Here is a 56501-nt window from a genome sequence, read left to right as displayed (position 1 = left end):
TGGCGTTTCAGTCATCGCCGGCGTGGTGGCGAGTAGGTACGCTGGCGGTACCTGCAGCGTCTCGGCGAGCTTAAACAGGGCTTCCAGGTTGATGGTCATCGCCTGGCCTTCTATCGGCTGATCCGCGCCGACGCCGCGTCCTTATCGAGACCCATGCGCATCCCGACCTCGCGTTGGCTCACGCCGCGCACCCGCACATCATTCTCGTGCTGTTGAAGCATCTGGTTCGGTCCTACTCGGACGTGATCAAGTTGGGGCTTGCCAACGCGCTGGCAATCTCTCATCCGGCTGTCAGCGGCGCGTGGTCGATCCTTGAGGCGGAGTACCGAAAGGCTCCGGAGGGGCTTGGCTGATCGCGCTGGGCGACACCGAGTCGAGGTAATGGGGGCGAAGGATGCTCTGGCCAACGCACTTGCCGAGGCGGTGACGGAGAAGACTCTGCCCGAACTGATCGTCCTGATGCAGGACCGGTCGCTTGGTGGCAGTCGCGTGTTGCTGCTGAGTCCGCTACGGCGACGGCCGGTGACTTCGCATGGCCCACCACAGGGCCGAGGGTGACGGGTAAGACTGCCCCGCTCTAAACCCAACGGTTTTTAAAGCGGGATTGCGGTCTAGCTCAGCCTATTCCGAGACCTTCATTGAAGAAATTGAGCGAAGTACACCAGGCTTGTTCGCACTCTCTATCAAATAAAACAATGAGTTACGTTATTTATTTTACATATTTACAAATTAATAGTTTATTGATTTGACATTTTGACGGAGTCGGAGCAGCCTATGTTCAACAGGAGGCTCCATGGCAGAGAACGAGTACATCGATCTTGGGCACCACACGCAGTGGCGTCGGCTACGTAGAGCGCTGAAAGACCCCACCTGCGGACCGGACGATCTCTTGGCCGCTGCCGAGGGGGACATGGAGGGGATGTGCAGGAAGATCCCTGGCGTGTTGCGCAAGTCACCCCCTTTGATGCTGCTTCTTGAGCCGGCGTTGAATTCTCACGCCCAGGCCCAGGCCGTGCTGGCCGCTTTCACCGAACGCAGTCTTGCGACTTATGTTCGGGACGCGCTCAAGCTAACTCGCAGCGCCGCGCCTGGTGAAGTTGCTGCAGTTGTCACTCGGCGTATTCTTGAGCGGTTGGTGGATCAGTTCGCGTTGCGTGCAAGCAAGCAAGAGCACTACCGCGACCAGGCCACGCGTGACGCGCTCGTGGCCCGGGTGGCTGAGCGGTTTGCGGTTTACGAAGGGGATCTGCGTGCCTCGATCGAGGCGTCCTTGCGGGGAAGCGCAATCAAGGCATTCAAACCGCGCACTTCCCCGAAGCCTCGCATGTCCGCGAAGCAACTGCTGGGGTTCTCGGTCGCGGCCAAGCCGCCGGGAGGTCGTCATGCTTCGTGAAAGAGACGACACCGTACACGTTCACTACGAAGCGGGGTCGGTCAAATTATCCGGAGCGGTGAGCCAACGGCTGCGTATCAGCGCGCAGGCGTTGATCGGGAATCTGGTGGGGCAGTCCAGTGACCGAGCGATCGATCTGCTGAGCATCGCAGCAGGTGCATACGCGCTGGATCGGGTGGTGCGGCGGCGCAAGACCCAGGCTAAAAATGAGTTCGGAGGCAGAACCTTTAAAGTTTGTTTCCACGTGGCGGATATTTCCTACTGGGAAGGCGGAGCCAAAGATCGGCTGGCCGATCTCCTCTACTTCCTGACCAGTGACGTCTGGCTCCTGTCCTTTGCCTCGCACGACAGGTCGTCCTTCGCGCGGGTGCAAAAGACCCTTGAACTGTCCAATGCCGAGCGCCCTCAACGTCTGGCGCTCTACAGTGGTGGGTTGGACTCCGCTGCAGGCCTCGGATGCCAACTGCTCCGTGGTCAACGCAACATCCTGCTGCTCACGGTGGGGCATCAATCCACGATCCGCCCCCGTTGTATTCGGCAGCTTCGCCGGTTGCGCTTGACCCTGCCTCAAGCGTCGACGTTGTTCCAAGCGTCCTTCATCGTCCATCTCGACAACGCGAAGGAACTTAAAGAGCAGGAAACCACCCAGCGCGTGCGAGGCTTTCTGTTTTGCACCGCCGCGGCGTTGGTCGCTGCGGCCTGGGGCATCCACGACATCGATCTCTACGAAAACGGCCCCGGCGCCATCAATCTGCCCTTGGTCGCCGGTGCGGGAAGCAATGGGCTGTCCACTCGCGGCGCTCATCCGAGCTTCCTTGCTAAAATGACCGAGTTGGCATCCGAATCGCTGGAACACGACCTGGTGTTCGGCTTGCCCTTCTTGTGGTCAACGAAGGCTTCCATGGTCCGTGAAATTGCTCAGGAACCCAAGCTGGTGCCTTGGGTTGAACAGTCGCTCTCCTGCGTGCATTCGTCACTGCGCGTGCCGGTGACCTCCCATTGCGGTGAGTGTCCGGCTTGCATCGAGAGGCGGCAGGCATTCTTCGCCGCAGGGATCGATGACGATCGGACGGGGTATAAAACGGACCTAATGACGTTGGCTGATCCGTTGAAGGACGACTACTTTCGCGGTTACTTGGAAGACGCTCGAGCCTGGATGGTTGGTGATCCTCGCCTCAAGCAAAGGCTCGAAGATCATCGGCGTTTGTCGGACATGGAGGACCTAAACGCTGAAGACGTGACGGCACTTTTACAGCGTCACGCTCGGGAAGTTATCCAGGTGTATGGGGCGCTGCTTATGCCCAAGTCGCGCAATGCCGCAACTGCACGCGTCTCGGCATCGCCATGAGTGCCAGCGCCCTCGCTGAAAGGATCACGGCGGCGCGAAAGGCTGCGGGCGTTTCCCAAGCGGACGCGGCTCATCACTTAGGAATGAGCAGGCCGACCTACATCGCGATTGAAAAGGGAGCGCGGGAGGTCAAATCCCACGAGTTGTTGTCCCTGGCTGAGCTCTACAGGACGCAGGTCAGCCGCCTAGTGCGTCCGGACGCGCCCGTTCCCGTGATTGCGCCCCACCTTCGAGCGGAGATTTCGGGGGCAGAGGGCGACTCTGGGGTGGGCGAGGCCTTGGAGAAACTGGCGTCCTTTGTTGACGATTACCGGTTCTTGTTGGATAAGACCTACACGCGCTTCATTCCGGTGGTACCGCCCCCTGCGATCGAGCGTTCTCAACTATCGGTCGAGCGAGTCGGGGCGCGAGTGGCGCAAGACGAGCGCAACCGTTTAGGTTTAGGCGAGCGCGAACCCATCGCCAACCTTCGCAAGACCCTGGATGAGGTCGGTGTCCAGGTCTTTGCGGACGCTTTGAACTCGAAGTTGGCTGGTCTTTACACGTTCGTTCCAGGGTTTGGGTATTGCATCTTGGTAAACAGGCTTCATCCCCTTACCCGGATGCGTTGGACTGTGGCGCACGAGTACGGTCATTTTCTTTTTGATCGAGACAAACCCGGCGTGGATTACGTGTCGTCTCCTCAGCGCCGCCCTGAGGGGGAGCGATTTGCGGATGCGTTTGCGTCCAATTTTCTGATGCCTGCCGGTGGGGTGCAACGCCATTTTGACGATGCAAAGGCGCGAACCGGAGATGTAAACGTAGGCGATGTCATCCGGATTGCGGATGTTTATGGTGTATCTTTGATGGCGATGACCTTGCGCATGGAAGACATGCGCTTAATCCAGAGAGGCACGTGGGATTTGATCAAGGCCTCTGGGGCGAAGGTCGGCGATTTGAAGCGCGAGCTCGGGCTGGAGAGCGTTGCGCCGCAAGAAAAAGTGGAAACGTTTCCTCGTCGATACCTCTGGCTCGCGGTGCAAGCTTGGACGTCCGAAACGATCACGACCAGTCAGTTCGCAAAACTTGTCAGGCTTTCTCCGATTGAGGCCAGAGCCCTGGCCGAGGAAATCTCCCGAATGGTTGTGGACGACACCGAAGAACTTCCGATTTTAAAACTGAAGCTGAGCACGTCGGTCTTGGAGCGTGAGAAAAACGCCTGATGACCGGATACGTGCTGGATTGCTGCACGTTGTTGAACCTTTATTGCGGCTGGGACGGCCTCCGCGAACTTGCGGACTTTGCTGAAAGTTTCCACGTTGGAAAGGCCGTGGAAGGCGAGGTTCTTTACGCCTTCGAGTTTCAGCCTAACGGAACCCAAGTCCGTAAAAGCCTGTCCATGTCGGACCTGCGCAAGGAGTACCCGCTTGGTAGGCTGGAGATGACCTCCCAAGAGGAGATGGACCAGATGGTCCGCCTGGCCGAGCGTTTGGGCGATGGCGAGGCGGAAGGCATCGCGCTCGCCACATCCCGTCAGATGACCTTCTGCAGCGACGACAAGCCGGTGGCGGAGGCAATACGAGCCGGCGGCTTGAGCGTGCAGCTCATTTCAACGCCAGAGTTGCTGCAACTGTGGACTTCCGGCCGCCCAGATCGGCTTGAGCGCATGCCCGCCATCGTCCATCGCATCACCCTATTGGGGCACTTCATGCCGCGAAGTTCGAGTCCGCATGCGGCTTGGTGGCGAGCACAGCTCGACAAGCGAAAGGCCTAGTGCCGCTGTGCTCGGTGCGCTGATAGGACTTAGCGTCGTTGTGGCAAGCGTTTGTGGTTCAATGATCGCTCGCTGGTTACATTCAAGGGTAGAACTTGCTGGGGTCGCCCAGCGTCTTCTTGAACTGGCCCTTCTGGTAGATCGCTAGGGACACCGCCGGCCGGTAGCGTTCAAACGCTGCGATCGTAAGACGCAGGTTAAGTCGCATCGCTCGGCACACGCGGTGGATCCGTTTGTGGTTCCACTGCGGATGGCTGCGTCGAAGGAACGCGTGGCACTTCCAGAACCCACGGCGGGGCCGCTCTTCGACCAGCTTGGCCGGCGCAGCGATCAGCTCTGCGTCGCGCACGGTCCAATCCAGTAGCGGCTGGTACCACGCCGCCTCCGACAGGCCCACGCAGTCACAGGACCGACACACCGGCCGCGCGTGCACCTCCACCAGGTCTCGCGCTGCCTCGCGCTTGCGCACCGGCCCTACAGTTTTTTTGCGATCAAATCCTTCATCGCAGCGTTGTCCAGCGCCAGCTCCGCATACACTCGTTTAAGCCGCTCGTTCTCCGCCTCGAGCTCCTTTACCCGGCGCAGCTCGGAGGCTTCAAGCCCACCGTACTTGCTCTTCCACTGGTAGTAAGTCGCCACGCTGATGCCCGCCTGGCGACAGACGTCCTTGACCGGCCCCCCCGGCCCCCCGGCCCCCCGGCACCAGCCTGCTTGAGGATCGAGACGATCTGCGTCTCGGTGAACTTCGAAGTTTTCATCGGAACCTCCTGGGGAACATGCCAGAAAGTTCTACTTTCAACATCTGTGTCAGGCGGAGGAGCTTACGAAACCTCTACGGCTTCCCGCGAGAAGTTCCGCTTGTCCGGATTAAAGTAGGATCAATCCATTCGGTAAAAGGTGAGGCGCATTTGGCGACATTGGTGGTGGATACGCACTACAACGGCTCCCACCTTCAGCGCATAAAAGTTGGCTCGTTGGCAACAGTAGTGTGCTTCCGCCGAGAGGAGGGGATCATCTTCAACGCAGGCTAAAGGAACACTATGTAGCGATGACGCGTCCTTCCCATCTGCTCTGCGTCGCCATGAGGCGGAACCATATCTCAGCGGAAGAGCTCCAAGCCATGCGGGCTCGACATTGGTCGGTCGGTATCGTAGGGGGGGGGCGGCGGAACCGAATGGATGCAATGATCTATTGCACCAAGCACTGCTTCTGTCGGATCTAGATTTGTTGCTGAGCCCGCCAAAGCGAGACATGAATAGAGCGGATTAACGCTCTACTTTTCTAGAATTGCTGTCGAGATACCACCTGTTCCTGACCACATTTGCCACGGCGGCGGAGAACGCATGAAAAGGACTGGCTGCATCCAGGACCAGATACCTTGCCCCCAAGACCTGTCTGGCCAGGCTCAACAACTCGCGGCGAGACGCCAGGAATACGGGATCACACTCATGACCCTGCAACGCTGGATACGCCACACGAGCATTGGACTGTCATGGCTCGTTCTGGCCGGCTGCTCCCAACCACCGGCCCAGGCCTCTTCGGACCAGGACAAGGACGCCCCCATGACTTCAACGAGCCGCGCTCCCATCGACGGCGAGCCCGCGGCCGAACGCGCTGCGGCCCGGTTCGACCAGATCGCCGAGCAATCCGCTGCCCAAAGTGCGGCCGCGCCGGCGCAGCCAACGGCTCCCCTTCCTCTTGGGCCGTCCCTCAAGCCGGAGGAATGGATCGGGCGCATTTTCCAGCTCATTGACGGGCTCAGATCACCTGGCGATCTGGAGCCGCCCCAGGTCGCCAAGACCCTCGGTCTGGACCTGCACCCGGCCGGCAGCGAGCAAGCGGCCCGCGGCGACCTGGGCGAACACGGGTCTTACGCCCTCTGGGTCAACACGCTTTACCGGGAGCGCCCTGGCAGGTGGACGGTCGGCCTGTCCCAGGAAACTCGCTCTGGCCAGGAGGGCTGCCTGTTAGCTCTCGACAAGTTGCGCCAGCATCTCAGTGCTCGCGGCTACAGCGCCACGGAAGGCGTGCGTCAACGCGACGGAAGTGAGCGGGCCCTGTATCGCTCCGCGCCGACTCCGGGCGGAATTGTCTTTGTGGTTTCGGCCCAATTGGTTCCCGGCGGCGCCGGCTGTATCCAGGAGGTCCGGATCAATGCCAACACGCCCGAGGACGAAGCGTGAGCCAGTTGCGTCCGGAGATCCGCCCGCTCATTGAGGAGCTCGCCCAGAAGAAGGGGCTGCCGCCGTCTGCCATTGCCGACATCGAAGCCACGATCACCAGTTCCCCCTACCTCAGCAATGTCATGGTGGCGGCGATCGAGAACGGCTCGCTGACGCACCTGGATACGACTAACGAGCCCTTCCAGTCCGGCCACTACCAGCAGCGCACCGGCACGATCCATCTCAACACCAGCAACTTCGACGCCAAGAGCTTCGATAACGCCTCCGCCAGGCGAGATAACTTGGCCGTGGTCATCGGCCACGAAGCCGGCCATGCGCTGCTTGCAGACGCCTCAGAGCGCGAGCGCTACGCTCTGCGCTACACCATGGGCGAGACCATAAGGACCGCGTCCCACGACGGAACCTCTGCCGACCTTACCGGGCCGGCGAACCGCTATGTCAGTTTCATGCGCCGCAACGAGGCGATGGCTGAGCTCGTCGGTATGAATGCCTTAGCCAGTCGCACGGCCGGCACCGATGGCTCTTTTGATCGGGCCGAGTTTCTGCGCCGGGCGGATCTGTCCACCCCTTGTGTCGACAAGGGGACGCTCGCTCCCGGCATCACCCTGTCGCCCGCTGGTATCCAGGTAATCGGCAAGCAGTTTCGCACCAGTCCCGCCATTGAGGCCGTGGCGGCGTGCTACACCGACCCGGGGGCAAGCATCGGCCAGCATGGCGACAGCAGTTACCGCGACACCCATGGCACCTATGTCATGAAGATGGCCGCCAGCGAGCTTAGCGATTACGCGAAGGGCACCACGATGCATGTGCCCACCATCGAGCTCGACATGGCAACCTTGAAGCTCGACCGCAACCGCATCGAGCGAGCAGGCTTGGACCTAGGCGGCAACGGGCGTTCGTTTTCGTATGTGGACACGAGCAACGGTCGGCGCGAATACGAAAGCGTGTCGCACACCCAGACCCAATCTGCAGCTGAAAACTCGCACAGGCTGGACAGCTCCGCTCAAGTCCAGAGCCCTGCCCAAGCGTTTCGTGCGGACAGCCCTGGCCATCCCGACCAACCGGCCTTCGAGATGTTCCACCGTGCCGCCCAGGCCGATGGCCGTTGGAGCCAGACTGAAGCCCGCAACCTTGCTGCCGCGGGCCTAGCGGCAGTGAAGGCCGATCCTGCCGTAGGTCAGAACCTCTCCGGGGTGGTCATCGGCAAGGGGGCGGATGGCGCGCTCAACCTCATCGGTTATGCCTCGCCGCATGGACCGTCGGGTCCGCATCACCATCTCGCGGTGGAGGCCAATACTGCAGCCCAGGTGCCGGCAGAGAGGAGCCTGGACCGCGTCGAACAGCTCAATCGACAGCAAGCCCAACCGCAGGCTCAGGCACAGACCCAAGCGATGGAGGGTCCAGGCCAAGGCGGGCCAAAGTTGACTATGTAACCGAGATCCGAAGCGACTGGATAACACGCAAGCAGGCGATGCGTCCCGCGCGTTCCCTCGGCTGTCGCAGCATCGCTGCCGACGTAGTGCTGCGCGCTCACAGCAAGCGTTGTAGATCCTCAGGCGGAAAATCCAACAGCTCGCTCAGTTCCTCGCGCGTCAACACCTTCGCGAACCCCCGCACCTGCGCCCGCGCCACCGCCGCCGACGGATCGCGCGGATGCGCAAGAATGCCCGCGAGCAAATGCCACACCCGCCGCTTGTCCAAACGCTCCTGCGCCTGCCACAACGCCTCCCGGCGCGAGTCCGGGAAGCGTTGGCCGAGGCGGTAGTCGATCAGCAGGTCGAGTTCGCCGCGCCGGGTGCGTCGCTCGCGTTCGGCGTCGGGCATTGGCGGCGCGCCCTCGTGCAGGGCGACGATGCGGCGCTCGTAGTCGTCCCGGGTCAGTTTCGGCCCGAAATCAGCTGACTGCCGGTCCGCGGGAGTTGGAGCCATACGCCGATGCCACGATATCGGGGTCGGACAACACGATGCGCTCTTCCGGCCAAAGGTCAAGCAGGTGGCGGTAGTTGTCTTCGCCGAGCGCGTCGGCGGCGTCGTCCTGGAAGCGCAGGGTCAGCGCGTCGAAGGCGTCGACGAAGGCCAGGGCGTCGCGCGAGGAGGCCAGGCCCTGTTCGATTTCGATGCGGTCCTTTTCGAAGTCGCTGCGCGCGGCCATCACCCGGTCGCGCGCGGAGGCGGTCAGCGCCAGCGGCGTGGTGCGCTCCTTGTGTTCGACGAACAGGGCGAAGTGCTCCATCTGGAAGCCGTAGGCGTCGACGTTATCGTCGAGCGCGCGCACGAAGCGGTCCTGGTAGAGCTCGTTGACCGCGGCCATGTAGGCCGGATCGGCGAAATCGTCCGGGCCGCGCGCGTGGTCGTCCTCGCTGGGCAGAGTCGGTTCGACGTAGTCGTCCGCAGGGCCTTGCAGACATGCGGGCAGTTCGCCGCTGACGCCGATGTGCTGGTCGAACGGCGCCGAGCAGGTGCCCAGGGGGCCGCGCGGGCGGCCGTAGACGCCGAAAATGGCGCTCGACAGCGAGTAGCCGCGCGCGCCGACGACGGTGATCGCGGCCGGCAGCAGGATGCGATTGGCGGCCTGATGGCAGACGCCGTTGACGAGGTAGCAGGTGATGCCGGCGCGTTCGCGCTTGCCGGCGATGGCGTCGGCGCGCAGGGTGCTGCCCGCGGCCTGGCGCAGCATGCGTCCGCCGGTCTTGCCGCCCCAGCAGCCCCAGGCCTTGCCGCCGCTTCCGCACTCCACGTAGGTGTGGTCGGCGGCATTGAGGAACAGCTTGGTCGGATAGGCCCGCGGCCTGAGGATTCCCATACATCACCCCCTGTGATCGATGGACGTCGTGGACGCTGGGTCGGTTCGCCGGGCCAGCGGCGGGCCCGTTGCGGGCCGGTCAGCAAGAACAACGCAGAGCGCCGCCGGCGGGTGCCACGGGTCGCGGCCGGGCGCGCGGTTCTGGGCGCTGCGGCGCATTCCGGCCGCGCGAGGCTAGGGCGAACTCTTGAGTCGAAACCAGTGTCGCGCCCGGTCGCAACGGTGCGAGAGAAGGCCGAGCGTCTCGACGCGATCGGCGGCGTGGCGCGTGTGCGCGCCGGTGGGCTTGCAGCGCAGCGCGCCGCTGCGTGTGTCGAACGAAAAAACGCCGCGCACCGTTTGACCGGTCGTGCGCGAATCCCGGCAGCGATGGCGAGCGCGCTTACTCGTCCTTGGTCCGATACACCGCCCGATCCTTGCCGGCGCGCTTGGCCTCATACAACGCCATGTCCGCGACCCGCAGCAACGGCGCGTAACGCTCGCCCTGCGCCGGCGAGGACGCGGCGACGCCGATGCTGACGGTCACCAGCCCCGACGGCGCGGCGCGGTTGGGCAGCGACAGCGCGCGCACGCCGGCGCAGATCTGTTCGGCCAGCTGCAGCGCGCCGCTGGCCGAGGTGGCCGGCAGCACCACGGTGAATTCTTCGCCGCCGTAGCGCGCGGTCAGGTCGGCCGGGCGCTGCACGGTGCGGCGCATCACCCCGGCGACGTCCTTGAGCACTTCGTCGCCGGCCAGATGGCCGTAGTAGTCGTTGTAGAGCTTGAAGTTGTCCACATCGAGCATCAGCACCGCGAAGTCGGCGCCTTCGCGCAGGGCGCGGCGCCATTCGGTTTCCAGGTAGGAATCCAGGTAGCGGCGGTTGTTGAGGCCGGTCAGGCCGTCGACGTCGCTGAGCCGGCGCAGGGTTTCGTTGAGTTCGAGCAGGCGCTGCTGGTGCTCGCTGAGCACGCGGTAGGCCTCGTCGCGTTCGATCTGGTTGAGGTAGGCGCGGGCGTGGTGGCGCACGCGCGCGATCAGTTCGATCGAATCGGGCAGCTTGACCAGATAGTCGGTGGCGCCAGTGGAGAAGGCCTGGCTCTTGACCACCGCGTCTTCCTTGCTCGACAGCACGATCACCGGCACGTTCTTCAGCACCGGGTGGATGCGGTAGTGATGGACCAGGGTCATGCCGTCGACGCCGGGCATCACCAGGTCCTGCATGATCACGTTCGGGCGCAGCGCTTCGGCCGCGGCCACCGCTTCGGCCGCCTGGGCGCAGTAGTGGAAATCGATGTCGGCCTCGCTGGCCAGCGCGCGGCGCACGGCTTCGCCGATGATCGGCTGGTCGTCGACCAGCAGCACCACCAGCCGGTGCTGGCGCAGGTGCGGATGCGGTTCGTTCGGGCCGGGGAAGATGGGATCGCTCATGGGCTGAGGTCGGAGTTCTGGGCGAAGAGGTCGCGCAAGCGCGCGGCGATGCGGTCCAGCGGCAGGATTTCGGCCGCGGCGTCGAGCTCGGCGGCGGCCTTGGGCATGCCGTAGACCGCGCTGGAGGCCTGGTCCTGGGCGATGGTGTGGTGGCCTTGCTCGCGCAGCAGGCGCAGGCCGGCGGCGCCGTCGCGGCCCATCCCGGTCAGCAGCACGCCGACGATGGGGCCGCGCCAGTGTACGGCGACGCTTTTGTAGAAAACGTCCACCGAGGGCCGGTATGGCAGTTCGGCCGGTTCGCGCACATAGTCCAGGCGGCCGTCGGCGCGCAGCGCCAGATGGTCGTTGGTCGCCGCCAGCAGCACCCGGCCGGGCTGCAGGCCGTCGCCGGTATTGGCGATGGCGACCGGCAGGCGCGAGTAGCGGCCGAGCCATTCGGCCATGCCGGGGGCGAATTTTTCGTCGATGTGCTGGATCACCGCGACCGCGCCGGCGAAATCCGCCGGCAGGCCTTCCAGCACCCGCGCCACCGCCGAGGGGCCGCCGGCCGATGCGCCGATCGCCAGCAGCTTGCGCGCGGACGCCGGCGCCGGCGCGCGCGGCATCGAGGCGCGCACCGGCGCCGCCGACAGCCGTCCGATCAGGTCGATCTTGGCCAGCAGCTTGTCCGCGCCGCTGTCGCCGTCGCTGCCCAGCGAAGGCATGTCGGTGGCGTCGAGCGCGCCGTGGCCCATCGCTTCGAACACCATCGCGGCGTTGGCGCCGACGCTGACGGTCACCACCAGGATCGGGCAGGGGCTGTCGGCCATGATCCGGCGGGTGGCTTCCACGCCGTTCATGCCCGGCATCACCAGGTCCATCAGCACCACGTCGGGGGTGTCGCGCGCGCAGCAGGCCACCGCTTCGGCGCCGCTGGCCGCGGCCCAGGCCACGCGGTGGTCGGGGCGCCGCGCCAGCACGCGCCGCAGCGCCTCGGTGGCGATGCTCAGGTCGTTGACGATGCCGATTCTCACGCGCGGGCGGTTCCTGGGTGTTGCGTGGGGTGCGGGCGCGCGCGGCTCATGCCAGCGGCGCTCCGATCAGATCGGCGACCGCCTGCATCAGCGCGTCTTCGTCGAAGCCGGCCTTGCTGAGGTAGAAGTCGGCGCCGGCGTCGAGGCCGCGGCGGCGGTCTTCCTCGCGATCCTTGTAGGACACGATCATCACCGGCAGCGCGCGCAGGTGCGGGTCTTTCTTGATCAGCTCGACCAGCTCGATGCCGTCCATGCGCGGCATGTCGATGTCGGTGACCACCAGATCGAAGCGGCCCAGGCGCAGCGCGTTCCAGCCGTCCATGCCGTCGACCGCGACTTCCACCGCGTAGCCGGCGGTTTCGATCAGCTTGCGCTGCAGTTCGCGCACGGTCAGCGAATCGTCCACCACCAGCACGCGCTTGCGTTGCGCCGCGGCGGCGCTGTCCTGGTGGCGCAGCTGGGCCAGGTGGCCGGTGGCGACCAGGCGCTCGATCGAGCGCAGCAGGTCGTCGGTGTCGACGATCAGCACCGGTGTGCCGTCGTCGAGCAGGGCGCCGGCGGCGATGTCCTTGACCTTGCCCAGGCGCGGGTCGAGCGCCTGCACCACCAGTTCGACCACGCTGCCGAAGCGGTCCACCGCCAGCCCGTACAGATGTTCGCCGTGGGCGCCGCCGATCACCACCACCGGCAGCTGCGCGCCGGCGGTGGCGCCGTCGCCGCCTTCCAGCACCTGCCGCGCCGACACCAGGCCGATCTCGCGGCCGCTGAGTTCGAAATACTGGCGGCCCTCGAGCGAGCGCAGTTGCTCGCGCGAGACCAGCGCAGTAGCGACGATGCGTGCGAGCGGGAACGCATAGGCCTCGCCGGCGATGTCCACCGCCAGCGCGCGCAGCACCGAGGTGGTCAGCGGCAGCTGCAACTGGAAACGGGTGCCCTGATCGGGCTGCGAGAACACCCGCACGTTGCCGTGCAGTTGTTTGGCCATGTTCTGCACCGCGTCCAGGCCGACGCCGCGGCCGGAGATGTCGGTGACCGTGTCGCGCAGGCTGAAGCCGGGCAGGAACAGGAATTCCAGCAGTTCGTCGTGGCCGAAGCGCTGGGCGGTGTCTTCGTCGGCGAGGCCGCGCGCGATCACCGCGCGGCGGATGCGCTCGGCGTCGATGCCCTGGCCGTCGTCGCCGATCTTGATTTCCAGGCGGCCGGAGACGTGATGCGCTTCGAGCCGGATTTCGCCCTCGGCCGGCTTGCCGCGCGCCAGCCGCTGCGCCGGCGCCTCGATGCCGTGGTCGACCGCGTTGCGCAGCAGATGCCCCAGCGGCGCTTCCAGCCGCGCCAGCACGTCGCGATCGACCGGGGTGCGGCTGCCGACGATCTCCAGCCGCGCTTCCTTGCCCAGCTCGCGGGCGAGGTCGCGGACCATGCGCTTGAAGCCGCGGGTGCCGTCGGCGAACGGGCGCATGTGACTCGCGAGGGCCTGGTCGTACAGGCCGTGGGCGACGCCGGCCAGGCGCCGGTCGAACGCGTCCAGCGCGGCGACGCGTTCGCCGAGCAGGCGCTGGCTTTCGGCCAGATCGGCCTGGGCGCGCGCGAGCAGTTCGGCCGAAGACGGATCGGCGGCGAGGCCGGCGTTGCGTTCGGACAACCGGTCCAGCGCCAGCGCGGAGCGGCGCTGCAGCTCTTTGACCCGCGCCAGCGAACGGATGTAGGGATCGAGCCAGCGCGATTCCACCAGCGCTTCGCTGGCCAGGCCGAGCATGCGGTGCAGGTTGCGCGCGGCGATGCGCAGCACGCGCTCTTCGCCTTCCTCGATGGGCGCTTCGACGGGCGCGGGGTCGGCTGCGGCTTCGACCGCGGCTTCGGCCACGACTGGCGGCGCTGCGGCGTCCGCCGTCGGGTCCGATGCCGATGCCAGCGCCGCGGCCAGCGCGGCGCGGAATTCCAGCACCGGCGCGCTGTCTTCGCCGGCCCAGGCGCCGGCCGCTTCGGCCGGGGTGTCGGCGATGCGGCCGAGCAGGTCGACCCCGCGCAGCAGCGCGTCGATGATTCCGCGCTGCAGCCGCAGCCGGCCGTGCTGAGCATCGACCAGACAATCTTCCATCGAATGCGCCACCGCCACCGCCGCGCCGAGGCCGACGATGCGCGCCGCGCCCTTGAGCGAATGCGCCGCGCGCATGCACTCCTCCAGCGTGGCCGCGACGGTGGGATTGCGCTCCAGCGCCAGCAGGCCTTCGGTCAGCACCTGGCGCTGGCCGTCCGCCTCCATGCGGAACAGGTCGTGCAGCGAGCGGTCGCGCAGGGAATCGTTGCTCATGAGATCTGCCGGTTCAGCGCGTGCAACAGCAAGCCATCGTCGAGCAGGCCGATGCGGCGCTCGCCCCACGGCAGCACGCCGGTGGCGAAGCGGGCCAGGGCGTGGGCGACGGTGGACGGCACCGCGCGCACTTCTTCGGCGTCGAAGCGATGGCTGCCGTGGACTTCGTCGGCCTCGAACGCCAGCGCGCCTTCGGCGGCGGCCAGCACCACCAGCCGGCGCGCGATCGCGCCGGCGCGCGCGGCGACCGGCGCGCCGGTCTGCAGCAGCGCCGGCAGCGCGACGCACACCGTCAGCCGCCCGCGCACGTTGACCAGCCCGCGCAGCACCGCGTCGCGGCGGTGCGGCAGGCGGTGCACCGGGCGCAGTTCCAGCACTTCGTCGATCAGCCCGGCCGGCAGGCCCAGCCATTCTTCGCCGAGGCGGAACACGAACGTGCCGGCGCTGGCGCGTTGTTGCCGCGACGCGCTCTGGGCCAGGCGCGCGGCCGCCTCGATCCGCTCCTCGCGCGGCAGCGGCCGGTCCAGCAGCCGGGCCACGGCGGAGCCCGCGTCGTCGCGTTCGCGCGCCATCTCAGCCGCTCCTGCCGCGGTGGCGCGAAGCGCGCTGGCGCATCAGCCGCGCGCCGGCGGCGTCGCCTTTGGCGTCGAGCAGCAAGGCCAGGTGCATCAGGCTCTCCGTGTGGTCGGGTTGCAGGTACAGCGCCTTGCGGAAGGCGTCCTCGGCGCGCGCGTCCAGGCCCGTGGCGCCGTGGATCAGGCCGGTCAGGTACAGCGCTTCGGCGCTGGGGCCGTGCGCGCGCAAATGGTTCTGGCAGAGCTCGGCGGCGCGGTCGAAGGCGCCGTGGTCGGCGAGCCGGCGCGCCTGTTCGAGCGAGGTGTCGGGTGCGGTGGCGGGCGAGGTTGCGGGCGCTGCAGCCGCAGTCGCAGCCGGCGCCGCGCTGCGCGCAACCGGCGCGGCGCGCCGCGGCCGCGGTGCCGGCAGCGGCGCCAGCGCCGGCGCGCGCCACGGCTCGGGCGCGGCCGCCAGCGCGGGCGGCGGCGTGCGTTGGCGGCGGAACGCGGCGGCCATCGGGATCTGCGCCGAGGCGTAGCCCAGCGACAGCAGCAGGCCGGTCTCAGCCGCGCCGACGAACAGCAAGCCGTCCGGAGCCAGCGCGCGCGCCAGCACCCCGACCGTGCGCACCTGGGTGTCCTGGTCGAAATAGATCAGCAGATTGCGGCAGAACACCGCGTCGTAGTTCGCCTGCGCCGGCAGGAAATCGATGTCGAGCACGTTGGCGCGATGCAGGCGCACGCAGCCGCGCGCCTGCGCCGACAACTGCCAGCGGCCGTGGCCGAGCGCGCGGAAGTGGCGCTCGCGATAGCCCAGCTCGCGGCCGCGGAACGAATTGGCGCCGTACACCGCGTGCGCGGCCTTGGCCAGCGCGCGCTGGCTGATGTCGAAGGCGTCGATGCGCAGGCGCGAGGGCGCCCAGCCGGCGTCGATCAGCGCCATCGCCAGGGTATAGGGCTCCTCGCCGGTCGAGCACGGCAGGCTCAACAGGCGCAGGGTGCGCGCGCCGTCGGCCTGCAGCGGCGCGAACGCGCGCGCCAGCGCGTCGAAGGCCTCCACGCCGCGGAAGAACCAGGTTTCCGGCACCACCACCGCTTCGATCAGCTCCTGCTGCTCCAGCGGCTGCGCCAGCAGACGACGCCAATAGGCCGCGGCATCGGCGGACGCGGTCGCGCGCATGCGCCCGGCGACCGCGCGCTCGACCACGCCCGGGCCGACCGAGGACGCGTCCAGGCCCATCGTGGTCTTGAGCCAGCGTTCGAACCCGGCCGCGTCCATCAGGCCTGCGCCGCCTGCACGAACAACAGGTCGTGCACCGCCTCGGGCAGCAGCTCGCGCACGCCGATGCGTTGCAGCAGGCCGTGCGCGTCGCGCGCGACCGGGCCGAGATAGCGCGCCTGCGGCTGGTCCACGCCGCTGGGCGCGAACGCTTCTTCCGGCAGCCGCACCGTGTCGACCACGCGCTCGGCAAGCAGGCCCAGCCGGCGCGCGCCGCCGCTGCGGTCGAGATAGTCGGCCAGCACGATGCGCGTGCTCATCGCATCGCGCGCCGGGCGCTGCAGCGCCAGCGCGCACAGGTCGATCACCGGCACCACCTCGCCGCGGTAGTCGAACACCCCGGCCACCGCCGCGTGCGCCTGCGGCAGCCGCCGCAGCTCCACCCGCGGCAGCACCGCCGTCACCGTCGCCGCGTCGAGCGCGTAGCGTTCGGCATCGAGCTGGAAGACCAGGAACAGCACGTGCGCCTCGGCCCCGCCGCGCTCAGGCCAGCAACTTGAACTTGACCACGCCGTCGCGCAGCCCGGCGCTGACGTGGTGCAGTTCGTCGATGGCCTGGTTGGACTGGCGCAGCGCTTCCACCGTCTGCTGCGCGGCCTCGCTGAGCTGGCTCAGCGCCAGGTTGATCTGCTCGGCGCCGGCCGACTGCGCCTGCACGCCTTCGTTGACCGCTTCGAAGCGCGGCACCATCGCCTGCACGTTGTCGATCACCTGCGACAGCTGGCCGCCGACCTGCTGCACGTCGTGGGTGCCGCGCCGCACTTCCTCGGAGAACTTGTCCATGCCCATCACGCCGGCCGAGACCGCCGACTGGATCTCGCGCACCATCTGCTCGATGTCGAGCGTGGCCACCGCGGTCTGGTCGGCGAGGCGGCGGATCTCGGTGGCCACCACCGAGAAGCCGCGCCCGTATTCGCCGGCCTTTTCCGCTTCGATCGCCGCGTTGAGCGAGAGCAGGTTGGTCTGGTCGGCGACCTTGGTGATGGTGGTGACCACCTGGCTGATGTTGTTGGCCTTGTCGGCCAGCACCGCCAGCTTGGCGCTGATCGCGGCGGTGGCGTCGATCATGCGCCGCATCGATTCCTCCATCTCCGCCAGCCCCGCCTGGCCGCTGCCGGCCAGCGACGAGGTCTGCTCGGCCGCGGCCGAGACGGTGTCCATCGTGCGCACCAGCTCCTTGGAGGTGGCGGCGATCTCGCGCGAGGTCGCGCCGATCTCGGTGGTGGTGGCGGCGATCTGCGCGGCCGAGGCCTGCTGCTCGCGCAGGGTCGCGGTGATTTCGTTGATCGAGGAATTGACCTGGATGCCGGAGGACTGCACCTGCCCGACCAGTTGCGACAGATCGTCGGTCATGCGGTCGTAGCCCTGGGCCAGGGTGCCGAATTCGTCGCTGCGCGCCAGCGCCAGGCGCTTGCTGAAATCGCCCTTGGCCAGGGTCTCGACCGCGCCGGACAGCTGCCGCAGCGGCTGGGTGATCGCGCGCCACAGGTAGAAGCCGACCAGGCCCGCCAGGATCAGCGCGGTGAGGAAGGAGAACGCGATCCCGGTCTTGGCCGCGGCGATCGCCTCGTCGATGCGCGAGACCGAGGTGGCGGCGTAGCCGCGGTTGTTGTCGACCATCTTCGACAGCGCGCTGTTGTTGCGCTCGAACACCGGCGCGGCGCGGTCGCGCCAGGCCGCGCCCAGGCCGGGCGAACGCTCGTGCGCCATGCGCATCAGCTCGGTCTGCAGGGCGAAGGCGGCCTGGGCTTGGCGCATGATCTCGCCGAACTGGGTGCGGTCCTCGTCGCGGCGGATGGTGCGCTCGTAAGCGGCGGCGGCGGTTTCGAACTGGCTGCGGCGCAGCCGCACCAGTTCCTCCAGGCGGGCGACGTCGTCGGCGCCGGAGACGGTCACCGCGCGCACGTTGGCGTGGTAGGTCATCCACGACGATTCCATCTTCGCCGCCGCGTACATGCCGGGGATGGAGTCGTCGCGCAGCGCCGCCTCTTCGGTTTCGATGTGCAACAGGCGTTGCCAGGCGATGCCGCCCATCAGCGCGAGCACGCCGAAGGTCACGACGAGGCTCAGCACGATCCGCTGGCGAATGGTGATGTTGATCATGATCGGTTCCCTGCGGAGGCCGTCGGCGGCGCTGGCTTGCGCCGGCGCGATGCGGCGGCGCCGGCGGGGGTGGAAGGGGACGGGCGGAGCGGTGGGCGGGCAACGCGGTCCGCGCGCGCCGGGCGTCGCTCGCGGCGCGGGCGCCCGCGGCCCGGTGTTGCGGCGGGTGGATGCGCGGGCGGACTCGCAGTCGGGCGGCGCCGGCTGGCCGGATCCGGACGCGCTCGATTCGCTGCCGCCACGTTCAATCCACGTCCAAAAGCGGTCGTTGATGTGGGAGGCAGCATATGGAAAAGGCGGAAAACTCACAATTGGCATGCCGGACTTGTGCCGTATACCGGCCAACAGCGCGCGCGGCGCCGACCCGGGGGCGTGCGCGGACGGCAGGGCCGGGGTGCGGCCGGCGTCGCCGGGAAACGTGATATGAGTGACGGCGCCCGCCGGAGACCGCGGGCCCGCGACCGCTCGCCGCAGCGGCCGGGACCGGCCTCGCCTGCGCGCGTCCCGCCCACCGCTGCCGCACGGAGCCCGCGCATGCGCCAGACCGTCATCCCGCAACTGCGCATCCTGCGCGCCGACCGCAGCCTGCCGTTCTACGTCGACGGGCTGGGCTTCGCGGTCGATTGGGAGCACCGCTTCGAACCGGCTTCCCGCTGTTCGTGCAGATCACCCGCGCCGGCCAGACCCTGTTCCTGACCGAGCACACCGGCGATTGCGAGGTCGGCGGCGCGGCGTACCTGATCGTGCCCGACGTGGACGACTGCCACCGCAGCTTCGTGGCCAACGGCGTCACCCCGACCGAGCCGCCGCAGGACACGCCCTGGGACACCCGCGAGATGCTGGTGACCGATCCGGACGGCAACCGCCTGCGTTTCGCCACCGACCGCAGCTGAGGCCGGCGGCCGCGGCGGCGCCGCAACCGTCCGCCCGCCGCGTCCGCGCCGCGCTCAGGACGTGGCGTCGGCGCCGTGCGGGTGATCGACGATCGAACGGATCTCGCCGTCGCGCCACTGCTGCCAGCGCTGCGCGTAACGCGGCGCGATCCGGTCGTACTCGTCCCAGCGGTCCTGGGTCATCGCCTCGCCGGGCTTGCGCCAGGCGTTGCTGTCGCCGAACACCGCCTGCGCGTCGCACAGCGCGCAGGCCTCGTCCGGTTCCATCAGGCGCTTGGCGTAGGCGTGGCAGAACGCGGCATGCTCGGGCCGCACATCGTTTTCCCACAACAGCCCGCCGAGCGCGTCGCACAGCAAGGCCAGCGGCGTGATCCGGCGTTCGCGCAGCGCGGCGAGCGCGTCGGCGCCGAGGCGGTCTTCGCGCAGCATGCCGTGCAGCGCGCACCACGCGGCGAAGAATCCGTCCTCGACCGAATGCGCCGGGTCGGCGCCGGGATAGACGGTCGCGTAATCGGCTTCCTCGGCGACGGCGAGCAGCAGATGCCGCGGCCGGTTGTCGTCCTCGTCCAACGTGGCCTTGGCGCGCAGGCCTTCGCGCGGCGGCGGCAAGGTGTAGCGCACTTCCTCCAGCCCGCCTTCGACCCGGCGGCGGAAGCGCGCCGACAGCGCGGCATCGTCCAGCGACCAATCGAACCCGTCCGGCAGCGCGCCGCGGTAGTTCGGATAGACGAAGGCGTGCGAGACCCAGGTGACCCAACGCCGCCCGTCCTTGCGCGGCGGGAAGAACGCGCGATTGTCGATCTGCATCGACGCGCCGACCTCGATGCCGAGCTTGCGGCTGCGCAGGTGCACGGTGTTGCCGGGCGTGGCGTTCTTGAACGGCTTGCTGCCCAGCGCCTGGGCCAGGGCGACGGCGGCGGGATCGTCGATGCGCTTGCCGAGCGCGTCGAGCAGCAGGTCGGTGAGGTCCGTGGCGGTCATGCGGGTCGGCTCGCGATGCGGGGATTCATCATATCGATGTCCGCTGGGGCGCATCGATGCGCGGGCAGGCGCGTTGCTCGCGACGACGGCGCGGCGCATGCTCGGCGCGAGCGCCGGTCGCGCAATACCGCGCAGCCCCGGCACGCCCGCTTCGGATCGCACCGCCATGAACCTCACCGCCGTCGAACTCAAAGCCTTCGTCCCCGCGCGCGATTTCGAGCGCAGCAAGGCGTTCTATCAGGCGCTCGGGTTCGAGGTGCCGTGGTCGTCGGAGGATCTGGCCTATGTCCGCCACGGCCCGGTCGCGTTCTTGTTGCAGCGGTTCTATGTGCCCGAGCATGCCGGCAACTTCGTCATGCACCTGTTGGTGGAGAACGCGGACGACTGGCATGCGCAGGCGCTGGCGGCGGACGCGGCCGGCGGTTTCGGCGCGCGCATCGATGCGCCGCAGGACCGGCCGTGGGGAATACGCGATTTCACCTTGACCGATCCGTCGGGCGTGTTGTGGCGCATCGGCCACAATTTGCCGGTGGCGGCCGAGCGCTGAAGCGCGGGCCGCGCGAGCGCGGCGCAGGCTTGCGCGCGAGGGTCGCCGCCGTTGCTCGCCTGTTGGTCCCTTGCGCCGCGATGCGCGCGCGGCCGGCTTGAACGCCGGCCAACCGATGCTCCGGGCCGGCCTTCGCCGAGTCGCCGCTTGCACGCACACTCGCGTGGTCGGCTCGACGCACAAGGACGGGAACGGATGCAGGCGGAGCAAGCGGCGCTGGCGGCGCCGGGACGGGCGATGCGCCAGGCCGGGCGGTCGCGGAATTCGCGATTGGAATCGATGCTGGCCTGGGCGGTGGTGGTGGCGGTGCACGCGGCCTTGTTCTGGCTGGCGAGCAAGCTGTTGATGCCGCCGCCGCGGGCTGCGGCCGACGACGACGATCCGGTGCTGGTGTGGCTGCCGCCGGCGATCGCTCCGGCGGGTGTGCCGACGCTGCGCGTCGAAGCCGCGCCGCTGTCGCGCGAGGCGCCGCCGGCTTCTGCCGCGCCGCGCGCACGACCTCGTTCGTCGCCGGTCGTCGCGCCACCTGCGCAGGCGCCCGCGTCCGACACCGGTCTGACCGCGGTGGAGATCGCACCCGACGGCGCAGCGACCGCAACGCCGCCTGCGTCCGCACCGCCCACATCCGCGCCGCGCGCGCCCTGGGACGCGCCGCCGCCCGCGGCCAAGCCCTTCGCCAGCCGTTCGCCGCCGTTGCCGGGGCAGGGCGCGCAGCGCTTTCGCATGCAGCCGCCGCGTTCGATCGCGGCGACCGTCGAGCGCATCGGCCGAATGTTCGGCGGCGGCGGGCCCAGCGATTGCGCCGAGACGCGCAAGAACATCCGCGACCTGGCCGTGCTCGGCGCCGAAGCGGTGGCGCAGGAACTGGAGGAAGAGCGGCGCAACTGCGGCAACTGAGTGCCGCCCGCGACGCATCGGCGAGGCGATCCTCAACGCGCCGGCGTTGGCGCTCCCGGCTGTCGCGCCGCATTCATCGCGCTCGCGGCCGTTGCGATTCGAGCCGGCGCGACCTAAGCCAGCGCGATTCAAGCCGTTGCGATTCGCACCTGTACGATTCAGGCAGGCACGGCGCAAGCCAGTCCATCGCGACCTCGGCCACCGCCGTTGCGACTACCGCTCTCCAGACGCTCCGCCAACCGCCGCCAGCGCCTGCCCGGCGCGCGCCGATGTAAAAAAATCATTGCCGCGAAAATCGCATGACGCTTGCACGGCGGCCGGGTTAGACTGCGCGCCCGGTCCCGCGGCGGCCTGTCGCGCATCGCTACGCAGCTTCGATCACGAGGCCCGCGCAACGTCCGCGCCTGCCGCGACCGCAACGTCACGGCGGCCGCGAGGCCGCTGTTTTTCGTTGCGGCTGCGGTCCGTCATGGACGCCGCCGGATGTTCGTCGTTGTCGCCCCCGACTCTTTCAGTATTCGCCACAACGGAGGTGCGATGTCTTCCCCGATCCCGCAAGCACAGGTTCCGCCCGCGCTGTCGGATCCGCCCGTGTTGTCGAATCCGCCGATCCTGCTGGGCTGGCGCGAATTCGCCGCGCTGCCGCGGCTGGGCATCGCCGCGATGCGCGCCAAGATCGACACCGGCGCGCGCAGTTCGGCGCTGCACGTGGACGCGCAGTGGCGCTTCGTCGAGGCCGGCGCGCCGTGGGTCGGCTTTCGCCTGAGCCGGGGCGTGGTCGGCGCCAGCGTGGTCGAAGCGACCGCGCCGGTGTTCGACGAACGCGAGGTCACCGATTCGGGCGGCCACCGCACCCGTCGCGTGTTCATCCGCACCGTGCTGAGTCTGGCCGGCAGCGAACGCGAAATTGACATAAACCTGGCGGATCGTCGCGGCATGCGTTTCCCGATGCTGCTCGGGCGCACCGCGGTCGCGCACGCGTTCACCGTCGACCCCTCGCGCTCGTTTCTGCATGGGCGCGTGCGGCGGCGGGCGCCGCGCGCGTGAGCGCCGGCCGGCCCAGCCGGTCCGTCGCCGGCTTGAAGCCGCCCGCGCACGCCCCATCTCCGCTTGATCCCACCTGTTGCATCCGCACCCGCTGGCACGATCCCGTCCCGCGTCCTTTTCCGTCCACCTTCCAGCCGATCCCGCCATGAAGCTCGCGATCCTGTCGCGCAACACCAAGCTCTATTCGACGCGCCGGCTGGTCGAAGCCGCGCGCCACCGCGGCCACAGCGTGCGCGTGCTCGACCCGCTGCGCTGCTACATGCGCATCGCCTCCGACGGCTTCCAGATGCATTACAAGGGGCGCGAGATCGCCGGCTACCACGCGGTGATCCCGCGCATCGGCGCCTCGGTGACCCGCTACGGTTCGGCGGTGTTGCGCCAGTTCGAACTGATGGACAGCTATAGCCCCAACACCTCCGACGCGATCCTGCGCGCGCGCGACAAGCTGCGCAGCCACCAGTTGCTGGCCGCGCAGGGCATCGGCCTGCCGGCGACGGTGTTCGGCGACAACCCCGACGACACCGCCGACCTGCTGTCGATGCTCGGCCCGCCGCCGCACGTGATCAAGCTCAACGAAGGCACCCAGGGCGCCGGGGTGATGCTGACCGAGAAGCTGTCGGCGTCCAAGGGCGTGATCGAGGCGCTGCGCGGGCTGTACGCGAACTTCCTGGTGCAGGAGTTCGTCGCCGAGGCCAAGGGCGCGGACCTGCGCTGCTTCGTGGTCGGCGACCGGGTGGTGGCGGCGATGAAGCGCCAGGCGCCCAAGGGCGACTTCCGCTCCAACCTGCACCGCGGCGGCACCGCCAAGGGCGTGCGCGCCAGCGCCGCCGAACAGGAGGTGGCGGTGCGTGCGGCCCAGGTCCTGGGGCTGGGCGTGGCCGGCGTCGACCTGATCCGCTCGGCCCGCGGCCCGCTGGTCCTGGAGGTCAACGCCTCGCCGGGCCTGGAGGGCATCGAGGAGGCCAGCGGGGTGGACGTGGCGGTGGAAATCGTCGATTTCGTGGCCGGCCAGGTGCGGGAAAAGCCGGTCCGCCGGCTGGTCGCGAGACGCTGAACGCGGCCTCCGGGCCGGGGCCGGCTTGCCCGATCCCCGGCAAATGGCAAGCCGGGCAGGTCATCTGTCGGCGACCCGCCGAACGGCGAGTCCCCGGCGCGGAAGGGCCGGGCCGGGACGATTCCAATTTCAGGTTGTAATTAACTTTTATTTAACACCGTTTTTAACGGCGGTTTAATCGAAATCCGCGTAGCGTTACCCCACCGCAGCACTGTCGATCCCCCCAATCACGCTCCTCGTCAGACGTCATCTGGGCGAACGCAGGTTACGGTAATCGGGGCAACACCTTTTGGCCCAGACGCGGTGGCCCCGCGTCTGGGCCTTTGTTTTTCAGGGTGTTTCGCAAATCAGGCGCAGCGGGGCGGGCGCGTGACTTCTGGCCCATTCGCCCGCCGCGGCAAGCGCGCCTGCTTGCGCAGCCGTCCGTTTCCCGTTCATTTTACAAACGCTCTGGCAGAATCCTCCGCCTGCCGTCGCCGCTTCGCGTGCGACGCCTCAGGAACCCGGGCGCGCGGCCGATGGTCGTACCGCCAACCCCACTGGGACGAGCCCATGCGCATCCTCGTAATCGAAGACAACCAAGACATCGCCGCCAACCTCGGCGACTTTCTCGAAGACCGCGGCCACACCGTCGATTTCGCCGCCGACGGCATCACCGGCCTGCACTTGGCCGTGGTGCACGACTTCGACGCCATCGTGCTCGACTTGAACCTGCCCGGCATCGACGGCCTGGAGGTGTGCCGCAAGCTGCGCAACGAAGCGCGCAAGCAGACGCCGGTGCTGATGCTCACCGCGCGCGACAGCCTCGACAACAAGCTCGCCGGCTTCGACTCCGGCGCCGACGACTACCTGATCAAGCCCTTCGCCCTGCAGGAAGTGGAAGTGCGCCTCAACGCGCTGTCGCGGCGCGGCCGCGGCGTGCAGACCCGGGTGCTCAACGCCGCCGACCTGGAATACAACCTCGACACGCTCGAGGTGCGCCGCCAGGGCAAGCTGCTGCAGCTCAACCCGACCGCGCTGAAGATCCTGCAGGCGCTGATGGAAGCCTCGCCGGCGGTGGTCACCCGGCAGGAGCTGGAGACCCGGGTGTGGGGCGAGGAGCTGCCGGATTCCGACAGCCTGCGCGTGCACATCCACGGCCTGCGCGCGGTGGTCGACAAGCCGTTCGACACGCCGCTGATCCAGACCCGCCACGGCATCGGCTACCGCATCGCGGCCCCCGAAAACGGCTGACGCGTGGCCTCGTCCGACCCTTCCGCAGCGCGGCTGAAAAAAAGGAAGCGCTTTCGGCGGCGCTTGCGCAGCCGCATCATCCTGTCGTTCGTGCTGCTCGGATTCGGGCTGACCACGATGTTCGCCTTCGCCACCAACTGGACCCGCACGCGGGTGGAGAACCAGTTGGTGGAGGACGTGATGAACCGCAACATCGAGAAGACCGCGCAGCAGTTCGAGCTGGATCCGAGCAACACCCAGACCGCGTTCGACCAGGTGCGCGGTTTCGTCTACACCCCGGACAAGTTCGAGTCGGTGCGGATCAACCGGCCGGAGTGGTACGACCTCAAGGACGGCATCGTCACCATGAACGGCACCGGCGAGGACGGCCGGCCGTTCGCCTACAAGCTGGCGGTGCGCAAGACGCCGAAGGCCTGGTTCTTCATGGCCTACGACATCACGCCCTCGGCGCGCAGCGAGGCCCAGTTCAACCGCGCGCTGTATCTGTCGGTGCTGGTGTTCACCCTGTTCTCGCTGCTGGTGGGCTGGTGGGCGGCCTCGCGGGTGATGAGCCCGGTGTCGGAGCTGGCGCTGCGGATCAAGCGCTCCGGACGCAGCGCCCAGTCCGAGGCGCTGGCCTCGCACTTCCCCGACGACGAAGTCGGCCAGCTGGCCGAGGCGCTGGACGATTACGCGGTGCGCCTGACCAACGTGGTCCAGCGCGACCGCGAGTTCAACGCCGACGTCAGCCACGAGCTGCGCACGCCGCTGGCGGTGATCAAGGGCGCGGTCGAGCTGCTGCTGTCGCGGCCGGACGTGGAGGACAAGACTCGCAACCGATTGTTGCGGATCCAGCGCGCCGAGCAGCAATGCACCGACCTCATCAGCGCGCTGCTGCTGCTCTCGCGCAACGAGCGCGGGCACGGCTCGACCGACATCGCCAAGCTGTCGGAACAACTGCTCGACGCGCACCGCGCGCAGTTGGGCAGCAAGAACCTGGCGCTGAGCGTGGAAGGCGAGCGCGGCCTGGTGGTGGACGCGCCGGAAGCGGCGGTGGCGGTGGCGCTGGGCAACCTGATCGGCAACGCGGTCAAGTACACCACCGAGGGCGGCGTAGTCGTGCGGCTGTTGGCGAGCTCGGTCGAGGTGATCGATTCCGGCCCGGGCCTGAGCGCGGAAGACGCGGCCAAGCTGTTCGAGCGCGGTTATCGCGGCACCCACGCCGGGCACTCGCAGGGCGGCGGCATCGGCCTGTCGATCGTGCGGCGCCTGTGCGACCTGTACGGCTGGGACGTGCGGGTCAAGCCGGGCGACGTGCGCGGGGTGGTGGCGACGCTGACGTTCTCGCGGCCGGCGGCGTGATCGCCGCTGCGTAAGCGTTTGGGTGGGCGTGGGGACTTCCGCTTGCAGGCGCTGGCTTCGGACCGCGATTCGGCTTTTGTGGGAGGGGCTTGAGCCCCGACGCTTTTGTGCCGGGTCGCTGCGGTGTGATCGAACAGCGTCGGGGCTGAAGCCCCTCCCACAAAAGCGCGTGAAAGCTCCACAAAAGCGAAGCCTTGCAAAACGAAGCCCTACAAAGCGAATCCCTACAAAGCAACGGGCGCCGCATCCGTCGTCAATGACGAATGCGGCGCCCGCGGTAGCGTCGCGACAGGCCGGCGTGGCCGGCTTCATCGAGTCCGGCTTACTTCACCGCTTCGAGCCAGCCGTGCTTGTCCTGCGTCTTGCCGTTGAACAGGCCGAAGAACAGTTCCTGGATGCGCTCGGTCACCGGGCCGCGGCGGCCGGCGCCGACCTGGCGGCCGTCGACCGAACGGATCGGGGTGATCTCGGCGGCGGTGCCGCACATGAACAACTCGTCGCACAGGTACAGATACTCGCGCGGCAGGTCGCGCTCGACCACTTCGATGCCGACGTCGCGGGCCAGGGTGATGATGGTGTTGCGGGTCAGGCCGTTGAGCAGGGCCGCGCTCACCGGCGTGGTGTGCAGCGCGCCGTTGAAGACCAGGAACAGGTTTTCGCCGGCGCCTTCCGACAGCAGGCCGGTCGAGGCCAGGGCGATGCCTTCGCCGAAGCCCAGGCGGCGCGCTTCGCGCGCGACCAACTGGCCGGACAGGTAATTGCCGCCGGCCTTGGCGCCGGCCGGAATGGTGTTGGGAGCGAAGCGCTGCCAGCTCGACACGCAGGCGTCGATGCCTTCTTCCAGCACACTCGGGCCCAGGTACTGGCCCATCTTCCAGGTCGCCACGGCCACGTCGGTGGGCGTGTCGGCCGACAGGCCGAAACCGCCGAGGCCGCGGTAAGCGACCGGACGCAGATAGTCGGTGGTGTTGCCGTTGGCCTTGATCACTTCATGGCAGGCGGCGTTGATCTGCGCCAGCGAGTACGGGATCGCCATGTCGTAGATCTTGGCCGACGCGAACAGGCGCTGGTTGTGGTCGTTCAAGCGGAAGATGATCGGCCCGTTCGGGGTGTCGTAGGTGCGGATGCCCTCGAACACGGAGGAGCCGTAATGCAGGGCGTGCGACATCACGTGGGTGGTCGCGTCGGCCCAGCGCTTGATCGAACCGTTGTGCCAGATCCATTCGGGGTATTGCATCGTCGGCTTCCGTCGTGGGGTAGGGAAACCGCTATTGTGCCCTGCACCGCGGCCCCTTCCCAACGCGACTGCGGCGTATGGGCTTGCAGGGCACGTCGGATACGCCTGTTCAGGCGCGCTGTCAGCCGCCTTTGATCCACCAGCAACCGAAGTGGCGGGTCAGCCCGAACACGGTGCGCGACGGGGTGACGCCGTTGGCCAGGGTCTGCTCCAGGCGCAGCGCAACCGGCGCTGCGCGGCGCGGGGCCGGTGCGGGCGCGGCGGTCGCCTCGCTGCCGGGCGCGGCGCTGTCGGCGCTCGCGGCGTTGTCGCCGTCCATGCCGGCGGGGCGGCCCAGGCCGGTGGCCGGCGCGGGCGGCGCGACCGGCGGCAGCGGCGCCAGCGCGGCGTTGGGCGGGGCCGGCGGCAGCGTGGTCCAGGGGCCGGGGCGCGGCGCGGGCGGGGGCTCGGATGCGGCGCCCATCACCGGCGCGATATCCAGCAACGGCCGCTGCGCGATCGCGTCCAGGCGCTGGACGATCGCATAGCCCTGGTCGTCGGACATGCCGGCGAAGTGATAGACCGCCGCCAGCTTGTTGCCGTCGTGGGCATCGATGGCGGTGGTGATCGCGCCGACCAGATCGCGCAGATTGCGCGCGCAGCCGCCCACGTAGGCGGCCTCGGGTTTGGCCGCCGCCGCCGCACCGCGCGGAAGCCGATCGACACCGCCGACGGCGGCGCAATCGCGATCGGTGTAGACGGAATTGCCGCGCGCGTCCGTGCAGCGGCGGATCTGCGCCTGGGCGGCGCTCGGCGACAGCGCGGCCGCGACCAGCGCGAGCGGCGGCAGCAGGGTCAGGAGACGGACGGGGAAAGGCATCGGCGAAGACTAGCGCCGAGGGCCGGGCAGGGACAGTGCAGCGGTCGCGGGGTGTGGTCAACCGAAGCGACGATGCTCTGCCGTTGCGGCCTGAAGCGATGAATCTTCGGCTTCGGCGAAAGCTGAAATCCAACCGCAGCGACGTCGCCGCGTCGCTGCGATTCGCAGTAACAAATCGTAGGTCGTCATTCCGGCAAAACCCAAAACCCATTTCCGTCTTGCCGTTGCTCTTCGCTCCCCCCGCCGCCCCGAACTCGCCACAGGCAAACAGAGACCCGAAGGGCGGCGCGCAGGATGCGCGCCGTGCGCTACCCAGGCCATGGATGGCCTGTGTGGCGCATCCCCGCGCCCGCATCGAACCATAGTGGCTCTTGATTCGAAAACAGGGAAAGCGCCTTTCTTTGGTTACTTTCTTTGGCAAGACAAAGAAAGTGACCCGGCCGCTTGCGGACGGAAGCTGTTGATCTTGGCTTGTCGTCACTCATTGCAATGAGAGAAGCAGGAGCCAAGTCAAAATGGATTCCGGCTTTCGCCGGAATGACGGGTTGGGGGTTGCGAGGTTTCTGGAAGCTATGGCGGAGCTACGTCGCTGCGGTTGGATTTCGGCTTTCGCCGGAATGACGGGGTCGCGGTGTGGCGTCGTTGCTGTATTGGCGCAGTCGCGGCTTGCGCCGCTCCTACAGTCGAATACGAAACCAGCCGGAGCCCCTGTAGGAGCTGCGCAAGCTGCGACCGCGAAAACAGAACCGCGGCGAAAGCCCAGTAACTCCCCAACTGATGAACCCACCGCACACAACCCAAAAAACACCGCGCGGCGCCCCAAGGCGCCGCGCGGTGCGCGAGATCAGCGGAAACCCGCCACCGTCGCCGCGCGCTCATTGAGCACACGCGCATTGTTGCTCTTCGCCGCCGTACCCATCGGCGAACCGTTGTAAGTGATGTTCGGATTCGACCAATAATTCAAACGCGGACAGTTGCTGCCGCAGTTGTAAGCCATGATCGTGCGCCAGGCGTTGCCCGGACCCCAATAGCCGTGGCCATACGGATAGATGGTGTTGTTGCCGTTGCTCGGATCGTGGTGCGCGCCGAAGTTATGGCCGATCTCGTGGGCGAAGCTGTAGTAACCGGTCATGCAGCTCGCACCGACCACGCTGAAGGCGTTGGACGCGCTCGAGTTGAGATAGCCCAGCCCGCAATACGCCGGGTCGGTGATGATCAGCACGTTGACGTCGGCTTTGATGCTGTTGCGGGTGGCGTGGTAGCCGTCGAGATAACCGTCGCTGGTGCCGGCGAAGCGGCTCAGGTCGGTGTCGAAGCCGGCCGAGGTGTAGCCGTCGGTGTACTGGCCGGCCAGCTCGAAGCGCACGTTGACCGCGCTGTTGGTGAAGCTCTGGTTGCTTTCGGTGATGGCCAGGTTGGCCTTGGTCAGGGTGTTGCCGACTGCGTTGGCGGCGGCCTGGGTGTAGACCACCATCACCCGCACCACGCTCGGCGCTTTCTCGCCGGCCTTGGCCTCGTCGAACTTGGGATCGAGCTTGACCGGCGTATACGGCAGCGCGGCATAGGCGGCCGGATGGTCTTCGGGCATCTTCGATTCGTCGATCAGGCTGATCGCGTGGCCGCCGGCCTTGAGCGGATCGATGCGGTAGAGCTTGCCGCCGCTGCGCACGGTGCCGGACATCTGATTGCCCTGGCGCACCAGGATCGCCGACTCTTCCGGATTGTCGATCAGCTCGGCGCCGGTGAACTGGTTGATGCGCTTGAGCTGGGCTTTCGGGTCGCCGACCATGCCCTGCCAGATCACGATGCCGTCGGCCTTGCGCTGCGCCTGCAGCTTGTGCGCCTTCAGGCTGACGCCGGGGGCGAGGTTGAGCAGCAGTTGGTCCTGGGTCTCGGTGACTTGCGTGGTGTCGGCGCGGACCAGGTCGACGCGCACCGCGGCGCGCTCGGCCTTGACCGCCTTGAACGTGATGTCGGCGTCGGCGCTGCGCGCCAGCGTGCTGGCCGGCGCGGAGAACAGCGGCGCCGGTTCGGCCGCGACTGCGGCGCCGGCGGCGCCGAGCGAAAGGGCGATGGCGAAATTCAACGGCAAGAGCTTGTTGCGGACACTCATGTGCGCACTCTCCATTGGGGACCGCTGCGCGCCGCGGGGCCCGTGGCCGGGCCGGCGGTGGCGGTCGCGAGGGCATCGCTCGTCGTGGCGATGCATCCTGACGCCAGTGGGCGCGCACGCGGTCGCGCGGCTCAAGACCGAACTTGTCGCAAGGCAAGCGCAAGCTGAGACCTGCGCGTGCAGTTCGCCATTGCCGCAGCGCGGCGCTGCGCGTTTTTGTGAGTTGCGTCGTTTCGCTTCAGCAGGGTGAACGCGGCGGTTCGGCCGGGTTTTCGCGGCCGATAGTTTTCGCCGTTTTGTGCAGGCGGCCGATGTGTGGGAGGGGCTTCAGCCCCGACGCTCTTCGCTCAGACCGCGGCGATCAGGAACAAGCGCGTCGGGACTGAAGTCCCTCCCACAGGCCGCTCAGGCGATGCGCGCGAGCACCGACAAGGTCGGCTTGGCGAGGTTGAGCGTGTAGAAGTGCAGCCCCGGCGCGCCGCCTTCGATCAGCCGGCTGCACAGCTGGGCCACGACCTCGGCGCCGAACTCGCGGATGCTGTCGGCGTCGTCGCCGTAGGCCTGCATGCGCTGGGCGATCCAGCGCGGGATCTCGGCGCCGCACAGCTCGGAGAAGCGGCGCAACTGGCTGAAATTGGCGATCGGCATGATGCCCGGCACGATCGGGATGTCGATGCCGGCCGCGCGCACGTCGTCGACGAAACGGAAGTAGGCGTCGGGGTTGTAGAAGTACTGGGTGATCGCGCCGTCGGCGCCGGCGCGGACCTTGCGCTTGAAGTTCTCCAGGTCCGACAGCGCGTCGCGCGCCTGCGGATGGGTCTCCGGATACGCCGCCACTTCGATGTGGAAGTGGTCGCCGGTTTCGGCGCGGATGAATTCGACCAGTTCGTTGGCGTAGCGCAGGTCGCCGGCGCTGGCCATGCCCGAGGGCAGATCGCCGCGCAGGGTGACCAGGCGGCGGCAGCCGATCTCGCGATACAGCGCCAGCAGTTCGCGGATTTCGCTGCGGGTGCCGCCGACGCAGGACAGATGCGGGGCGGCGTCGAGCGCGTGCTTCTGGCGCAGGCGGCGGATGGTCTCGGGCGTGTAGCTCAGGGTCGAGCCGCCGGCGCCGAAGGTGCACGAGACATAGCTCGGCGCGAACGCGCGCAGCTTCGCCGCGGTCTTGTCGAGCTGGCTGCGCTGCTCGTCGGTCTTGGGCGGGTAGAACTCGAAGCTGATCGGCAGCATGGGCGGGGCCGTGGCGAGGGGTTCGGGGGATAATATCTCTTTATCGCGATGGAATGGAATATCGCCCGGGCGGGGCTAGGACCAAAGTCGCACGGCGCCGCCGCTTGACTCGGCGCGGCCGCGGCGCCATCCCTGCAGGCAGTCCTTTCAGGCGGCCGGCATGAGCGAAGACGTACTCGACAATCCGATCTGGGCCTCGCTGCGCAGCCGCCACCGCGCGCTGGCGCTGGGCGAGGGCGCGGTGACGCGCTATCCGGCGCAGGTGGCGCCGTTCCTGGGTGTGGCTGCGGACGCGCAGATCGACGACGCAGCGCTGCGAGCGCTGGTGCCGGCGGGCGACACCGCGCTGGGGCTCGGCCGCGCGCCGGCGCTCGGCGCCGGCTGGGAGCTGCGCCCGGTCGCCGATCTGGCGCAGATGATCTGCCGCGCGCCGGTGCCGGTGCCGGCGGTGGCGGGCGAGGCGCCGATCGTCGAACTCGGCGCGGACCGGCGCGAGGACGTGCTGGCGCTGACCGCGCTGGTCTATCCGCACTATTTCCGGCCGCGCACGATGGAACTGGGCCGCTACTTCGGCCTGTACGAGGACGGGCGGCTGGCGGCGATGGCCGGCGAGCGCATGGGCATGGACGGCTACACCGAGCTCAGCGCGATCTGCACCCATCCGGATTTCCTCGGCCGCGGCCACGCGCGCCGGCTGCTGGCGTTCCTGGCCAACGACAACCACGCGCGCGGACGCATCCCGTTCCTGCACGTCAGCCACGAGAACCCGCGCGCGGTCGAGCTGTACCTGCGCAACGGCTTCGAACTGCGGCGCGATATTGCGTTCTGGTCGCTGCGGCAGGCCGGCTGAGCGCAGCGGGCCGCGGCGGGCGCCGCTCGTCCGATCCCGCCGCCGCTCGCCCGGCCCAGCCGCCATTGCTCACGGATCTCCCCAAGCCGGCGCGAGGGCCCGGCAAAGTGGCGCCACTCCGCCACCCCCCGAGGAATCCGTCATGCCGCAATCCCGCCCTGCCAATGCCCTGCGCCGCATCGTCTTCGCCTTGACCGTGCTGTTCGCCGCCGGCGCCGCGCAGGCCGCCAGCGAGCGCTTCCAGGATCTGAGCATCGAAGTCGTCGGCCAGGGCCGGCCGGTGCTGATGATCCCCGGCCTCAATTCCGGCGCCGACACCTGGCGCGAAACCTGCGCCGCGCTGCAGGCCGACAAGGTGCAGTGCCACATCGTCCAGTTCCCCGGCCTGGCCGGCGCGCCGCCGATCAAGACCGCGGCCTACAACGACGCCATGCGCGACGAGCTGCTGGCCTACATCGAGCAGCGCAAGCTGGTGCGTCCGGTGGTGATCGGCCACAGCCTCGGCGGTTTCGTCGCGCTGAAGATGGGCATCGCCAAGCCGCAGGCGATCGACAAGCTGGTCATCGTCGACACGCTGGGCTTCCTCGGCTCGCTGTACGGCCCGACCTTGACCGCGGAAACGATCCGGCCGATGGCCGAGGGCATGCGCGCGATCGTGCTGAACCAGCCGCAGGCGCATTACTTCCGCGGCATCGCCGTCACCGCGCAGGGCATGACCGCCAGCGACGACAAGGTCGCGCTGCTGCGCCGTTGGGGCGAGGACAGCGACCGCGCTACCACCGCGCAGGCGCTGGTGGAGATGATGACCACCGACCTGCGCCCGGAGCTGGACAAGGTCAAGGCGCCGACCCTGGTGCTGGCCGGCTGGGTCGGCGGCGCCCGCTACGGCGCCACCCGCGAGTCGACGTTGGCGATGTTCAAGCAGCACTACGCCAAGCTCGACGGCGTGCGCATCGAGATGAGCCAGGACGGTTACCATTTCCTGATGTGGGACGATCCGCAGTGGCTGCAGGATCAGGTGCGCGGTTTCCTGGCCGAGCCCAAGCCCGCCGGTTGAACCTCTACGCACCGAGCGGCGGATCGCATGACGCGACCGCCGCGCCGCGGCCCGGCGGCCCTTTCCTCCACCCGTTCCGACCCCGACTCCGAAGCGATCCATGTTGCGAGACTCGACCCGTTCGGCCTTGATCGACGCTGCGTTCTGGGCGGGCTACTGCGCCTTCAATCTGAGCATGTCGGCGGCGTTCGGCCGGGTCACATCCGGCGCGGTGGTGATCGCAGTCGCGCTGGCGGCGGAGTTGTGGCTCGCCGGCCGGCTGATGCGCCGCATCGCCCACCGCCGCCATTGGTTCGAACTGGGGCCGCTGCGGCTGGCCGTGCGCCTGTTCGCTTGCGTGGTGATCGGCGCGGCGCTGTCGCAATTGTTGTTGGTTCCGCCGTTGTGGATCGCGGCCAAGGGTAACTGGATCTACCTGGGGCCGGACAACCTCGCCGGCTTCGCCTGGCCGATGCTGCTGATGTACTGGGCGCAGACGGCGATGGCGCTGGCGCTGTGGACCGCGCTGTGGAGCTGGACGGTGGCGATGCGCCGCTACCGCGAGGGCGAGATCGCCCGGCTCAACGCCGAATCGCTGCGCAACGCGTCCGAGCTGGACGCGCTGCGCGCGCGGCTGAACCCGCATTTCGTATTCAACGCGCTCAACAACCTGCGCGCGCTGATCAACGAAGACACCGAGCGCGCGCGCGAACTGGTCACGCGGCTGTCTTCGACCCTGCGCCACGCGCTCGACCATAGCCAGCGCGAACACGTCAGCGTGGCCGAGGAGCTGGCCGTGGTCGACGATTACCTCGCGGTCGAATCGGTGCATTACGAAGACCGGCTGCGGGTGACGCGCGAGATCGACCCGGCCGCGCTGGAACTGCGCTTGCCGCCGATGGCGCTGCAACTGCTGGTGGAGAACGCGATCAAGCACGGCATCGCCCGCACCCCCGGCGGCGGCGAGCTCAGCCTGCGCGTGCGCGGCGACGGCGGGCGGCTGCGGATCGAGGTCGGCAACCCCGGCCGGATCGAGCCCGAATCGGTGCGCCGCGGCGTCGGCCTGGCCTACCTGCGCACGCGCCTGGCCCACGCCTCGCCGCCGGGCGCGTTCGAACTGCGCCAGCACGGCGCGCGGGTGTCGGCGCAGCTGGAGATTTCGCAATGAACCTGCGCCCGTTGAGCGTACTGATCGTCGACGACACCCGCCTGGCGCGGCAGGAGCTGCGCACCTTGCTGGCGCAATCGCCGCAGGTCGACGTGCTGGGCGAGGCCGAGGACGTGCCGCAAGCGCAGGAAGCGATCGCGCGCTTGCGCCCGGATCTGGTCCTGCTCGACATCCAGATGCCCTCGGGCAGCGGCTTCGACGTCATCGCCGGGCTCGACAGCGCGCCGCTGGTGGTGTTCACCACCGCCTACGACCAATACGCGGTGCAGGCCTTCGAAGCCAATGCGCTGGACTATCTGGTCAAGCCGGTCGAACCCGGGCGCTTGGCCGCGGCGCTGCAACGCGCGCGCCAGCGACTGCCCTTTGATACCGCGCCGAGCGAACCGCGCGGTCCGCTCGGCGCCGACGACCAGGTGTTCCTGCGCGACGGCGAACGCTGCTGGTTCGTGGCCTTGCGCGAAGTCCACCGCATCGTCGTCGACGGCAACTACGCGCGGGTCTGGTTCCGCAACGAATGCGCGCTGCTGGCGCGCAGCCTCAGCGCGCTGGAAGCGCGCCTGGACCCATCGCTGTTCTTCCGCGCCAACCGCAACACCCTGGTCAACCTGCGCTCGGTGAAGTCGGTGGAACTGGCGGTGGGCGACGGCTACGAGCTCGAACTCAAGGACGGCAGCCGGGTCGAGGTGTCGCGGCGGCAGTCGCGGGAGTTGCGCGAGCGATTGTCGTTGTAGGGGATGCGCCGAGGCGGTCGTCGATGGGCCGTCGGAGCGATGCGTCGATGTCGACTGAATAGAAAAACGGACGCTGCGAGGCGTCCGTTTTTGCTTGGCGATTGCCGTGCGGAAATGCACCGGAAGTGAGTAAAAAAACACTGTTTTTTCGAACTTGAATCTCTGCATCGCCGATAACGAAAATATCGGTGGGCGGTCAACGACGACAGCCCCGGCGCTCAGGCGATAGCCATCGGCGCCGCAGCCCTTCGTTCTCGGGTTCGAACATGCTCACAGGGACGCGTTTCGCGCAGCGCAAATTCGGCCGCTGCGCCAAGTCTTGGCTTTCGAGGCTCGCCTTGGTCTGGCTCGCAGCGGTCTTCGTTCCGGTTGCCGTCGCGCAGGAAAGCCAGATCGCGTGGAAGATCGTCGTTCCCACCGGCCAGACTCAATCCCACAACACCTATCAACAGGCCGCCGACGCGATCAAGGCGCTGCCCTACGGTGGACAGGGCCCTAATCCGTATCCCTTCGTTACCGTCGTCAAAGACAACCTGCTGCGCGCCGACGGCAAAGGGACGATCACCTACTGGATGGGCCTGAAAGAGCCCTTGGATCCGGAGTGGGGCTACGACGCCACCCTCGGTTCCGGCGTGAGGCACCCCACGGAGGCGCTCGCTGTTGCCGAATTGGAAGCCTTCTACAACGAGCTTGCCCCTGCGTGCCCGGCCACCGCAAAGGCCACTGCGTCCAACGCCTGGACGCCGCCCGATCCGCAGTTCGCGGGAATGCTGGAGAACCGCACGTTCGACATCGTGTACTTCAGCGGCGACAACACCGACACCCGTCCGTGCGTGAAGGACAGCACGGATACGATGGAACTGTCCCGCACACGGCGGACGCAGTGCCCGGTGCCCCATATGAACTGGAGCAACCAGCGCGGCGCCTGCGTGAACGAGGACTTCGTCGCGACGATCAGCACCGACAAGATCAAGAGCTGCGAGGGAGAAGGGATGCCTGCGTTCGCCCCCCTCGACGGAATGGTCGGCAACCCGTGCAACGTCAAGACCGGCGAGAAGAGCGAGAACCAGATCGACTTCGACCTGGGCTGGATCTCCCTCACGCGCAGCTATCATTCCGGCATCGCCGTGCGTTCGGGCGGCTTCGGTCCGGGCTGGACCCATTCGCTGGACCTGCGGCTGAGCCTCTCGGCCGATACGCTCGGCATGAGCGGCGGCAACGGCTACCAAGTGCGCTTCGCCAAAGTGGGCAGCGCCTTCATTGCCGCCGACAGCAGCGGCGATCGGATCGTCGCCTCGGGCTCGCAGTGGCTGCTGCATCGCCCAGGCGAGGTCTTGGTGTTCGACAGCCAAGGCCGCCTGGTGGAGCGGCAGGCCGAGGACGGGACCAAGCTGGCCTATGCCTACGGCGCATACGACCGCCTGGACTCGGTGACGCATTCGACCGGCCGGTCGGTGAAGGTCAACTACGCCGGCAACTCCAGCGACGCGCTGATCTCGTCGATCACGTCGGGGGGAGCAACCCTGGCCAGCTACACCTATACGTCAGGGCGCCAAGTCGAAACCGCGGCGTTCCCCAGCGGTGGCCAGCGCAAGTACCACTACGAGGACAGCCGCTTCCCGCGCCACCTGACCGGCGTGACCCATGAGGACAACAAGCGCTACAGCACCTTCGCCTACGACGCCAAGGGCCGCGTGATCTCCAGCCATCACGACGGCGGCGCCGACGGCGTCACCCTGAGCTACCGCTCCCAGGGGGGCGCTGTTGTCACCGACGCGCTTGGACAACAGACGACCTACGGACTCACCACAGGCAGCGGCGCCTTGCCGCGGCGAGTCAGCGATTTGGTGGATGGTCGTGGCGCGGTAAGCCAAACCTACAATGCCGAATCGACGGATTTCCGCGGTCGCGCCAGTTTGGGCACCGATCGACGAGGCATCCAAACCGGATATGCCTACGCCGAGGCCAACGATGCGGTCACCGGCGCGCTCGCGCGCACCGTCACGACCACCGAGGCCGTCGGCAAACCCGAGCAGCGGGTCAGCACCGCGACGACCGATGTCGCCAGCAACCGCCTGATCCGCTCGGCCATCGGCAACCGGGAAACCCGCATCACCCGTAACGCCCGCATGCAGCCGCTGAGCGTGGCCGTGCGCGACACCGCCGCCAATGTGACACGCACCACCGCCTACACCTACTGCGAAGCCGCCGATGTCGCCGCCGCCAACAGCGCCTGCCCACTCCTGGGCCTGCTGAAGTCGGTGGATGGCCCGCGCACAGACGTGAACGACATCACTCGCTTCGAGTATTACAGCAGCGACGACAGCACCTGCGCGACCACGCCGGCGCTGTGCACCTTCCGCAAGGGCGACCTGCGCAAGACCATCGATGCGGCGGGCCTGGTCACCGAAATCTCCGGCTACGACCCTCAGGGCCGGGTGTTGTCGGTGGTCGACCCCAACGGCGTGGTCACCGACGCCGAGTACAACACCCGCGGCTGGCTGACGGCCAGCAAGGTGCGCGGTACCGACAACGCCGTCGAGACGGACGACCTGGTCACCAAGATCGAGTATTTCCCCACCGGCCTGACCAAGCAGGTCACGCTTCCGGACGGAAACTTCACGACCTTCGCTTACGACAACGCGCAGCGCCTGACCGGCGTGACCGACCGCTCCGGCGCGACGGTGCAGTACACCCTGGACCTGGCCGGCAACCGCAAGGTCGAAGACACCAAGAACAGCGCCGGCACCGTGCAGGCGACGCTGTCGCGCGTCTTCAACGTCCTGGGCCAGGTGCAGACCTACAAGGACGGCCTGAGCCACGCGACCGGCTACACCTACGATGCCGAGGGCCATCCGGACACGACCACCGACGCGCTCGGTCGTGTGAGCGACCAGGACTACGACCCGCTCGGGCGATTGGTCAAAACCTTGCAGGACGTCGGCACCGGCCGGATCAACGCCGAAACCAAGATCGAGTACGACGCGCTCGATCAAGTGACCAAGGTGATCGATCCCAAGGGCCTGTCCACGGTCTACGCGCGCAACGGATTCGGCGAGTTGACCCAGCTGACCAGCCCCGACACCGGCGTGACCGGCTACACCTACGATGCAGCAGGCCAGACCAAGACGCGGACCGATGCGCGCGGCATCGCCACCACGTACAGCTACGACGCATTGGGCCGCCTCACCCAGCGGGCCTATCCCACCGCCGTGCTGGGCACGACCTACACCTACGACACGGTCGCGTCCGGCTGCCCGACCGGAGAGACCTTCTCCAAGGGGCGGCTGAGCCAGTCCGTCGGCACCGGTGGCGCCTTGCGCTATTGCTACGACCGCTTCGGCCGCATGGTCCGCAAGATCGTGGTCACCACCGGCCCGGTGCTGACGCTGCGCTACGCCTACACGGCAGCAGGCGCCCTGAAGTCGGTGACCTATCCCGATGGCAGCGTGGCCGACTACGTGCGCGGCAACCACGGCCGGATCACCCAGATCGGCGTGACCCGCCCCGGCTCGACCCGCGAGATCCTGTTGACCGCGGTCGGCTATGCCGCTTACGGCCCGTTCGCTGGCTGGGTGTACGGCAACAGCCAGCCGATGACGCGCAACGTCGACCGCAACTACGACGTCTCGCGTCTGGTCGGCTCGGCGCCCGATGGCCTGTCGCTGCATCTGACCCGCGACGAGGTCGGCAACGTCAGCCGCTTCAGCACGGAGAACCAATCGACCATCCTGGCGCGCCACCACTACGATCGGCTCGACCGCCTGACCCAGACGCAGGACGGTCCGACCGCGACACCGCTGGAAACCTACGGTTACGACGCCACCGGCAACCGCACCAGCTTCCAGAGCGGAGCGAGCGCGGCGCAGAGCTATACGTTCCCGAGCGCCAGCCACCGCCTGCAAAGCGTCGCCGGCATCGCCCGTACTTACGACGCCGCCGGCAATACCACCAGCGCCGGAGGTACTGCCAAACAGTACGTCTACAACGACCTGGGCCGCCTGGGCCAGTTCAAGGTCGACGGCGCGGTGAAGATGAACTACGCCTACAACGGTTTGGGACAGCAGGCGCGCCGCTACAACGAAACCAGCATCCGGCACGCGCTGTATGACGAGGCCGGCAATTGGCTAGGCGAGTACGACAACGCCGGCGCTGCTCTGCAGCAGGTCGTGTGGATGGACGACCTGCCGGTCGGCGTGATCCAAGGCTCAGGCGCGACGCAGAAGCTGTACTACATCGAGCCTGATCATCTGGGTACGCCGCGGATCGTGGTCGATCCCACCCGCAACAAAGCGGTGTGGACCTGGAACATCAAGAGCGAAGCGTTCGGCAACACGCCGCCGAATGAAGATCCGGATCTCGACGGCACGAAGTTCGTGTTCGACATGCGGTTCCCGGGGCAGCGGTTCGATGCGGTCAGCGGGCTGATCTACAACTACTATCGTGACTATGACCCAACAACAGGTCGATATTTACAAAGCGATCCCATTGGGCAGTTGGGCGGGATCGATACGTATGGCTACGCCGGAGGGAGTCCGCTTTCTTTCTCTGATCCGTCGGGTCTTCTGACAGTTAGAGCGTATGTAAATCGTGGTGGTGGACGAGGGAACGAGTGGCGGTATGCCTTGGAGTTCAATCCGTTCTCAATAAAGAATGCTCCTGGTTGGGGTGGGATGCTTAGGAAAGGTGTCAATAAGCTTGAGACTGCAATCAAAACTATGAAGCCCAGTGGGGTTGGGCCACTGCATCCTGTTCGCGACTATCTTGAGTGCGGGCAGTTGGATGGCAAGCTGAAGGACGAATATGAACGTGCAGGCTATCAGCCAGGACAGCAGTTGACCCGCGCACAAGCCGAGGCATTCCTCAACTCGATGTACCTATCGCACGCAGAGATGCGCAAGTTGTATGACCGACCGGGCGCTATGCTCGATAATGCCGAGTCGGCGGGCATGGGGAATTGGTTCAATTCACTGATGGATCAAGCGCATCCGGGGGAGCTCTAGTGACTTATCTGAGAAGGTTTGGATTGGCTTCGTTTTCATCGTTTGTAGTCCTGTTGAGCTACACGCTGGCATTGAAGATTTCTTCCCAAATCAATGCCGATATCCTATTGGCGATTACCATGGGGGCGCTGGCGTGTTGTTTGGTTGCCGGCGGGATTGCGGCAGCGATTTTTCGAAGAAATATGATTGTGCTGGTGATTTCGTCCCAGATACTGTCTATTGCTTTAATCGGCATTGTATGGCGCCTATGAGGGCGGTAGGCACGTAGTTGGATTCGGCGCGCTGATGCGTGTTGCCGCTTCACATTGGATCGCTTGGTCCAGTTCAAGGTCGATGGTGCGCTGAAGATGAAAGCTACGCCTACAACGGCCTGAGGCAGCAAGCACGCCTTTACAAGAAACCAGCATCCGGCATTTGTAGTACGCCTAAGACGGCAGTTGGCTGGGCGAGTAAGACAATGCAGGCACTGCGCTGCATTGTCGTTTGGATGGACGACTTGCCGGTCGGCGTAATTCAAGGAGCCGAGACGACACAGAAGCCGTACTGCATTGAGCCTGATCATTTGGGCGCGCCGAGGATTGTAGTCGACCCGAGCCGCAGCAAGGCGATGTGAGCATGGAGCATCGAGAGCGAAGCGTTCGGCAACACACCGCCGAATGAAGATCCGGATCTCGACAGCACGAAGTTCGTGTTCGATATGCGGCTCCCGGGGCGGCGATGCGATTCCGCCAGCGGGTTGGTCTACAACTACTTTCGCGACTGCGATTCGGCCGCTGGTCGATACATTAAAAGTGATCCGATTGGTCTGAATGGCGGGGTTGATACTTTTGTCTACGCTAATGCGTAGCCGCTAAATACTATTGATCCCCTGGGGCTGATGGATGTCCGGGCTAGGAGATTTCTTGGCGGAGAGTTTCGAGGGCAAGTCCGATTCTTAGTGAGATTCTATGGTCCGGTGAGCGGTAGGTTAAGGGGCTTTAAGGCATTTCTGATGAGTCCCTTGCCTGGTGGCGCCAAGCAGTTTGACAGGGGTCTGAATTATTTGGATGGCGATCCATCCGGGGTTGGCTCAATCCCGTGCACAAAATCAAGCAAGCGAGGGATGTGCGATGGATATGATGATGAGGCGAAGAAGATCTACGAAAAAATATTCGAAAGTTGGTCGCCAGTAGATACCATTTCTGCCGATCAGCTTGTTAGCTATGTGGCGGCGGTGAAGGCATCCAATCCGAATCTTCGTTACGATGCTGGGCTTATGATCACGGAGTCGGCCAATGGTCTTCCGTTTGAGTGAAGGCAGGTGTTGGCTTGTAGCGCTGCTGGCGATGATCGTTTCAATCGTCGTATCGATATGGCCTTTGGGAGAGGTGAAATCCCAGTTCTTTGTGCTTCTGGCGGGAGCTCTATCTGCCTATCTCGTGTTGGTGGGCTATGTGGCGGCAAGATTGATCTGCTGGATAGATTCGAAGGGCTTTGGATTTGGAAGAACTATTTGCGTGTTCGCTACGTTCGCTTTTTTGCTGGCGATGTCATGGGGCGTGTTCGGCGGCTACTTCATCCTTTCATCTTCACAAGGGTTGCAGTCGACGGAGCAGTTGGCTGTCGACTACCTGCTTAGAAGGGCGTTGAAAATACAGCAGTCGCTGATGATTGCATTGCCAGTTTTATCGGTTGTATCAAAAAAAGTGGTGGACTCGGTTGGCTCAATACTTGTGTTAGTGATTGCTATGGCTCTACTGCTTGGATAAATAAAGTATTGATGCACTAACGCCTCCCGATTGAGCATCATCGGGGCCGGGGCCCAGAGCGGATGGCGTCGGCAAAACACCACCAGCGTCGGAGGTACCGCCAAGCAGTACGTCTACAACGACCTTGCCGCCTGACTCAGTTCAAGGTCGACGGCGCAGCCAGAGGTGCGAGACGCGCCGGAAGTGATATTGATTATTTTGTGCTTCCCTCTAGCATCAGGCATTTCGAGGGGCTTGAGGCGAAGCCTCCTGGGATAGATCCAAGCCATGGAATTATTCCTGGTGTTGGAAATCTCAGTATTGGGCCGGTAATGAGATTCGAGCCAACGAGGCGAAAGATGGCTGAGTTGAAGTGCTATTGGTTTAAGTTTGAGATGTTTTCACAGCCCACTTCTCTTAATATTGGGTGTGGAGTGACCGCGCATGATTATAGCGACGCGATTGGGTTGCTCCGAAGCAAGGTATTTGATGGCAATGATTTCGTTGTTCTAAACTTTCATGAGGACGTTAAGCTGTCGGAATTGGACCAGTCTCATGTAGTGCCGAACATGGGGGTTATCACCAGCCGGGGCATCTGGTTTCCTCTTGGCTATGATTGATCGGCGCTGGTTACTTCGCCTGCTTACTCATAGGGCAATTGGATAGTCTTGCAGAGTCCTGATCTTTAAGTGACTGCCATGATCAAGTTATTTCTAGCTGCGGTGGCGCTTTTTTCGATTATTTCCTGTGGTTTCTTTTCGGTTGCGTTTGGGCTTGGCGTTGCGAACTGGGCGCTGCAGTCCGACGGGGGTGCGTTTATTTTTTTAGGGGCGGGTTTTTTGGTGTCGTTTCCCTTGGCCTTGTTTGCCGTTGGAAGTGCCATCGGCGTTCGAGTGAGGCTAGTTGCAGCGCCTCTGGTCAAATTTTTCTCATCGTGTTTTTTGGCGGGTATTACGTTTGACTTGATTCGATATCCTTTCGGGTTCAAGTTGATCGGATTGGTTTCATTGCTATTGTTGGTCGGCTTGGCGCTTGGGAGACGGCCACCTTTCGTTAAGAATCATGTAGGAGTGGCCGGCAAGTCCTGCTGATAAATCGCGGGCGGGCGATGGAGAACGTCTGTCTTGGGCGTGGCTTCGCGAGTCGCCAGTAGCGCTGCTTAGCTGGTGAACTTGCCGCGTGTGCGGTGGCCGAAGCTCGTAAAAACTTGCAAGAGATGACGAATTGGCATAGCGAGGATCGTTTGGCGGATGAAGCTGCGAATGCTTACGGCCGAAACGCGGCGTCTGATGGCGGCTCTTGTCAGCAACAATGTTCGGTATACATTGTTAAAGGTATAAACCCGATATACCTGCCGTAAAGGACGAGGCTATGGGTAAGTTGATCAGTAAAGGGGCGAGCTTTCTGCTTGCCGCAACGCTGCTGTCAGGGTGTATGGAAAAAAGTGACAGCTACAACTCGGTGGGTGATGCAAGGGCGAGCCGGGTGTTTGAAAAGGGGTGGCTGCCAGATTTGCTTCCGGCGTCTACCCGCAAACTAAAGGTGTCCACATCGGTTGAGATATCGGCTGGGCGCGGAAGCTTTAGTTTCAGTAAGCAAGATTACGCTCCATTCTTGTCTAGGCTGGCTCCGTACAACGGGGCGCTGTCTAAGGTCGAAGCGGACAGTGCCTCCATGAAAAAGATGCTTGGCGATGGGTATGAGCCGCGCTCCTATGCATCAGGTTCGACGAACTGGGTCTTTCTCTGCAGCAAAGACGAAGCTATTTGCAACTTTTTTGTATGGCAGTAAAACCTAAGGCAGGCGGTGACAGGATTCGAGTCGCCCGGCGGAAGCGGCGCGACGCGTGGGGGAACTCGGCGCGAGCGCCGCTGGGGCGACATACGGCTCCTGTCGCGCGTGGAGACGAAGACGGCCGCTCGCAGTTGGCTGTTTCATAACGGCATTACTCCGAGACAAAAAAACGGGCGCCCGAAGGCGCCCGTTTTCATTTACAGCTTATCGCCCGAAGGCGACCCGATCAGTAGCGGTAATGATCCGGCTTATACGGACCTTCCACCGCCACGCCCAGGTACTTGGCCTGGTCGTCGGTCAGGGTGGTGAGCTTCACGCCGATCTTTTCCAGGTGCAGGCGCGCGACTTCTTCGTCGAGCTTCTTCGGCAGGATGTAGACCTTCGGCTCGTAGGTGTCCTTGTTCGCCCACAGGTCGATCTGGGCCAGGGTCTGGTTGGAGAACGAGTTCGACATCACGAAGCTCGGGTGGCCGGTGGCGCAGCCGAGGTTGACCAGGCGGCCTTCGGCCAGCAGGAAAATCGAGTTGCCGTTGGCGAAGGTGTACTTGTCGACCTGCGGCTTGATGTTCAGGCGCTTGGCGCCCGACGCGTTGAGCGCGTCGACCTGGATCTCGTTGTCGAAGTGGCCGATGTTGCAGACGATGGCCTGGTCCTTCATCTTCGACATGTGCTCGAGCGTCAGCACGTCCTTGTTGCCGGTGGTGGTGACGTAGATGTCGCCGCGGCCCAGGGTGCTTTCGACGGTGTTGACTTCGAAGCCTTCCATCGCCGCCTGCAGGGCGTTGATGGGGTCGATTTCGGTGACCACGACGCGGGCGCCGTAGGCGCGCAGCGAGTGGGCCGAGCCCTTGCCGACGTCGCCGTAGCCGCACACCACCGCGACCTTGCCGGCCAGCATCACGTCCATCGCGCGCTTGAGGCCGTCGGCCAGCGACTCGCGGCAGCCGTAGAGGTTGTCGAACTTGCTCTTGGTGACCGAGTCGTTGACGTTGATCGCCGGGATCAGCAGCGAGCCGGCTTCGGCCAGCTGGTACAGACGGTGCACGCCGGTGGTGGTCTCTTCCGAGACGCCCTTCCAGTGCTTGACCACTTCGTGCCAGAAGCCCGGGCGCTCGGCGTGGACGCGCTTGAGCAGGTTCTTGATGACCTGCTCTTCGTGGTTGCCCGACGGGGTGTTGACCCAGCCGTCGCCGTTTTCGAGCTCATAGCCCTTGTGGATCAGCAGGGTCACGTCGCCGCCGTCGTCGACGACCAGCTCCGGGCCCTGGCCGTTGGGGAAGCTCAGCGCGGCCAGGGTGCAGTCCCAGTATTCCTCCAGCGACTCGCCCTTCCAGGCGAACACCGGGGTGCCGCTGGCGGCGATCGCCGCGGCGGCGTGGTCCTGGGTCGAGAAGATGTTGCACGAGGCCCAGCGCACGTCGGCGCCGAGGTCGCGCAGGGTCTCGATCAGCACCGCGGTCTGGATGGTCATGTGCAGCGAGCCGGTCACGCGCACGCCCTTGAGCGACTGCGCGGCGGCGTACTTCTTGCGGATCGACATCAGGCCCGGCATTTCGTGCTCGGCGATGTCGATTTCCTTGCGGCCCCAGTCGGCCAAGGAGATATCGGCGACCTTGTAATCGCCTTCGGTCGAGAAGGTCTTGGGTACAGCGTTCATTCGGATTAGCTCCAGTGCGGGGGGAGCCGGCGGGATGCCGGGTCCGGCGAGTCGCGAAGACTCAAACCGGGCGCCGTTGGGACCTGCGCCTCGCCGAGCCTGGCCGTGTCCGTCACGGTCGCAGCGCCCCTCGGCGGGCTGAGCGCGCAGTATATCGCGGCCCCCGCGGCGGCCCCAAGGCGGGGCAGCGCGAGACTGAACGCGGCGGCCGCCGCAGGGTGCGATGCGCGTCGACACACGCGGCCTGCCAACCAGCCCCAACGGCATAGGCGCGCGGCCGCGCGGGCCGGCTAAGCTCGGGGCGGGGAGCGCGGCCGCGCATCGCCGCCGGCCGCGACGCGGGCGGGCGGGCGCGCGGCGCTGCGCTCCGTATTTCTCCGCATCCGAGGACCGATCTGCATGAAGCCGCCCGCGCGCCGTTCCGACCGCCGCCTTCCCGCGCCGCCGCGCGCTCCGCAAGTCGCGCTGATCGCGCGCCTGCTGCTGCCGGCCGCATTGGCGCTGAGCCTGTCGGCGCAGGCCGCGCCGGCGGCCTCGTCCGGCAAAGCCGCGGCCGCCGCGCCGGCCGCCGCCGCGAGCGCCTGGGGCGAGGGCTATCAACTGCCGCCCAAGCCGCTGCAGGCCATCGTCGACGCGCCGCGCCGGCCGCAATTGGCGCTGAGCCCGCGCCGCGACCTGATGGCGATGGTGAGCACGCCGTCGCTGCCGGGCATCGATGTGGTCGCCCAACCCGAGCTCAAGCTCGCCGGCCTGCGCATCCACCCGCGCGTGCGCGCGGCCAGCCGCTTCAGCTTCGGCAGCGGCCTGGAGCTGCTGCAGATCGCCAGCGGCAAGACCGTGCAGATCGACGGCCTACCTTCGCCGCTGTCGCTGGCGACGCTGCAGTGGTCGCCCGACCAGCGCTGGCTCGCGTTCAACCGCGTCGACGCCGCCAGCGGCGCCAACGAGCTGTGGCTGGTGGAACTGGAAACCCGGCGCGCGCGCAAGCTCGTCGCCAACCTCAACACCGTGGTCGGCCGCGGCTACGACTGGATGCCCGACAGCCGCCGCCTGCTGGTGCGGCTGCAGCCCGAAGGCCAGGGCGAGGCGCCGTCCGCGGTCGCCGTGCCCGCCGGCCCGGCGGTGCAGGAAACCCAGGCCGGTGGCGGCGTGCGCCAGATCCGCACGTATCAGGATCTGCTGCGCAACGAGAGCGACGCGCGCCTGTTCGCCTATTACCTGCGCACGCAGCTGGCGACGGTGGACCTGGCCGGCCAGACCGCCAAGTTCGGCGCGTCGGATCTGTTCATGGGCGTGTCGGCCTCGCCCGACGGCCGCCATGTGCTGACCACGCGGCTGGAACGGCCGTTCTCGTACCTGGTGCCGGCGTCGATGTTCGCGCGCCGGGTCGAGGTGCTCGATGCCGGCGGCCGCTTCGAATACGAAGTCGCGCGCCTGCCGCTGGTGGACGGCCTGCCGACCGGCAACGACGCCGTGCCGACCGGCCCGCGCGAAGTGCAGTGGCGCGCCGACGCGCCGGCCACGCTGGTGTGGGCCGAAGCGCAGGACGGCGGCGACCCGGCGCGCGCGGCCGAGATCCGCGACGCGGTGTTCATGCAGGCCGCGCCGTTCGACAAGCCGCCGCAGACGCTGGCGCGGCTGGCCGCGCGTTTCGAAGGCGCGCATTGGGGCAGCGGCGAGCTGGCGCTGATCGACGAGTTCTGGTGGAAGAGCCGACAGGTGCGGCAGTGGCGGATCGCGCCCGATCGAGGCGATCGCGCGCCCGAACTGCTTCGCGAAGGCAGCAGCGAAGACCGCTACAACGACCCGGGCACGCCGATGACGGTGATGGACGCGGCCGGCGGCGAGCGCCTGCTGACCGGCGCCGACGGCAACAGCCTGTACTACATCGGCGATGGCGCCTCGGCCGAGGGCGATCGTCCGTTCCTCGACCGGCTGGACCTGTCCGACAAGCGCCGCACCCGCCTGTTCCATTCGCAGGCGCCGTATTTCGAGCGGCCGGTGGCGGTGCTCGACGACGCGGCCAAGGGCCTGCTGACCCTGCGCGAATCGCCGACCGAGCCGGCCAACCTGCAGCGGCGCGAACTCGGCGGCGACGCCGCGCCGGTGGCGTTGACCCACTTCCCGCATCCGACTCCGCAGCTGCGCGACATCAAGAAGGAACTGATCCGCTACAAGCGCAACGACGGCGTCGAACTCACCGCCAACCTGTACCTGCCGCCGGACTACGACGCCAAGCGCGACGGCCCGCTGCCGATGCTGATGTACGCCTATCCGGCCGAGTTCAAGAGCGCCGACGCGGCCAGCCAGGTGATCGGCTCGCCGTACGAGTTCAACGCGGTCAGCTACTGGGGCCCGCTGCCGTACCTGGCGATGGGCTACGCGGTGCTCGACAACCCGACCATGCCGATCGTCGGCGAAGGCGAGCGCGAGCCCAACGACACCTACATCCAGCAGCTCACCGCCAGCGCCCAGGCGGCGGTGGACGAAGTGGTGCGGCGCGGCGTCGCCGACCGCAACCGCATCGCGGTCAGCGGCCATTCCTACGGCGCGTTCATGACCGCCAACCTGCTCGCGCACACGCGTCTGTTCAAGGCCGGCATCGCCCGCAGCGGCGCCTACAACCGCACCTTGACGCCGTTCGGCTTCCAGGCCGAGGAGCGCAACTATTGGCAGGCGCAGCCGACGTACGAGGCGATGTCGCCGTTCAACTTCGCCGACAAGATCAAGGATCCGCTGCTGCTGATCCACGGCGAGCAGGACAACAACTCCGGCACCTTCCCGATCCAGAGCGAGCGCATGTACGCGGCGATCAAGGGCCTGGGCGGCAAGGCGCGGCTGGTGATGCTGCCCAACGAGAGCCACGGCTACCGCGCGCGCGAATCGATCCTGCACCTGCTGGCCGAGACCAACCGCTGGCTGGAGACCTACGTCAAGAACGCCAAGCCCGAAGCGGCGGGGCAGGGGACGAAGGCGGCGAAGTAAGCGCTGCGGGTTGTCGCAAACGCAAAACGCCGGCCTTCGGGCCGGCGTTTTGCGTTGCGTCTTGGCGATGCCGAGCGTACGCGCGCGGCAACGGCGTCAGTGGTCTTTGCCGTTGCCGAGACCCTTGCCGTTGCCATGTCCCTTGCCGTTGCCGCCGCCGTTACCGTGGCCGCGGCCCTTGCCGTGCCCCTTGCCGCCGTCGTCCCGCCAATCGTCGTCGTCGTGGCGCTTCGGGCCGCCGTGGCTCTTGTTCTTGTTCTTGCCGTGGCCCTTGCCGTGGCCCGGGCCGTGCTCGGCCCAGTTCACCCGCACGCTCTGGTCGACGCGGATCGGATAGCCCCAATGGTCGTAGGTCTGCACCGCGCCGCGCTTGAGCGCGTGGAAGGCGGGCGAGCCGGGCTTGATGCCCATGCGCTGGGCCACCGCGCCCCAGCCCTGGCCGGGGTGGCGGTCGTACTCGCGCACCACGTCCAGGCAGGGGCGGCCGAGCGAGCGGGCCAGGGCGCAGGCGTAGTAGACATCCCCTGGCGCCCAGCGGCGGCGGTCGAGCAGTTCGTCGACCAGCGAGCGCGGCGCGCCGTAGTAGCCGGTCATTTCCTCGACGAAGGGATCGCGGTAGCGGCGGCCGTAGTCATTGATCTCGCCCAGGCGGGTGTCGACCCAGACATCGCCGGTGCGGATGTTGTAGCCGATGGTCTGGGCCTGGGCGGCGGTCGCGAGACCGAGCGCCAGCAGCAGGCTCAGGCCGAATCGTCTTGCGGTGTGCGGGGCGTTGCGCATGGCGGGGCACCTCGTCGTAGTGCGGTGATGGCCGGACGCCGGCGGGGGACGGCGCGGTGCGCAGAGCATAGCGGTGCGGATGAATGCGCTGGTGCGCCGCTGCGGTTCGCCAGCGCAGCGGCGGGCCTCCGGCGGCTTGGCCGGCACCGGTGCCGGCGGGCGAATCGGCCGCCGAGCACGCAGGCCGACGAGGTGAGTTTCGTCACTAGACGACCGGTCTAATGGTCCGTACAGTAGCGCCCATGAACGCCGCTCCCGCCACCCACGACGTGCGCAAGCACATCCTCGACATCGCCTACCCGCTGATGCTGCGCAAGGGCTTCACCGGGGTCGGCCTGGCCGAGGTGCTGTCGGCGGCGCGGGTGCCCAAGGGCTCGTTCTATCACTACTTCGGCTCCAAGGAGGCCTTCGGCGAGGCCGTCCTGGAGGCCTATTTCTCCGACTATCTGCGCCATGTCGATGCGCTGATGGCGCAGCCCGGCAGCGGCGCGCAGCGCCTGATCGCCTACTTCGACGATTGGCGCGAAGCGCAGACCGGTTCCGACCCGGACGGCCGCTGCCTGGTGGTCAAGCTCGGCGCCGAGGTCTGCGACCTGTCCGAGCCCATGCGCGCGGCGCTGGATCGCGGCACCGGCGCGGTGATCGCCCGGCTCGCCCAGTGCATCGAGCGCGGCCGCGACGACGGCTCGCTGGCCGCCGCGCCCGACCCGCAGACCGCGGCGCAGACCCTGTACCAGAGTTGGATCGGCGCCAGCCTGCTGGCCAAGGTCCAGCGCAGCAGCGCATCGATGGACCGCGCGATGAGCACGACCCGGCTACTGCTGGGGCTGCCCGCGCAAGACTGAACCCCGAGGGCGGGCGCGCCCGGCGCGTCCGCCCTTTCTTTCGCCCCGTTGCTAGACGACCGGTCTAATTGATCGGCCGAACCGACCACCCACCTCCACCCAAGGAATCCGTCCCATGCCGCAGACCGCCGCCGTCAACCGTCGCTTCGTCCTCGCCGCCCACCCGCAGGGGCTGCCGACGCCGCAGGACGTGCGCCTGGAAACCACGCCCATGCCCGAGCCCGGCGAAGGCCAGGTGCTGCTGCGCACGCTGTATCTCTCGTTGGATCCGTACATGCGCAACCTGATGGACGAAGTCGGCCCGGTCTACGCGCCGGCGGTGCCGCTGGGCGAGGTCATGGTCGGCGGCACGGTCAATCGCGTGGTCGCCTCGCGCCATCCGGGCTTCAAGGCCGGCGACCTGGTGCTCGGCAACGCCGGCTGGCAGGACTATGCGCTGTCCGACGGCAGCGACCTGATCGCGCTGGGCGACATAGCCGAACCCTCGCACGCGCTCGGCGGCCTGGGCATGCCCGGCTTCACCGCGCACCTGGGCCTGCTCGACATCGGCCAGCCCAAGCCGGGCGAAACCGTGGTGGTGGCCGCGGCCACCGGCGCGGTCGGCGCCGCGGTCGGACAGATCGCCAAGCTGCGCGGCGCGCGCGTGGTCGGCATCGTCGGCGGCGAAGACAAGCGCCGCTACGCGCTCGACGAGCTCGGCTTCGATGTGTGCCTGGACCGGCGCGATCCGCAGTTCGCCGAGCAGCTCGCGCAGGCCTGCGCGGACGGCATCGACGTCTACTTCGAAAACGTCGGCGGCGAAGTGTTCGACGCGGTGCTGCCGCTGCTCAACATCGGCGCGCGCGTGCCGGTGTGCGGCATCATCGCCCACTACAACGACAAGACCGCGCCGGCCGGCCCGGACCGGGTGCCGCAGCTGATGTCGGCGATCCTGCAAAAGCGCATCCGCGTGCAGGGCTTCATCATCCTCGACCACTACGGCGAGCGTTTCGACGCGTTCCGCCGCGAGATGGGGGCGTGGGTCGAGCGCGGCGAAGTGAAGCTGCGCGAGGACCGCGTCGACGGCCTGGAAAACGCGCCGCAAGCGTTCATCGGCCTGTTGCAGGGCCACAACTTCGGCAAGCTGGTGGTGCGGGTCGGCGAGGACTGAGGCGCCCGGCCGGCGCGGCGTGCGATGCCGCGCCGGCCTGTGCGCTCAGCTGCGACGCGCGCGTCGGCGCTGCCGCCAGGCGCGCGCGCCGGCGGCGATCGCCAGCAGCGCGCCGGATACGGCGAAGAGCCAGCCGATCGGAATCAGCCCGAACGGTTCGCGCAGAAAACCGTCGGCATCGATCTGCGCGCCGATCGCGTGGTAGGCCAGCGCGCACACGGCGGCCAGCGCGAAGCACAGCGCGGACAGGCCGGGCAGGGAAGCGAATCGGGACATGGTCGACCTGCGGGCCGCGACCGCAGCGCCCGGTCGCGCGGATGCGCCGGGTCGTGGATCGCGACCGGCCCAGGCTGGCGGGCGTGGGTGCGGCGGGAATGAAGCGGGTGTGAGGCCGGTCGCGGCGGTTGCTTGCGGTTCGGCGTGTGGGTGCGGCGGTTTGTCCGGCTTGGGTCGCGTTGCGGTGTTGCGGGCATCGCAGTGGTAGCGGCTTTCGATGCGGGGCTTTCGGATCGGACCGCTATGCGGCTTCGGAGGCAAGAGCGTCGGGCCTGAAGGCCCTCCCACAGGGACTTCGGCGCTTGCCGTAGCGGTGGGTTGCTGCGCGCGAGCCTTCAGGCCCGATGCGTCTGTCGCGGATCGCCGGGACCCGATTCCTCAAGCGTGGGGACTGAAGCCGCCGCCATAGAAAAAGGGCCGCTTTCGCGGCCCTTTTTCGCTTTGCGCTACGACGTGCGGGCTTACTTCTTCAGCCCGGCGTCCTTGCGCAGATCCTCGGCCTTGTCGGTCTTTTCCCACGAGAAGGCGGTGGCGGTCTGCTTCTTGCCGGCGCCGTCGACGTAGCTGACTTCCTTCGGCTTGCGGCCGAAGTGGCCGTAAGCGGCGGTCAGCTGGTAGACCGGGTGGATCAGGTCGAGCATCTTGACGATGCCGTAGGGGCGCAGGTCGAAGTGCTTGCGGATCAGCTTCTCGATCTTGTCGTCGCCGATCTTGCCGGTGCCGAAGGTGGTGACCGAGATCGAGGTCGGCTCGGCCACGCCGATGGCGTAGGAGACCTGCACTTCGCAGCGGTCGGCCAGGCCGGCGGCGACGATGTTCTTGGCCACGTAGCGCGCGGCGTAGGCGGCCGAACGGTCGACCTTGGACGGATCCTTGCCCGAGAACGCGCCGCCGCCGTGACGGGCCATGCCGCCGTAGCTGTCGACGATGATCTTGCGGCCGGTCAGGCCGCAGTCGCCGACCGGGCCGCCGATCACGAAGATGCCGGTCGGGTTGATGTGCACCTTGTTCTTCGGCAGCTTCTCGAGCCACGCCTTCGGCAGCACCGGCTTGAGGATGTGCTCGTACACGCCCTCGACCAGATCCTTCTGCTTGATGCCCGGGTCGTGCTGGGTCGACAGGACCACCGCGTCGAGGCCGGCGACCTGGTGCTTGTCGTCGTAGCGCAGGGTGACCTGCGACTTCGCGTCCGGGCGCAGCCACGGCAGCTTGGAGTTCTTCTGCTTGCGGATCTTGGCCTGCTGCTCGACCAGGCGGTGCGAGTAGTAGATCGGCGCCGGCATGAATTCCGGCGCTTCGTTGCAGGCGTAGCCGAACATCAGGCCCTGGTCGCCCGCGCCTTGTTCTTCCGGCTTCTTGCGGTCGACGCCGGCGGCGATGTCGGGCGACTGCTTGCCGAGCATGTTGATGATCGCGCAGGTGTGGCCGTCGAAGCCGACATTGGAATTGTTGTAGCCGATGTCGTTGATGACCTTGCGCGCCAGCGCTTCGATGTCCACCCACGCGGTGGTGGTGACTTCGCCGGCGACGATGGCCGCGCCGGTCTTCACCAGCGTCTCGCAAGCCACGCGCGCGCGCTTGTCCTGGGCCAGGATCGCGTCGAGCACGGCGTCGGAGATCTGGTCGGCGATCTTGTCCGGATGGCCTTCGGAGACGGATTCGGAGGTGAACAGATAGCTGGACATCGAGGCAATATCCTTCGATTCGGATAGAAAGATGGCCGAGCATTGTACAGGCTCGGCCGCTTGCGCGCATTGTGCCTTCCCGAGGGGTTGTCTGGGCGTTAAGCGGCTCCTGAACGCTGGAGCGGGTCCAGACTTTGGGGGGAGGCTGGATGCGGGGGCGCATGGGAAGCTGTCGGCGCGCGCCAGGAGGGCACGCCGACGCTTCAGTCGCCCTCCCGGAACGCCGCGTTCCCGCCGGGTCAGGGCTGTCATCGCACTGACCCGAAACCGCCATGCGGCTGTCGCTGCGCCGGCTCAGGCTGCGCGGCATACCGCCGCCCCTCGATGCGACGACACCGATGCTGCACTTCGAACGCCGATTGGAAGAACGCTTTCCGCAATGGTTCCGCGGACGCCGGGCCGCGCTGACCCGACCCCTGATCCGAACCATCGGCCGCTGGTCGAAATTCGACCACATCGACCAATTTCTCGGCGAAACCCGCCACCTGCGCGATTTCGACTTCGTCACCGCTTCGCTGGATTTCGTCCAGGCGCGGTATCTGGTCGATCAGGCCGAACTGCAGCGCATTCCGCGCAGCGGGCGCCTGCTGATCGTCGCCAACCATCCCTCCGGCGCGGTCGACGCGCTGGCCCTGCTCGATGCGGTCGGCCAGGTGCGGCGCGACGTGAAGATCGTCGCCAACGACCTGCTGCTGGCCCTGGACGGCTTGCAGGGCCTGCTGCTGCCGGTGCGCATTCTCGGCGGCCGGCCCAGCGCCGAAAGCCTGCACGCGATCGAAGCGGCGTTGAACGAAGAACAATGCGTGATCGTGTTCCCGGCCGGCGAAGTCGCCCGGCTGGGCCTGCGCGGGGTCACCGACGGGCGCTGGCAGCGCGGTTTCCTGCGCTTCGCCCGCAAGACCGACGCGCCGGTGCTGCCGGTGCGGATCGAGGCGCGCAATTCGGCGTTGTTCTACGGCGCCTCGGCCCTGTTCAAGCCGGCCGGCACCGCCTTGCTGGCGCGCGAGATGTTCGCCCGCCGCGCGCGCCGGATCGCGCTGCGCATCGGCCGGCCGCTGCATCTGCCGGCGCAGGGCGAGTCCCAGCACCTGCTGCGCGAGATCCGCTCCGAGCTGTACGCGATCGGCACCGCGCGCGAGCGCGCCGCGCCGGTCGGCCCGGAGCCGTTGATCGATCCGGTCGATCCGGAGCACGTGCGCGCCGGGGTCGAGGCGATGGATTCGCTGGGCCGGACCACCGACGGCAAGCAGATCCGGGTCGGCACCCTGCGCCCGGGTTCGCCGCTGCTGCGCGAGATCGGCCGTCTGCGCGAGTCGACCTTCCGCGCGGTCGGCGAGGGCACCGGCCAGCGCCTGGACGTGGACATCTACGACAGCTGGTACGAGCACATCGTGCTGTGGGACGAGGCCGAGGCGAGGATCGCCGGCGCCTACCGCATCGCGCGCGGCAGCCGGGTGATCGCCGAGCGCGGCCTGGCCGGCCTCTACACCGCGTCCTTGTTCCGCTACGCCGACGACATGGTGCCGCGGCTGGCGCAGGGCATGGAGCTCGGGCGCAGCTTCGTCGCGCCGGAATACTGGAACAGCCGCAGCATCGATTATCTGTGGCAGGGCATCGGCGCCTACCTGATCCGCAATCCCGGCGTGCGCTACCTGTTCGGCCCGGTCTCGATCAGCTCGGCGCTGCCGGCCGACGCGCGCGAGCAGATCGTCGCCTACTACGCGCGCTACTACGGCAACCTGGATTCCGACGCGTTCTCCAAGCAGCCGTTCGTGTACCGCGCCGCGCCGCCGCAGTTCGACGAACTCGACGCCGCCACTGCGTTCCGCGTGCTCAAGGACAACCTCGACGCGCTCGGCAGCTCGGTGCCGATGCTCTACAAGCAGTACACCGACCTGTGCGAGCCCGGCGGCGCGCGCTTCCTCGCCTTCGGCGTGGACCCCGCCTTCAGCGACGCGGTCGATGGCCTGATCGAAGTGGACCTGCAGCAGCTACGGCCGAAGAAGCGCGAGCGCTATCTCGGCGGCGCGCGCGCGGCCGCCCCGGCCCAGGCCCACGCGCCGGACACCTGACCCCGCCCACGAGACCGTGCCATGAGCCCCGCCTCGATCGTGCCGTTGCCGTTACGCCGCCGCGCCGTCTTCGTCTCCGACGTGCATCTGGGCTCCAAGCACTGCCATGCGGCGGAGTTCGCCGACTTCCTGCAGGGGCTGCGCTGCGACAAGCTCTACCTGGTCGGCGACATCGTCGACCTGTGGTGGATGGCGCAGCGGCGCGCGGCCTGGGGCTCGGCGCAGTACCGGGTGGTCGAGGCGCTGCACGCGCTGGCCCGCGCCGGCACCGAGCTGATCTACGTGCCGGGCAACCACGACCGCTCGATCCGCCGCTTCTGCGGGCTGACCTTGCCGCGCATGCAGGTGCGCCGCCGCGCCATCCACCTCACCGCCGACGGCCGCCGCCTGCTGGTGACCCACGGCGACGACTACGACGCGATCACCCAGTTCGGCGGCATGCAGGAGAAGTTCGGCGACTGGCTGTACGACCGCATCCTCACCGGCAACAAGCTCACCAACCAGGTGCGGCGCCGGTTCGGCAAGCGCTATTGGTCGCTGGCCGATTTCCTCAAGCGCCAGAGCGGTGCGGCCGAGCGCTATATCTCGCGCTTCGTCCAGGCCGGGCTCGACGACGCGCGCAAGCGCGGGCTCGACGGCATCGTCTGCGGGCATATCCACCGCGCCTCGCTGTTCGAGCGCGAGGGCTGCGTCTACGCCAACGACGGCGACTGGGTCGAGAGCCTGACCGCGCTGGTCGAGGACACCGACGGCACCTTGCGCCTGGTGACCCACACCGGCGAAACCCGCGCCGTGCTGCCGCCGCGCGCGCCCAGGGCGCTGCCGCGCGAGGTCGGGATGCCGCACGCGGCGTGAGGCGTGGCAGGGCCTTCGGGCCCGATGCCTTCCTTGCCGAAGCGCTGTATGGCGACCTGAGCCGAAAGCGTCGGGGCTGAAGCCCCTCCCACAACAAGCTGGGCCCGCTGCCCTTGTTATGGGCAGGTCTTACCTGTGGGAGGGCCTTCAGGCCCGACGCTTTTCGATCCGATCCGACGAAGCGATCCGAGCCGAGAGCATCGGAGCCCAAACCCCTCCCGCCTCAGCCGACCGACGCCCGCAACGCCGCCCGCGCCAGCAACCGGGTCGAATCCAGCGTCGGCAGCGCCGAATTGCCGTCGTCGAT

At 67.1% G+C, this 56501-nt stretch carries 48 protein-coding genes, 6 pseudogenes and 1 riboswitch (2 of these 55 only partly in view); of the genes and pseudogenes, 32 read left to right on the top strand and 22 right to left on the bottom strand.

Annotated elements, in window-relative coordinates; genetic code table 11:
- From BLU84_RS27720 to BLU84_RS07215, 5 genes and pseudogenes are all read left to right on the top strand, one after another.
- Positions 1-8 (top strand): annotated as a pseudogene (locus BLU84_RS27720) (site-specific integrase) (its annotated part extends 286 nt beyond the left edge of the window); the annotation flags it as partial.
- A 785-nt stretch (positions 9-793) separates the two neighbouring features.
- The gene (locus BLU84_RS07230; protein ID WP_074864443.1) at positions 794-1393 is read left to right on the top strand and encodes a hypothetical protein; all 600 of its coding nucleotides are present in this window, start codon (positions 794-796) and stop codon (positions 1391-1393) included.
- A complete protein-coding gene (locus tag BLU84_RS07225; RefSeq protein ID WP_083382388.1) occupies positions 1383-2741 on the top strand; it encodes a 7-cyano-7-deazaguanine synthase in 1359 nt (452 codons plus the stop codon). Before BLU84_RS07230 ends, BLU84_RS07225 begins: the two co-directional genes overlap by 11 nt.
- Positions 2738-3943 carry a helix-turn-helix domain-containing protein gene (locus BLU84_RS07220; protein ID WP_074864439.1) on the top strand — a complete coding sequence of 402 codons (1206 nt, stop codon included), beginning with the start codon at positions 2738-2740 and terminating at the stop codon, positions 3941-3943. Before BLU84_RS07225 ends, BLU84_RS07220 begins: the two co-directional genes overlap by 4 nt.
- Positions 3943-4494, top strand: coding sequence for a hypothetical protein (locus BLU84_RS07215; protein WP_074864437.1), 552 nt, complete (start codon positions 3943-3945; stop codon positions 4492-4494). Before BLU84_RS07220 ends, BLU84_RS07215 begins: the two co-directional genes overlap by 1 nt.
- A gap of 190 nt (positions 4495-4684) precedes the next feature.
- Here the strand turns inward: BLU84_RS07215 and BLU84_RS25435 are convergent.
- Positions 4685-5252 (bottom strand): annotated as a pseudogene (locus BLU84_RS25435) (transposase); the annotation flags it as partial.
- Between the two features lie 690 nt (positions 5253-5942).
- Between BLU84_RS25435 and BLU84_RS07200 the strand changes: the two are divergent.
- Positions 5943-6677 (top strand): hypothetical protein, encoded by a 735-nt coding sequence (locus BLU84_RS07200; protein ID WP_139174754.1) that lies wholly within the window; start codon positions 5943-5945, stop codon positions 6675-6677.
- A complete protein-coding gene (locus BLU84_RS07195; protein WP_074864434.1) occupies positions 6674-8110 on the top strand; it encodes a M48 family metalloprotease in 1437 nt (478 codons plus the stop codon). The genes BLU84_RS07200 and BLU84_RS07195 overlap by 4 nt, the downstream gene beginning before the upstream one ends.
- Positions 8111-8207: 97 nt before the next feature.
- Here BLU84_RS07195 and BLU84_RS07190 read toward each other — a convergent pair whose 3' ends face one another.
- The 9 genes from BLU84_RS07190 to BLU84_RS07150 all read right to left on the bottom strand — a co-directional run bounded on the left by BLU84_RS07190 (position 8208) and on the right by BLU84_RS07150 (position 18148).
- Positions 8208-8606: a hypothetical protein gene (locus tag BLU84_RS07190; protein WP_139174752.1), complete on the bottom strand. Its 399-nt coding sequence runs from the start codon at positions 8604-8606 to the stop codon at positions 8208-8210.
- Positions 8572-9480, bottom strand: a complete 909-nt coding sequence (locus BLU84_RS27070) for a hypothetical protein (RefSeq protein ID WP_074864430.1) — start codon at positions 9478-9480, stop codon at positions 8572-8574. Before BLU84_RS27070 ends, BLU84_RS07190 begins: the two co-directional genes overlap by 35 nt.
- A gap of 382 nt (positions 9481-9862) precedes the next feature.
- Complete coding sequence (locus tag BLU84_RS07180) at positions 9863-10888, bottom strand: diguanylate cyclase (protein WP_170849107.1); 1026 nt, start codon at positions 10886-10888, stop codon at positions 9863-9865.
- Complete coding sequence (gene cheB / locus BLU84_RS07175) at positions 10885-11901, bottom strand: chemotaxis response regulator protein-glutamate methylesterase (RefSeq protein ID WP_074864428.1); 1017 nt, start codon at positions 11899-11901, stop codon at positions 10885-10887. Before cheB ends, BLU84_RS07180 begins: the two co-directional genes overlap by 4 nt.
- A gap of 46 nt (positions 11902-11947) precedes the next feature.
- The gene (locus BLU84_RS07170; protein ID WP_074864426.1) at positions 11948-14212 is read right to left on the bottom strand and encodes a hybrid sensor histidine kinase/response regulator; all 2265 of its coding nucleotides are present in this window, start codon (positions 14210-14212) and stop codon (positions 11948-11950) included.
- Positions 14209-14784 carry a chemotaxis protein CheW gene (locus BLU84_RS07165; RefSeq protein ID WP_074864424.1) on the bottom strand — a complete coding sequence of 192 codons (576 nt, stop codon included), beginning with the start codon at positions 14782-14784 and terminating at the stop codon, positions 14209-14211. The genes BLU84_RS07170 and BLU84_RS07165 overlap by 4 nt, the downstream gene beginning before the upstream one ends.
- Before the next feature lies 1 nt (position 14785).
- Entirely contained in the window at positions 14786-16045 is a 1260-nt protein-coding gene (locus tag BLU84_RS07160) for a CheR family methyltransferase (RefSeq protein ID WP_074864422.1), read from the bottom strand.
- Positions 16045-16506 carry a chemotaxis protein CheW gene (locus BLU84_RS07155; protein ID WP_074864420.1) on the bottom strand — a complete coding sequence of 154 codons (462 nt, stop codon included), beginning with the start codon at positions 16504-16506 and terminating at the stop codon, positions 16045-16047. The genes BLU84_RS07160 and BLU84_RS07155 overlap by 1 nt, the downstream gene beginning before the upstream one ends.
- 22 nt (positions 16507-16528) lie before the next feature.
- A complete protein-coding gene (locus BLU84_RS07150) occupies positions 16529-18148 on the bottom strand; it encodes a methyl-accepting chemotaxis protein (protein ID WP_074864418.1) in 1620 nt (539 codons plus the stop codon).
- Between the two features lie 534 nt (positions 18149-18682).
- On the opposite strand from BLU84_RS07150, the pseudogene BLU84_RS07145 reads away from it, so the two are divergent.
- Positions 18683-19041, top strand: a pseudogene (locus BLU84_RS07145) (bleomycin resistance protein).
- A 54-nt stretch (positions 19042-19095) separates the two neighbouring features.
- On the opposite strand, the gene BLU84_RS07140 reads toward BLU84_RS07145, so the two are convergent.
- Positions 19096-20022, bottom strand: coding sequence for a DUF7832 domain-containing protein (locus BLU84_RS07140; protein ID WP_074864416.1), 927 nt, complete (start codon positions 20020-20022; stop codon positions 19096-19098).
- Between the two features lie 166 nt (positions 20023-20188).
- Between BLU84_RS07140 and BLU84_RS07135 the strand changes: the two genes are divergently transcribed.
- The 6 genes from BLU84_RS07135 (at position 20189) to BLU84_RS07110 (ending at position 26141) form a co-directional block, all read left to right on the top strand.
- Positions 20189-20569 carry a VOC family protein gene (locus BLU84_RS07135; protein WP_074864414.1) on the top strand — a complete coding sequence of 127 codons (381 nt, stop codon included), beginning with the start codon at positions 20189-20191 and terminating at the stop codon, positions 20567-20569.
- A gap of 270 nt (positions 20570-20839) precedes the next feature.
- Positions 20840-21466, top strand: a complete 627-nt coding sequence (locus BLU84_RS07130) for a hypothetical protein (protein ID WP_074864412.1) — start codon at positions 20840-20842, stop codon at positions 21464-21466.
- Positions 21467-22003: 537 nt separating this feature from the next.
- On the top strand, positions 22004-22513 hold the full coding sequence (locus BLU84_RS07125; RefSeq protein WP_083382387.1) for an ATP-dependent zinc protease family protein: 510 nt from the start codon (positions 22004-22006) through the stop codon (positions 22511-22513).
- A 145-nt stretch (positions 22514-22658) separates the two neighbouring features.
- Positions 22659-23567: a 30S ribosomal protein S6--L-glutamate ligase gene (gene rimK / locus BLU84_RS07120; RefSeq protein WP_074864410.1), complete on the top strand. Its 909-nt coding sequence runs from the start codon at positions 22659-22661 to the stop codon at positions 23565-23567.
- Between the two features lie 552 nt (positions 23568-24119).
- Positions 24120-24800, top strand: coding sequence for a response regulator transcription factor (locus BLU84_RS07115; RefSeq protein WP_057946468.1), 681 nt, complete (start codon positions 24120-24122; stop codon positions 24798-24800).
- Between the two features lie 3 nt (positions 24801-24803).
- Positions 24804-26141, top strand: a complete 1338-nt coding sequence (locus tag BLU84_RS07110; protein ID WP_074864408.1) for a sensor histidine kinase — start codon at positions 24804-24806, stop codon at positions 26139-26141.
- Positions 26142-26221: 80 nt separating this feature from the next.
- Here the strand turns inward: BLU84_RS07110 and BLU84_RS28365 are convergent.
- The 4 genes and pseudogenes from BLU84_RS28365 to BLU84_RS07095 form a co-directional block, all read right to left on the bottom strand.
- Positions 26222-26302: pseudogene (locus BLU84_RS28365) on the bottom strand (DUF6053 domain-containing protein); the annotation flags it as partial.
- A gap of 161 nt (positions 26303-26463) precedes the next feature.
- Positions 26464-27378 carry a branched-chain amino acid transaminase gene (locus BLU84_RS07105; RefSeq protein ID WP_074864406.1) on the bottom strand — a complete coding sequence of 305 codons (915 nt, stop codon included), beginning with the start codon at positions 27376-27378 and terminating at the stop codon, positions 26464-26466.
- A 121-nt stretch (positions 27379-27499) separates the two neighbouring features.
- Positions 27500-28237, bottom strand: coding sequence for a DUF4124 domain-containing protein (locus BLU84_RS07100; protein ID WP_074864404.1), 738 nt, complete (start codon positions 28235-28237; stop codon positions 27500-27502).
- 844 nt (positions 28238-29081) lie between these two features.
- Positions 29082-30350 carry a M12 family metallo-peptidase gene (locus tag BLU84_RS07095; RefSeq protein WP_074864402.1) on the bottom strand — a complete coding sequence of 423 codons (1269 nt, stop codon included), beginning with the start codon at positions 30348-30350 and terminating at the stop codon, positions 29082-29084.
- Positions 30351-30665: 315 nt separating this feature from the next.
- Here BLU84_RS07095 and BLU84_RS28360 point away from each other — a divergent pair.
- Positions 30666-30737, top strand: a pseudogene (locus BLU84_RS28360) (DUF6053 domain-containing protein); the annotation flags it as partial.
- An 18-nt stretch (positions 30738-30755) separates the two neighbouring features.
- On the opposite strand, the gene metF reads toward BLU84_RS28360, so the two are convergent.
- Complete coding sequence (metF, locus tag BLU84_RS07090; RefSeq protein ID WP_074864400.1) at positions 30756-31580, bottom strand: methylenetetrahydrofolate reductase [NAD(P)H]; 825 nt, start codon at positions 31578-31580, stop codon at positions 30756-30758.
- Positions 31581-31740: 160 nt separating this feature from the next.
- Between metF and BLU84_RS07085 the strand changes: the two genes are divergently transcribed.
- The 12 genes from BLU84_RS07085 to BLU84_RS26175 all read left to right on the top strand — a co-directional run bounded on the left by BLU84_RS07085 (position 31741) and on the right by BLU84_RS26175 (position 43886).
- The gene (locus tag BLU84_RS07085; protein ID WP_074864398.1) at positions 31741-32430 is read left to right on the top strand and encodes a GNAT family N-acetyltransferase; all 690 of its coding nucleotides are present in this window, start codon (positions 31741-31743) and stop codon (positions 32428-32430) included.
- Between the two features lie 142 nt (positions 32431-32572).
- Positions 32573-33487 (top strand): alpha/beta fold hydrolase, encoded by a 915-nt coding sequence (locus BLU84_RS07080; RefSeq protein WP_074864397.1) that lies wholly within the window; start codon positions 32573-32575, stop codon positions 33485-33487.
- Between the two features lie 100 nt (positions 33488-33587).
- A complete protein-coding gene (locus tag BLU84_RS07075) occupies positions 33588-34634 on the top strand; it encodes a sensor histidine kinase (protein WP_074864395.1) in 1047 nt (348 codons plus the stop codon).
- A complete protein-coding gene (locus BLU84_RS07070; RefSeq protein ID WP_074864393.1) occupies positions 34631-35365 on the top strand; it encodes a LytR/AlgR family response regulator transcription factor in 735 nt (244 codons plus the stop codon). The genes BLU84_RS07075 and BLU84_RS07070 overlap by 4 nt, the downstream gene beginning before the upstream one ends.
- A gap of 188 nt (positions 35366-35553) precedes the next feature.
- Positions 35554-40368 carry an RHS repeat-associated core domain-containing protein gene (locus tag BLU84_RS07065; RefSeq protein WP_139174750.1) on the top strand — a complete coding sequence of 1605 codons (4815 nt, stop codon included), beginning with the start codon at positions 35554-35556 and terminating at the stop codon, positions 40366-40368.
- Between the two features lie 53 nt (positions 40369-40421).
- Positions 40422-40619, top strand: a complete 198-nt coding sequence (locus BLU84_RS26200) for a hypothetical protein (protein ID WP_139174748.1) — start codon at positions 40422-40424, stop codon at positions 40617-40619.
- A 371-nt stretch (positions 40620-40990) separates the two neighbouring features.
- Positions 40991-41215, top strand: a complete 225-nt coding sequence (locus tag BLU84_RS28355) for an RHS repeat-associated core domain-containing protein (RefSeq protein WP_083382385.1) — start codon at positions 40991-40993, stop codon at positions 41213-41215.
- Between the two features lie 144 nt (positions 41216-41359).
- Positions 41360-41662 carry a hypothetical protein gene (locus tag BLU84_RS26195; protein WP_139174746.1) on the top strand — a complete coding sequence of 101 codons (303 nt, stop codon included), beginning with the start codon at positions 41360-41362 and terminating at the stop codon, positions 41660-41662.
- On the top strand, positions 41643-42116 hold the full coding sequence (locus tag BLU84_RS26190; RefSeq protein ID WP_139174744.1) for a hypothetical protein: 474 nt from the start codon (positions 41643-41645) through the stop codon (positions 42114-42116). The genes BLU84_RS26195 and BLU84_RS26190 overlap by 20 nt, the downstream gene beginning before the upstream one ends.
- Positions 42117-42454: 338 nt before the next feature.
- Positions 42455-42715, top strand: a complete 261-nt coding sequence (locus tag BLU84_RS26185) for a hypothetical protein (protein WP_139174742.1) — start codon at positions 42455-42457, stop codon at positions 42713-42715.
- Positions 42716-42784: 69 nt separating this feature from the next.
- Complete coding sequence (locus tag BLU84_RS26180) at positions 42785-43186, top strand: hypothetical protein (protein ID WP_139174740.1); 402 nt, start codon at positions 42785-42787, stop codon at positions 43184-43186.
- 280 nt (positions 43187-43466) lie between these two features.
- A complete protein-coding gene (locus tag BLU84_RS26175; RefSeq protein ID WP_139174738.1) occupies positions 43467-43886 on the top strand; it encodes a YbbD-related protein in 420 nt (139 codons plus the stop codon).
- 229 nt (positions 43887-44115) lie between these two features.
- Here the strand turns inward: BLU84_RS26175 and ahcY are convergent, their stop codons facing one another.
- Positions 44116-45546, bottom strand: a complete 1431-nt coding sequence (gene ahcY, locus BLU84_RS07050) for an adenosylhomocysteinase (RefSeq protein ID WP_074864389.1) — start codon at positions 45544-45546, stop codon at positions 44116-44118.
- Positions 45547-45607: 61 nt separating this feature from the next.
- Positions 45608-45684: riboswitch (S-adenosyl-L-homocysteine riboswitch) on the bottom strand.
- A 261-nt stretch (positions 45685-45945) separates the two neighbouring features.
- On the opposite strand from ahcY, the gene BLU84_RS07045 reads away from it, so the two are divergent.
- Positions 45946-48531 (top strand): S9 family peptidase, encoded by a 2586-nt coding sequence (locus BLU84_RS07045; RefSeq protein ID WP_083382383.1) that lies wholly within the window; start codon positions 45946-45948, stop codon positions 48529-48531.
- Positions 48532-48627: 96 nt separating this feature from the next.
- On the opposite strand, the gene BLU84_RS07040 is transcribed toward BLU84_RS07045, so the two are convergent.
- Positions 48628-49311, bottom strand: a complete 684-nt coding sequence (locus BLU84_RS07040) for a hypothetical protein (protein WP_074864388.1) — start codon at positions 49309-49311, stop codon at positions 48628-48630.
- A gap of 242 nt (positions 49312-49553) precedes the next feature.
- On the opposite strand from BLU84_RS07040, the gene BLU84_RS07035 reads away from it, so the two are divergent.
- Both BLU84_RS07035 and BLU84_RS07030 read left to right on the top strand, forming a co-directional pair.
- On the top strand, positions 49554-50156 hold the full coding sequence (locus tag BLU84_RS07035; RefSeq protein WP_074864386.1) for a TetR/AcrR family transcriptional regulator: 603 nt from the start codon (positions 49554-49556) through the stop codon (positions 50154-50156).
- A gap of 115 nt (positions 50157-50271) precedes the next feature.
- The gene (locus BLU84_RS07030; RefSeq protein ID WP_074864384.1) at positions 50272-51306 is read left to right on the top strand and encodes an NADP-dependent oxidoreductase; all 1035 of its coding nucleotides are present in this window, start codon (positions 50272-50274) and stop codon (positions 51304-51306) included.
- A 45-nt stretch (positions 51307-51351) separates the two neighbouring features.
- Here the strand turns inward: BLU84_RS07030 and BLU84_RS07025 are convergent, their stop codons facing one another.
- Together BLU84_RS07025 and metK are read right to left on the bottom strand one after the other, a co-directional pair.
- Positions 51352-51582, bottom strand: coding sequence for a DUF3955 domain-containing protein (locus BLU84_RS07025; RefSeq protein ID WP_074864382.1), 231 nt, complete (start codon positions 51580-51582; stop codon positions 51352-51354).
- 461 nt (positions 51583-52043) lie between these two features.
- Positions 52044-53267: a methionine adenosyltransferase gene (metK, locus tag BLU84_RS07020; protein ID WP_074864380.1), complete on the bottom strand. Its 1224-nt coding sequence runs from the start codon at positions 53265-53267 to the stop codon at positions 52044-52046.
- A 338-nt stretch (positions 53268-53605) separates the two neighbouring features.
- On the opposite strand from metK, the gene olsF reads away from it, so the two are divergent.
- Together olsF and BLU84_RS07010 are read left to right on the top strand one after the other, a co-directional pair.
- Entirely contained in the window at positions 53606-55339 is a 1734-nt protein-coding gene (olsF, locus tag BLU84_RS07015) for a bifunctional ornithine lipid synthase OlsF (protein WP_170849115.1), read from the top strand.
- Positions 55340-55360: 21 nt separating this feature from the next.
- The gene (locus BLU84_RS07010) at positions 55361-56194 is read left to right on the top strand and encodes a UDP-2,3-diacylglucosamine diphosphatase (RefSeq protein ID WP_074864378.1); all 834 of its coding nucleotides are present in this window, start codon (positions 55361-55363) and stop codon (positions 56192-56194) included.
- A gap of 14 nt (positions 56195-56208) precedes the next feature.
- On the opposite strand, the pseudogene BLU84_RS28350 reads toward BLU84_RS07010, so the two are convergent.
- Both BLU84_RS28350 and BLU84_RS07005 read right to left on the bottom strand, forming a co-directional pair.
- Positions 56209-56286: pseudogene (locus BLU84_RS28350) on the bottom strand (DUF6053 domain-containing protein); the annotation flags it as partial.
- 131 nt (positions 56287-56417) lie between these two features.
- A protein-coding gene (locus BLU84_RS07005; protein WP_074864377.1) for an aspartate/glutamate racemase family protein crosses the window boundary here: on the bottom strand, positions 56418-56501 show its 3' portion. Its footprint extends 612 nt past the window's final position; only the last 84 of its 696 coding nucleotides appear in the window; its start codon lies off the right edge, out of view — the gene reads right to left on this strand; the stop codon is at positions 56418-56420.

It is taken from the genome of Lysobacter enzymogenes, from assembly GCF_900106525.1.
Taxonomy (GTDB): Bacteria; Pseudomonadota; Gammaproteobacteria; order Xanthomonadales; family Xanthomonadaceae; genus Lysobacter; species Lysobacter enzymogenes.
This window is presented reverse-complemented; position numbering and strand designations above follow the sequence as displayed.

Excerpts from the sequence above, each read along its gene's own strand:
- BLU84_RS07230 (WP_074864443.1), top strand. The coding sequence starts at position 794 with ATGGCAGAGAACGAGTACATCGATCTTGGGCACCACACGCAGTGGCGT.
- BLU84_RS07225 (WP_083382388.1), top strand. The coding sequence starts at position 1,383 with ATGCTTCGTGAAAGAGACGACACCGTACACGTTCACTACGAAGCGGGG.
- BLU84_RS07220 (WP_074864439.1), top strand. The coding sequence starts at position 2,738 with ATGAGTGCCAGCGCCCTCGCTGAAAGGATCACGGCGGCGCGAAAGGCT.
- BLU84_RS07215 (WP_074864437.1), top strand. The coding sequence starts at position 3,943 with ATGACCGGATACGTGCTGGATTGCTGCACGTTGTTGAACCTTTATTGC.
- BLU84_RS07200 (WP_139174754.1), top strand. The coding sequence starts at position 5,943 with ATGACCCTGCAACGCTGGATACGCCACACGAGCATTGGACTGTCATGG.
- BLU84_RS07190 (WP_139174752.1), bottom strand. The coding sequence starts at position 8,606 with ATGGCTCCAACTCCCGCGGACCGGCAGTCAGCTGATTTCGGGCCGAAA.
- BLU84_RS27070 (WP_074864430.1), bottom strand. The coding sequence starts at position 9,480 with ATGGGAATCCTCAGGCCGCGGGCCTATCCGACCAAGCTGTTCCTCAAT.
- BLU84_RS07180 (WP_170849107.1), bottom strand. The coding sequence starts at position 10,888 with ATGAGCGATCCCATCTTCCCCGGCCCGAACGAACCGCATCCGCACCTG.
- BLU84_RS07170 (WP_074864426.1), bottom strand. The coding sequence starts at position 14,212 with ATGAGCAACGATTCCCTGCGCGACCGCTCGCTGCACGACCTGTTCCGC.
- BLU84_RS07165 (WP_074864424.1), bottom strand. The coding sequence starts at position 14,784 with ATGGCGCGCGAACGCGACGACGCGGGCTCCGCCGTGGCCCGGCTGCTG.
- BLU84_RS07160 (WP_074864422.1), bottom strand. The coding sequence starts at position 16,045 with ATGGACGCGGCCGGGTTCGAACGCTGGCTCAAGACCACGATGGGCCTG.
- BLU84_RS07150 (WP_074864418.1), bottom strand. The coding sequence starts at position 18,148 with ATGATCAACATCACCATTCGCCAGCGGATCGTGCTGAGCCTCGTCGTG.
- BLU84_RS07140 (WP_074864416.1), bottom strand. The coding sequence starts at position 20,022 with ATGACCGCCACGGACCTCACCGACCTGCTGCTCGACGCGCTCGGCAAG.
- BLU84_RS07135 (WP_074864414.1), top strand. The coding sequence starts at position 20,189 with ATGAACCTCACCGCCGTCGAACTCAAAGCCTTCGTCCCCGCGCGCGAT.
- BLU84_RS07125 (WP_083382387.1), top strand. The coding sequence starts at position 22,004 with ATGTCTTCCCCGATCCCGCAAGCACAGGTTCCGCCCGCGCTGTCGGAT.
- rimK (WP_074864410.1), top strand. The coding sequence starts at position 22,659 with ATGAAGCTCGCGATCCTGTCGCGCAACACCAAGCTCTATTCGACGCGC.
- BLU84_RS07115 (WP_057946468.1), top strand. The coding sequence starts at position 24,120 with ATGCGCATCCTCGTAATCGAAGACAACCAAGACATCGCCGCCAACCTC.
- BLU84_RS07105 (WP_074864406.1), bottom strand. The coding sequence starts at position 27,378 with ATGCAATACCCCGAATGGATCTGGCACAACGGTTCGATCAAGCGCTGG.
- BLU84_RS07100 (WP_074864404.1), bottom strand. The coding sequence starts at position 28,237 with ATGCCTTTCCCCGTCCGTCTCCTGACCCTGCTGCCGCCGCTCGCGCTG.
- BLU84_RS07095 (WP_074864402.1), bottom strand. The coding sequence starts at position 30,350 with ATGAGTGTCCGCAACAAGCTCTTGCCGTTGAATTTCGCCATCGCCCTT.
- metF (WP_074864400.1), bottom strand. The coding sequence starts at position 31,580 with ATGCTGCCGATCAGCTTCGAGTTCTACCCGCCCAAGACCGACGAGCAG.
- BLU84_RS07085 (WP_074864398.1), top strand. The coding sequence starts at position 31,741 with ATGAGCGAAGACGTACTCGACAATCCGATCTGGGCCTCGCTGCGCAGC.
- BLU84_RS07080 (WP_074864397.1), top strand. The coding sequence starts at position 32,573 with ATGCCGCAATCCCGCCCTGCCAATGCCCTGCGCCGCATCGTCTTCGCC.
- BLU84_RS07075 (WP_074864395.1), top strand. The coding sequence starts at position 33,588 with ATGTTGCGAGACTCGACCCGTTCGGCCTTGATCGACGCTGCGTTCTGG.
- BLU84_RS07070 (WP_074864393.1), top strand. The coding sequence starts at position 34,631 with ATGAACCTGCGCCCGTTGAGCGTACTGATCGTCGACGACACCCGCCTG.
- BLU84_RS26195 (WP_139174746.1), top strand. The coding sequence starts at position 41,360 with ATGAGTCCCTTGCCTGGTGGCGCCAAGCAGTTTGACAGGGGTCTGAAT.
- BLU84_RS26190 (WP_139174744.1), top strand. The coding sequence starts at position 41,643 with ATGGTCTTCCGTTTGAGTGAAGGCAGGTGTTGGCTTGTAGCGCTGCTG.
- BLU84_RS26185 (WP_139174742.1), top strand. The coding sequence starts at position 42,455 with ATGGCTGAGTTGAAGTGCTATTGGTTTAAGTTTGAGATGTTTTCACAG.
- BLU84_RS26175 (WP_139174738.1), top strand. The coding sequence starts at position 43,467 with ATGGGTAAGTTGATCAGTAAAGGGGCGAGCTTTCTGCTTGCCGCAACG.
- ahcY (WP_074864389.1), bottom strand. The coding sequence starts at position 45,546 with ATGAACGCTGTACCCAAGACCTTCTCGACCGAAGGCGATTACAAGGTC.
- BLU84_RS07045 (WP_083382383.1), top strand. The coding sequence starts at position 45,946 with ATGAAGCCGCCCGCGCGCCGTTCCGACCGCCGCCTTCCCGCGCCGCCG.
- BLU84_RS07040 (WP_074864388.1), bottom strand. The coding sequence starts at position 49,311 with ATGCGCAACGCCCCGCACACCGCAAGACGATTCGGCCTGAGCCTGCTG.
- BLU84_RS07035 (WP_074864386.1), top strand. The coding sequence starts at position 49,554 with ATGAACGCCGCTCCCGCCACCCACGACGTGCGCAAGCACATCCTCGAC.
- BLU84_RS07030 (WP_074864384.1), top strand. The coding sequence starts at position 50,272 with ATGCCGCAGACCGCCGCCGTCAACCGTCGCTTCGTCCTCGCCGCCCAC.
- BLU84_RS07025 (WP_074864382.1), bottom strand. The coding sequence starts at position 51,582 with ATGTCCCGATTCGCTTCCCTGCCCGGCCTGTCCGCGCTGTGCTTCGCG.
- metK (WP_074864380.1), bottom strand. The coding sequence starts at position 53,267 with ATGTCCAGCTATCTGTTCACCTCCGAATCCGTCTCCGAAGGCCATCCG.
- olsF (WP_170849115.1), top strand. The coding sequence starts at position 53,606 with ATGCTGCACTTCGAACGCCGATTGGAAGAACGCTTTCCGCAATGGTTC.
- BLU84_RS07010 (WP_074864378.1), top strand. The coding sequence starts at position 55,361 with ATGAGCCCCGCCTCGATCGTGCCGTTGCCGTTACGCCGCCGCGCCGTC.